Source organism: Mycobacterium sp. B14F4, assembly GCF_039871645.1.
In the GTDB taxonomy this organism is placed as follows: domain Bacteria; phylum Actinomycetota; class Actinomycetes; order Mycobacteriales; family Mycobacteriaceae; genus Mycobacterium.
In genome coordinates this window covers 54,214-107,757 of record NZ_JBDPMF010000003.1, presented here as the reverse complement: position 1 = coordinate 107,757, position 53,544 = coordinate 54,214, and the positions used below count along the sequence as shown (strand labels likewise).

Below are 53,544 nucleotides of genomic sequence, written 5' to 3'. Positions count from 1 at the left end.
GTAACCGCGTTGAGGTCTACGCCGTCGTCGAGGCGTTCCACGGCGGGTTGTCGGTCATCGGCCAGGTGCTTTCCGAGCACTCCGGCATGGGCCTTCACGACCTCACCAAGTACGCCTACGTGCGCTACGCCGAGGCCGCCGTCGAGCACCTGTTCGCCGTCGCCTCCGGACTCGACTCCGCGGTCATCGGCGAACAGCAGGTACTCGGCCAGGTGCGCCGGGCCTACTCGACCGCCGAGACCAACCACACCGTCGGCCGCACCCTGCACGAACTGTCGCAGCGGGCGCTGTCGGTGGGCAAGCGGGTGCACTCCGAGACCGGGATCGACGCCGCGGGCGCGTCGGTGGTGTCGGTGGCCCTCGGGATGGCCGAGACCAGGCTGGACTCGCTCACCGGACGCAGCGCGGTGGTGATCGGCGCGGGGTCGATGGGCTCGCTGGCCGCCAAACACCTCGCCCGCGCCGGAGTCGAGCGCATCCACGTCGTGAACCGAACGCAGCCGCGCGCCAAGCGGCTCGCGCACAACATCCGCGAGCTCGGCATCGAGTCCGACGCGTTCCCGTTCGACCACCTGCCGCCGCTGCTGACCGACGCCGACGTGGTCGTCTGCTGCACGGGTGCGGTGCGGCCGGTCGTCTCGCTGGCCGACGTGCACCGCGGGCTGGCCCATGGCATGGAGCCCAAGCAGCTGGTGTTCTGCGACCTCGGCATGCCCCGCGACGTCGACCCCGCCGTGGCGGGTCTGCCCGGTGTGCACGTCATCGACATGGACCGCATCCAGCGGGAGCCGTCGGCCCGCGCGGCCGCCTCGGACGCCGAAGCCGCGCGCGCGATCGTCGCCGCCGAGGTCGCCAATTACCTGGCCGGACAGCGGATGGCCGAGGTCACTCCGACCGTCACCGCTTTGCGGCAGCGCGCCGCCGACGTGGTCGAGGCCGAGCTTCTGCGGCTCGACAACCGGCTACCGGGCCTGGACGCCGCCCACCGTGACGAGGTCGCCAAGACCGTGCGCCGGGTGGTCGACAAGCTGCTGCACGCCCCGACCGTGCGGGTCAAACAACTGGCCAGCGCGCCCGGCGGGGACAGCTACGCCGAAGCGCTGCGCGAGCTGTTCGAACTCGACCAGCAGGCCGTCGATGCCGTTGCTGGACCCGAATTGCCGCTGTTCACAACCGATCTCGACAAAACCGAGTAGCGCTTGACTGTAATCCGGATAGGCACCCGGGGCAGCCTGTTGGCCACCACCCAGGCCGGTGTCATCAGAGATGCCCTCGCCGCCAACGGGCACCCCGCCGAGCTCGTCATCGTCTCCACCGAGGGCGACCGCTCCGACGCGCCGATCGCCGACATCGGCGTGGGTGTCTTCACCGCAGCGCTGCGGGAGGCGATCGACGACGGCCGCGTTGACATGGCCGTGCACTCCTACAAGGATTTGCCGACGGCCGCCGACCCGCGCTTCGCCATCGCCGCCATACCCCCGCGCGAAGACCCCCGGGACGCCCTGGTGGCCCGCGACGGCCTGGTGCTCGGGGAGTTGCCGGCAGGCTCGGTGATCGGCACGTCGAGCCCGCGACGGGCCGCGCAGCTTAGAGCACTGGGTCTCGGTTTGGAAATCCGCCCCCTACGAGGCAACCTTGATACCAGGTTGAACAGGGTAAGCAACGGTGATCTCGACGGCATCGTGGTCGCACGGGCGGGACTGGCCCGGATCGGGCGGCTGGCAGATGTCACCGAGACTCTCGAGCCGGTGCAGATGTTGCCAGCGCCGGCTCAAGGTGCGCTCGCGGTCGAGTGCCGCGCAGGCGACACCGGGCTCGCCGCGCTGCTGGCGGAGTTGGACGACGCCGACACGCGCGCCGCAGTCACCGCTGAGCGTGCCCTGCTCGCCCGACTGGAGGCGGGTTGCTCCGCACCGGTGGGTGCGATCGCCGAGGTGGTCGAGTCCATCGATGAGGACGGCAACGTCTTCGAAGAGGTGTCGCTGCGCGGCTGCGTGGCGACGCTGGACGGATCCGATGTGATCCGCGCGTCCGGAGTCGGGACTCCCGGCCGGGCCCGGGAGTTGGGGCTCTCGGTGGCCGAGGAGTTGTTCGACCTCGGGGCGCGCGAGCTCATGGCGGAACCCAACTGAGCTGTAGAGCGGAGTGACAGACATGACTGGGCAAGCAGGCGGGCGTGGGCGCAAGCCGAAGCCGGGCCGCATCACCTTCGTCGGCTCGGGTCCGGGGGACCCCGGCCTGCTGACGACACGGGCCCGCACCGTGCTCGCCAACGCCGCCCTGGTGTTCACCGACCCCGACGTGCCCGAGGCGGTGCTCAACCTGGTCGGCTGCGAACTGCCGCCGCCGTCCGGCCCCGAGCCGGCGGACGCGGCCACGCCGAACGATGGTGACGCGACCGAGAACCCGGCTCCCGCCATCCCGGGGGGACCCGACATCCGGTCCGCGGTCGGCGATCCCGCCGAGGTGGCCAAAACGCTGGCGACCGAGGCGCGCACCGGTGTGGACGTGGTCCGGCTGGTGGCCGGTGACCCGCTGTCGGTCGACGCGGTGATCACCGAGGTGACCGCGGTGGCGAAGACGCATCTGAATTTCGAACTCGTGCCGGGGCTGCCCGACACCACCGCGGTCCCGACGTACGCCGGCCTGCCGCTGGGTTCGGCGCACACCGTGGCCGACGTCCGCGACCCCCACGTGGACTGGGCCGCTTTGGCCGCTGCGCCCGGCCCGCTGATCCTGCACGCCACCGCCACGCATCTGCCCGAGGCGGCGCGCACGCTGATCGAGTACGGGCTCACCGACACCACGCCCGTCGTGGTGACCGCGAACGGCACGACGTGCCAACAGCGTTCGGTCGAGACGACGCTGGCCGGACTGCTCGACAAAGCCGTGCTGGACAAGCCGGCCGGTGCCGAACCGGCCAGTCCGTTGGCCGGTCCCCTGGTCGTGACGATCGGCAAGACCGTCGCCAACCGCGCCAAGCTGAACTGGTGGGAGAGCCGCGCCCTCTACGGCTGGACCGTGCTGGTGCCGCGCACCAAGGACCAGGCCGGCGAGATGAGCGAAAAGCTGGTGTCGCACGGCGCATCGCCGATCGAGGTGCCGACCATCGCCGTCGAGCCGCCGCGCAGCCCCGCGCAGATGGAACGCGCGGTCAAGGGTCTGGTGGACGGCCGCTTCCAGTGGGTGGTGTTCACCTCCACCAACGCGGTACGCGCGGTGTGGGAGAAGTTCAACGAGTTCGGTCTGGACGCGCGGGCCTTCTCCGGTGTGAAGATCGCGTGCGTGGGCCAGGCCACCGCCGACCGGGTGCGGGCGTTCGGGATCAACCCCGAACTGGTGCCCAGCGGTGAGCAGTCCTCGCTGGGCCTGCTTGATGAGTTCCCGCCCTACGACGACGTTTTCGACCCGGTGAACCGGGTGCTGCTGCCGCGCGCGGACATCGCGACCGAGACGCTGGCCGAGGGCCTGCGCGAGCGCGGTTGGGAGATCGAGGACGTCACGGCCTACCGAACGGTGCGCGCCGCGCCGCCGCCCGCGCGCACCCGCGAGATGATCAAGACCGGCGGCTTCGACGCGGTCTGCTTCACCTCGAGCTCGACGGTGCGCAACCTGGTCGGCATCGCGGGCAAGCCGCATGCGCGGACCATCGTCGCGTGCATCGGGCCGAAAACCGCGGAAACCGCAGCGGAATTCGGGCTGAGGGTGGACGTGCAGCCCGAGGTGGCCGCGGTGGGACCGCTGGTGGAGGCGCTCGCCGAGCACGCCGCCCGGCTGCGGGCCGAAGGCGCGCTGCCGCCGCCGCGCAAGAAGAGCCGCCGCCGCTAGGAAAAGGTGGCCCTGCTGTGTCCTTTCCAAGACACCGCCCACGCCGGCTGCGATCGACGCCGGCGATGCGCCGGCTCGTCGCGCAGACCTCTTTGGAGCCGCGGCATCTGGTGCTGCCGATGTTCGTCGCCGACGGTATCGACGAGCCGCGCGAGATCGCCTCGATGCCCGGCGTCGTGCAGCACACCCACGAATCGCTGCGCCGTGCCGCGGCCGACGCGGTCGCGGCCGGTGTCGGCGGGCTGATGCTGTTCGGCGTGCCGTGTGACGAGGACAAGGACGCCACCGGGTCGATCGGCGTGGCCGAGGACGGCGTGCTCAACGTCGCGCTGCGCAAGCTGGCGGCAGACCTCGGCGACGACACGGTGCTGATGGCCGATACCTGCCTCGACGAGTTCACCGACCACGGTCACTGCGGAATCGTTGACGGGTCGGGCCGGGTCGACAATGACCTGACCAACAAGCGCTACATCGAACTGGCTGTCGCACAGGCGGATTCGGGTGCACACGTGGTGAGCCCGAGCGGGATGATGGACGGTCAGGTCGCGGCGATCCGCGACGGCCTGGACGCCGCGGGTCACACCGACACGGTGATCCTGGCCTATGCGGCCAAGTTCGCGTCCGGCTTCTACGGCCCGTTCCGCGAGGCGGTGGCCTCCAGCCTGCGCGGCGATCGGCGTACCTATCAACAGGATCCGGGCAATGCGCGCGAGGCGGTGCACGAGGTCGAACTCGACATCGACGAGGGCGCCGACATCGTCATGGTCAAGCCCGCGATGGGCTACCTCGACATCGTGCGCGCCGCGGCCGACATCTCGCCCGTCCCGGTGGCGGCCTATCAGGTCTCCGGCGAGTACTCGATGATCAGCGCAGCGGCGGCCAACGGCTGGATCGACCTGCGCACCGTCGCACTGGAGACGCTGACCGGTATCCGGCGCGCCGGCGCCGACATCGTGCTGACGTACTGGGCGGCCGACGTCGCCGGCTGGCTGGCGTGACACCGGAACCGGAGCGGCCCGGCGCCCGGCCAGAGGACGTCGACACCGGGTTCTGGCTGTGGGTGGTGGCGCTGCCGCTGATGGTGACCGGGCACCTCGTCGATGTGGTGGTCACGCGCGAGCCCGGCCTGCCCGGTCCGCTGCTGGCGGCGTCGGTGGTGTTCGTCGTGGTGCTGGCCGCCGTCGTGGTGACCTTCGCGGTGCTGATGCGGCACGGCTACCGGTGGGCGCGGACGGTGTTGACCGGTGGCGGGCTGGCGTCGGTGGTGTACGTGGCGAGCAACCTGTTCAGCGTCGAGCGGCCGGCGGGTGCGGCAGTCATCTATGCGGTCACCGCGATCCTGGGTTCGGTGCTGATCGTCGGGGGCGCGTACCTGCTGCACCGCAAAGACGCTCACGCCTACTTCACGCGTTAGGCTGGCCCGACCATGACCGCCCCACCGCCGCGACCGCGTGTCGTCACCGCCGCGTTCTGGTGCTGGGTGGTCGCCGCGGTGATGGCGATGGTGGGTGGGTTGATCGCGGCCTCGGTGGACCTGCCGATGCCCTACCGCGCGACCGGCGTGTTGACGGTCCTCGCCGGTGGGGCGATGGCGTTCCTCGCCGGTCGGGTCCGCACCGGCGGTGACGCCCGGTTCCGCCGCGCCGCCGTCGCGCTGTCGCTGGCCATCGTGGTGTTCGTGGCGCTGGTGTCGGCGTCCGGGGTGGTGCACCTCGTCACGCTGCTGGCCGTCTTCCCGTTGCTCGCGGGCGCCGTCCTGATCACTCGGCCGGCCGCGGCCAAACAACAGGAGGCGCAGTGACCGACGACGCCGCTTCGCCGCCGGTGCTGTTCTACGAGCAGGGCGCGAGCTGGCTGTGGTTGGCCGCCGGCCCCGCGTCGGCGGTGGCCATGGCGTTGATCCAGGCGTCCGCGGGGTACGGGATCCAGTGGATGGTGCCGGGCATCTTCCTGGTCCTGGTGTCGGGCTTCATCGCCATCCAGGTCAAGGCGGCGCGGATCCACACCTCCGTCGAGTTGACGCCCGAATACCTGCGCCAGGGCACCGAGCGCATCCGCACCGACGACATCGTGCGCATCTACCCGGAGGCCACCGGCAAGGAGGAGCCGAAATGGCAGTCGGCCCGTGCACTCGGTGAACTCGTGGGTGTGCCGCGCGGCCGCACCGGCATCGGCCTGAAACTGATCAACGACCGTTCCGCGCAGGCCTGGGCGCGCAAGCACCACCAGTTGCGGGCGATGCTGACCCAACTCGTCGAGGAGCGCATCCCGCCGGAACAGGCCTCGTGAGTTCTCGCTCGTGGGCGGTGATCGAGGTGCTGGCCGCCGTCGCCGCCGCTGTCGGCTGTGTGCTGGCCTGGCTGGCGGCCAGCACGACGGTCCTGGTGCCACCTGCGCTGGACGGCGAACCGCCCACAACGTCGGTGCAGTACAGCGCGTCGCTGATCGGGTTGACGCTGTTGCTGGCCACGCTTGCCGGGGTGCTGGCGGTGCTCGGCGTCGCGCGGCTCCGCCGTCGCTGACTCCCTCCCCCGTGAGGCTGCTCACAACCGGTTGGTACAAAGTGCAAAATTTGTAACACTGTGTCGCATGACCGAGTTGGTGGAGAAAGCCGGGCACCTCGACGACGCGCGACCGCTGGGGCCGCAATCGCTGGTCTGGCGCTACTTCGGGGACAACCGCATGTACCTGATCGGGCCACGGCCCGCAGTGCTGCAGAACATGCTCGCCGAGCTCGGTCAGGGAGTGCTCGACCACTCGGTCTTCTTCGCCGACACCTCGGCACGCATCAAGCGCTCCCTGCCGCCGATCTTCAACACCGTCTACGGTCCCGACGACGAGAACGCCGGCACGCAGGTGCGCGACTTCCACACCGGCATAAAAGGCGAGATGCCTGACGGCAAGCGTTACCACGCGCTCGATCCGGACACCTACTTCTGGGCCCACGCCACCTTCGTCGAGCAGGTGCTGTACTTCGCCGACACCTTCGTCAAGCGGTTGAGCCGCCAGGAGAAGGAGCAGATCTACCTCGAATCGAAGACGTGGTACCGCCGCTACGGGGTGAGCGATCGCCCGATGCCGGCCACCTACGACGACTTCGAGCGCTACTGGGACCGGATGCTCGACGAGATCGTCGTCGACCACCCCACCGCCAGGTACGGCGTCGGCTACGTCACCAAGGGCTTCCCGTGCCCCAAGGGCGTGCCCGGATGGGCGTGGCGGCTGATCGCGCCCGTGTTCAACCCGCTGGCGGCGTTCCTGACCACCGGCGGGCTGCCCCCGCGCGCCCGTGACCTCCTCGGTCTGCCGTGGAGTGAGCGCCAGGAGCGGCGATATCAGCGGTTCGCGGCGTTCTGGCGGTCGCGGCCGGTGAACTGGATCTGGGACCAGCTGCCGATGCGGGTGCGCTACAACGGCTATGCGCAAGAGGGCTATGCCCGCGCCTGACACCGCCATGCAAGCGATCCTGGACGCTGCCGTCATCGAATTCGAGCGGCACGGCTTTCGCCGCGTGGCGCTCGACGACGTCGCGCGTCGTGCGGGGGTCAGCCGGACCACGATCTACCGGCGGTTCGCCAACCGCGACGAGTTGGTGGCGGCGGTGATCGAACGGGAGAACACCGCGTTGTTCGCCGACATCGCCGACGAGGTCAAACGCGCTGGGCCACAGTCGAACTACTACGTCGAGGCGTTCACGCTGTCGATCCTGAAGTTCCGCCGTCACCGCGTGCTGTACCGGATGATGTCCGACGAGCCGGCGCTGCTTCTCGAATTGGCCCGCCACCACTACGACGCGGCGATCGCCCGGATGGCCGAGGCGCTGCACGACATCTTCCCCGACGGCTTCGCCGAGCGGATCGGCGAGCAGGCGGTCACCGAACTCGCCGACACGATCCTTCGCTACGCGGCCATGGTGCTGCTGTTGCCGAGTACACAGCCCCTGGAGAGCGCCGACGACATCCGGGCGTTCGCGAGGATGCACTTCCTGCCCAGTCTGCCCGCGGCGTTGCGGGCGGTTCCCACTGGTTAGCCACGCTCTGTTTGACAAATCACACCCCTGGGCAGTTCTTATCCATGAGCACCGACGAGAACCAGGCCAGCGAGAACCAGGCCGACGAGAAGCTGACCGAAGAACAGCGCAAAGCCGAACCGGAAACCGACGAGCACCATCAGGTCACCAGCGAGCCGGAGACGCCAGAGCCGACCGAGAAGCCCGAGATCACCGACGAGCATCGGGAAAAGGCCAAAGAGATGCACAAGTCCTACGAGGAGGAGCGGCCGGCGATCAAGATGCCCGGCACCGGCGGCGCGGTGGCCGGGACGGCGGTCCACGACTGGATCGACGACGACGGCAACCCCAAGTTCAGCGATTCGAAGAGCGGCGAGTCGGGTGGGTCGAAGAGCGCCGAGTCGAGCGACGAGGCGAGCAACCCCGCGTAAAGTTCCGGCGTGACCTCACTGGAACAGATCGCGCCGGTATTCGTCGAGATGGCCCACTCCATCGTGTGGTCCTCGGTGGCCACCGTCGACGCCAACGGCCGTCCGCGCACCCGCATCCTGCACCCCATCTGGGAGTGGGACGGCACCGACCTGTTCGGCTGGATCGCCACGGTCCCCACGCCGCTGAAGAAGAGCCACCTGGCCGCCCACGCCGAGGTGTCGGTGAGCTACTGGACCACCACCCACGACACCTGCAGTGCCGAGTGCCTCGTCGAGTGGTACCTCGACGACGAGACACGAACGGCGGTGTGGGACAAGTTCGCCAACGCTCCGCAACCCGTGGGCTACGATCCGCGCATCATTCCGATGTGGAAGGACGGACCGACGTCCGATCAGTTCGCGGTATGGCGGCTGAGTCCCTACCGGATCCGGGTCATGCCCGGCACCGTGATGACGAAAGGCGAAGGGGCGCCCCTGACTTGGTCCAAGACATGACTTGTTCCGGGGTCGGCGACTGAGTGATGATCGATGCCATGACCACCACGGTCGACGTCCGGACGCTGCCGTTGGCGCCGAGGAACCCGCTGCCGGTCTGGCAGCTGGTCAAGTTGGTGCGCAGGCTCGACACCGGCCAGGAGGTGATCCGCGACGCCGGCGGGCCCATCACCCGCATCCAGTTCGGGCCGAAGAGGTTGATCCCGCCGCTGGTTGCGGTGATGTCGCCCAACGGCATGCGCGACGTGCTGGGCCGCTCCGATGCCTCCTCTGAGCGGTGCGTCTACCACGACGAAGTCCGCAACATGGCGGGCGACAGCCTGTTCGTACTGCCCAACGAACAGTGGCGGCCCCGCAAACGCGCCCTGCAACCGGTGTTCACCAAGTACAACGTCCGCAACTTCGGCGGGCACATGTCGCGCGCGGCGCAGGCCTTCGTCGATCGCTGGCCCGACGGCGGCGACGTCGACCTCGATATGGAATGCCGCCGGGTCGCGATGCAGTCACTGGGCCGGTCGGTCCTCGGCGTCGATCTCAACGAGCGCGCCGACACCATCGCCACATGCATGCACGTGGCGTCGTCCTACACCGCCGACCGCGCGCTGCGGCCGATGCGGGCGCCGCGATGGCTGCCGACTCCGGCGCGGCGCCGGGCGCGGGCCGCGGTCGCGGCGATGAAGAAGATCACCGACGAGATGGTGCGCGCCTGCCGCGACGACCCGGAGCGTGACGCACCGCTGGTGCAGGCGCTGATCGCGGCCACCGACCCCGAGACGGGGCTCCCGATCTCCGATGAGGACATCTCCAACGACCTGTTGATCTTCATGCTCGCCGGGCACGACACCACCGCGACCGCGCTCACCTACTCGCTGTGGGTGCTCGGACACCACCCGGACATCCAGACGCGTGTCGCGGCCGAGGCCGCCGCGATCGGTGACCGCGAGCTGACGCCCGACGACGTGCCGCAGCTCGGGTACACCGTGCAGGTGCTGCACGAGGCGCTGCGGCTGTGCCCACCGGCCGCCGGTGTCGCCCGGCTGGCCACCCGCGACATCGCGGTCGACGGCTACCGGATCGAGGCGGGCACCCTGGTGGCGGTGGGACTCTATGGGCTGCACCACGATCCGGCGTTGTGGCCCGACCCGATGAAGTTCGACCCCGACCGCTTCAGCCCGGCGAACGTCAAGAACCGCAACCGCTGGCAGTTCCTGCCGTTCCTCGGCGGCGGTCGGCCGTGTATCGGCGAGCACTTCGCGCGGCTGGAGACGACGCTGGCGCTGGCCACCATCATCAGGGCGATGGAAGTCCGCTCGGCCGACGAGACCTTCGAGTGCGACGTGCCGTTCACCACGGTAGCCAAGGGGCCGATCCGGGCCCGGCTTCGACCGCGATCGCGGGGCTGACCTCACGACCCTCGCAGAATGGAGATCAACTGGTCGCGGCTGTTGGCGCCGACGCGCTGGGACGCGCGGAACAGGTGTCCTTCGATGGAGCGGATGGACATGGTGAGCCGGTCGGCGATCTCCTTGTTCGAAAGTCCTTGGGCCGCAAGCGATATGATCTCGCGCTGACGGGCGGTGAAGGGTTGCGACGTCTCCGCGGCACGCAAGGCCGGCGTATTGGCGCCGTGGCACTCGGTCGCCAGGTTCTGCGCGGTGGCGGCAGCGTTCAAGGCCGCTCCACGCAGCCCCACTCTGCGGTAGGCGACGACCGCCTGGGCGGCGGCATCGGCGGCGGCGAGGCGGTCGCCGAAGGCCTCGTATCGGCGGGACGCGTCAAGTAGTGCATCGCCGTTCCCGGCGGCCAGTCCTGCGGCATGAGCTGCGGCGGCGGGTGGGCGGGGGCCCTGGACCCGGCCGGCCAACTCGTTCAGCCGTGCGGCGGTGGTGTGGTCACCGAACTGTGTCGCAGTCTGCAGGAGCATGACTTCCCAGGACGGTCGGCCGCGATCGGCTTCGTTGGCCGCCGCCTGGCGGGTGATCGAAATTGCCTGCGACACAGCACCTTCGGCGGCACACACCCACCCTTCTGTGATGGCCTTCTCCCCGTCCACCATGCAGGCGTCGGGGTCCTGGGCCCACCACTCGATGGCCTCGAACTCTCGGCGCGCCTCGGCCGCCCGTCCGGCCATGGCCGCCACGGCCGCCAGCCACGACCGCCCGAATGACTTCACCAGACGTCCGCTTTCGCTGATCGCCAGGTACGCGACGGCTTCCCGCAACGACTGCAGCGCATCGTCGAGCGCCCCGCGGCTCATCGCCGACATACCGACGAACAAGCTGTGCCAGGAGTCCTCGAAGGGGACGTCGACCGTGTCGCGCCGGACCCGGGCGATCACGGCGTCCTGAGGTCCCAGCGCACCTGCGAGCCGGTAGCCGTACGCGTGCAGGAACGCCAGCGGGAGCCGCAGGTGCGACGCCTCCGGGGAGCGATCGGCCACCGCATTGCCGCTGGCTACCGCGGGCTCGAGCTCGTCGATGCGCCCGAGGTCGCCGAGTCCGGCGACCCGTGCCCAGACCAGGAGGATGTTCGCGAGATCGTTCGCGGAGGCGCTGTCCCCCGCGCCGTCGGCCAATTCGACCGCGGCCGTGGAGTGCCCGCGCACCAACTGCATCAGCGCCCGGACGGCGGTGGCCATCGCACCGGTGGCCTCATCGTCCGCCGGCAGCAACTCGAGTTCGCGTTCGGCGCTGGCCGGGCGACCCAGTGCGACCGTGAAGTTCAGGGCGCGCAGCACCGCAATCTGCCCGCGCAGCGCTCCGGATGTCTGGCCGGCGAGCTCGGCCAACGCGGTTTCCGCCGCTGCGCCGCGCTCTTGCCAGGTGATCGTCATCGCGTGCACGATCTTCGCCGGCAGGCCGCCGCCGGCAACCACGGCGTGTTCGGCCAGGGTCTCCGCGAGCCTCAGATCCGAGAGCTGCATGGCCGCTGACGCGCCGGCGAGGAGCTGTTGCGGGTCGGGTGCCAGATCCGACTCGAAGCTCAGCACTGCGCGGTGCACCAGATCTCGCGGATCGGCGACATCTTTACGGGCCAGTTCGGTGGCGATGCGCCCGCGGAGCCGCCGCAGACGTAGCGAGCCGGTGCGGCGGATCTCACCGAGCATCGGGTGAGCGAGTCGCACGCTCGCGGGCTCCACGTGGAGATCGACGCTGATGAGATTCAGTGCTTCGGCCTCGGCCACCGCGTCGGCGCTGGTGACCGCCGTCAATACGTCGGTGTCCAATGGCTCGGCCACCACCAGGGCGTCGAGTACATCGCCGACCGCGCTGGGCATTCCGGCGATCCGCGCTCCGAGGAGGTCGGCCAGCGTGGAGGAGAGCTGAGGGTGGCCCTCCCAGAGCCAGATTCCCGAGCGCTGGGCCATCCGGCCTGCGTCGATTTCGTTGTCCAGCAGGTGACGCAGATACAGCGCATTGCCTTGGGTGTACTGCCACAGCCGCCGAGCACTGGCGGAGTCCACGGGGCCGTCGAGAACAAGTTCGACCAGGCCCGTGGTCTCGTCCAACGACAGGGGCTGCAGTTCGAGACGGTGCAGGTGGTGGTCCTTCCAGATCGCGGTGATCGCATCGGGGGGCGATTCGCCGGAGCGGATGGTCACGATGACGGTGGCCAGTCCGCGGGTGACGAGCTGGTGCACGGTGAACGCGGACAGGTCGTCGAGGAGGTGGGCGTCGTCGACACCGACGACGACGTCGCCGCGTCCGTCGCCGATCAGACCGTCGATGACCTCGCGGACCCGGCGCAGCGGGTCGGGGCCGAAGTCGCTGGCGATGTCGGCGAAGGCCGCCAGCGGGACGTCGCGGGCCGAGGCGGTACCGACGACCCAATGCCGGCGCGCTTGTCGCCCTCCGCATCCGGCGACGGCCTCACGCGCGACCCGGGTCTTTCCGACGCCGGCCGAGCCGGACAACACGATGCCGCGGGGGTGGCCGGCGCTGTCCCGGGCGGCCTCGGCGATCACCGCCAGCTCCTCGGCTCGCCCGACCAGAGGCCACTGGCGGATCACGGGCGAAGTCTATCGGGAAGCGGCTGCGGTCACGGCCAAAGGAGGCACCCGGTCAGGGCGGTTGCGCCTTGGCTGCGGCGGCCAGCTTGGCCTCGGCCACGCGCATGAATGTCGGCAGCGTCTCCGGCTCGATGCCGACCCGCTCGGCGATCACGTCATCGGCGATCCCCTCATCACGCAGGCGCAGGGCGGTCGCATACGGCAACGGCAACCGCTGCAGATACTCGGCCCGGTGCAGATTGGCGGCCATGGTCCAACGATGTTCGCCGCGTTCCCGACCGGCTGAGGTAATCCGCTACCCCAATCGGCGGCCCCATGGTGGCGTAGTGGAGCCTGACCTCAGCCGGCGCGTGCGTCTTCCGCACGTCACGCTCCTTGGAGTATGGAGATGAGCTGCTCGCGGCTGTTGGCCCCGACGCGCTGAGCTTCCACATCACCGACGGTCCGGACGACGGATCGGTGGTCGTCAATCCTGACGGCACCTTCACCGACACGCCCAGCGCCGAGCTTGCCGTCACCGGCGGCACCGATGAGTTCACCGTCACGGTGGTCGACGAGGGGCTGCACTTCCACGGACCGCTCGGCTTCCTCGCGCACCATTTCGGGCACAGCACGACGACCACGATCGCGCTCACCGTCGCCCCGGTCGACCACGTCGTCATCGACACCATCGACGTCGGCAACCAGCCGATCGATGTAGCGATCAGGCCCGGCGGCGGCACCGTCTACGTCGGCAACCAGTTGGACAACAGCTTGTCGGTGATCGACACCGCGACCAACACCGTCACCACGACCATCCCGGTCGGCACGTCCCCGAGCGGCATCGCGGTCACGCCCAACGGCGCCACCGTCTATGTCTCCAACATGGAGGACAGCACGGTGTCGGTGATCGACGCCGCCACCAACACGGTCGTCACCACCATCGGCGGGCTGTCCCGGCCACGCGGAATCGTCGTCAGCCCCGATGGCACGACGGCCTACGTGGCCAACAACCTGAACAGCACGGTGTCGGTGATCGACACCGCCACCAACACGGTCACGGCGACGATCCCCGTCGGCAACTTCCCCGACGGCGTGGCGATCAGCCCGGACGGCACCACGGTCTACGTCACCAATGACGACGCCCAGGGGCTGTGGGTGATCGACACCGCGACCGACACGGTCGTCGACACCATCGCCGTCGGCGACTTCCCGCTCGGCGTGGCTGTCAGCCCCGACGGCTCCACGGTGTACGTCGTCAACGGTTTCGCCGGCACCACCGTGCAGGTGGTCGACACCGCCACCAACACCGTCGTCGATACCATCACCGTCGGTGTCGGGCCGAACCAGGTGGCGGTGAGTCCGGACGGCGCCACCGTGTACGTCACCAACTTCTCCGACGACACGGTGTCGGTGATCGACGCCGCCACCAACACCGTGCTCACCACCGTTGCGGTCGGCGACCTTCCCCGGGGGGTGGCGTTCACCCCCGACGGCATGCTGGCCTATGTGGCCAACTTCGGTGACGACACCGTGTCGGTGATCCGGCTGTAGCCGTCGGGCTCAGCCGGCGCGCGTCAGCAGCACCGCCTGCTCGAACGGCAGGATGCCGAACAGCGGCCGCATCCACCCGGTCACGGCCGGTGCGGCCTGCGCCTTGGTCATCACGCGGGGATCGCGCACCTCGAAGGTCCTGCCGTAGCGCCTCATGCGGGCGTTGCCGGTGGCCGTCACGTTCTTGAGCCAGTCGCGGTCCGGGCCGTAGGTCAGCAAGATCGCCACCCCGTCGCGGGTGGGGAACACCGTCAGCGGTGTGCGGTACCGCTTGCCCGAGCGGCGGCCGACGTGTTCGAGGATGCCCATCGTCGGCGCCCACCCCGCCCACAGCCGCTGGATCGGGTTGGTGACGTGGCGGTTGAACCGCGCCAGCCATTGCGGCAGTTGCATGCCAACCATCAAACTCAGAAACCATGGCGTACCTCAAGCCCCCGTGGTTCACCGCCAGGATCTTCAACCCGTTCGCCATGGCGATCGGGATGGGCGAGACCCTCACCGTCACCCGGCGGCGCAGTAAGCGGCCCCAGCAGGTCCCGGTCATCCCGGTGGATGTGGCGGGCACCAGGTACGTGGTCTCCACCCGAGGTGAATCGGAATGGGTGCGCAACCTGCGGGCCGACCCCAACGCCAAGGTCGGCGACACGGCGTACGTCGCCCGCGAGATCCCCGAACGGGATCGCCAGGAGATCATCACCGCCTACCGGCAGAAGGCCGGCCGGACGGTCGAGGGCTACTTCCGCAAGCTGCCCCGCGAGGCCGATCACCCGGTGTTCGTGCTCACGCCGAAGGGGTAGCCGGTGCATTTCCGCGAATGGGGTAGTCGATTACGCCAACCACGCCGCGCACTCCTGCTTACCCTCGATGCATGGTTGATTCGAAAGCTGCAAAGCGGACCGTTCTGGCGGGCGCCCTGGTGGCGCTCAGCATGAGCCCGCTGGCGGTCGGAGTGGTCACCGTGCCCTCGGTCGTCGCCGGCGGACCGCCCGGTTATGTGGAACCTGTTCCGCCACCCCCACCGAACGCGGTTCCGGCGCCGCCGCCACCTGCGGCACCGGCGGCCCTTGCACCTGCGCCTCCGCGGTGCACCGGCACCGATCTGTTCACGGGCATCCCCATCCCCCTGGGCTGCGTGCAGTAGCTGCCTGACAGCCGGCATGGCCTGAGCCGGCGGCCGGACGCGTCCCACTACACCCTGTAGTTGACGCTTTCCGGCAGGCTGGGACACTGGTGGCCATGCGTGGTGACCACATCTCCACCGAGGTGTCGGCGCGGTTGTTCGCCGACGCAGCGGCCGTCATCCCCGGCGGGGTGAACTCGCCGGTGCGGGCGTTCGCCTCGGTCGGCGGCACCCCCCGCTTCATCACATCCGCCAACGGCTACTGGCTGACCGATGCCGACGGCAACCGCTACGTCGACCTGGTCTGCTCCTGGGGCCCGATGATCCTCGGTCATGCTCACCCCGACGTCGTCGCCGCGGTGCAGCGGGTGGTGGTCGACGGGCTGTCCTTCGGCGCGCCGACCCCCGCCGAGACCGAGCTGGCCGCCGAGATCGTCGGCCGAGTCGCTCCGGTCGAGCGGTTGCGCCTGGTCAACTCCGGCACCGAGGCCACCATGAGCGCGATCCGGCTGGCCCGCGGGTACACCGGCCGGGCCAAGATCGTGAAGTTCTCCGGGTGTTATCACGGCCACAGCGACGCGCTGCTGGCCGACGCGGGCTCCGGTGTCGCGACGCTGGGCCTGCCGTCGTCACCGGGGGTGACGGGTGCGGCCGCGGCCGACACCATCGTGCTGCCCTACAACGACGTCGCCGCGGTCGAGGAGATCTTCGCCCGGTTCGGCGACGAGATCGCCTGCGTGATCACCGAGGCCGCGGCCGGCAACATGGGCGCGGTCCCGCCGATGCCCGGCTTCAACGCCGCGCTGCGCCGCATCACCGCCGCCCACGGGGCGCTGCTCATCGTCGACGAGGTGATGACCGGATTCCGGGTCAGCCGGTCCGGCTGGTACGGCCTCGACCCCGTCGACGCCGACCTTTTCACCTTCGGCAAGGTGATGAGCGGCGGCCTGCCCGCCGCGGCGTTCGGCGGCCGCGCCGAGGTGATGGAGCGGCTGGCCCCGCTCGGCCCGGTGTATCAGGCCGGCACGCTGTCCGGGAACCCGGTCGCGATGGCGGCCGGGCTGGCGACGCTGCGCGCCGCTGACGACGCGGTGTACGCCGCGCTCGACGCCAACGCCGATCGGTTAGCCGTGCTGCTGGGTGGTGCGTTGACGGAAGCCGATGTCGCTCATCGAGTTTCGCGGGCCGGCAACATGCTCAGCGTGTTCTTCACCGACGGTGAGGTCACCGACTTCGCCTCCGCCCGGGCCTCCGAGACGTGGCGGTTCCCCGCGTTCTTCCACGCCCTGCTCGACGCGGGCATCTACCCGCCGCCCAGCGCCTTCGAGGCGTGGTTCGTCTCGTCGGTGCTCGACGACGAGGCCTTCGACCGGATCGCGGCCGCGCTGCCGGGTGCGGCACGCGCCGCCGCCGAGGCGGTGAGACCCGCATGAGCGAGAAGCCTCCCGAGGCCGAGAAGACGGTCGTGCACGTGATGCGCCACGGGGAAGTGCACAACCCGGAGAAGATCCTCTACGGTCGGCTGCCGGACTACCACCTTTCCGAGCGAGGCCGGGCGCAGGCCCAGGCCGTCGCCAACTGGCTGGCGTCGCGCGACGTCGTCTACGTGGTCGCGTCACCGCTGGAGCGGGCGCAGGAGACGGCGGCCCCGATCGCGGCCGCGCAGGGCCTGTCGGTCGACACCGACGACGAGCTCGTCGAATCGCTGAACATCTTCCAGGGACAACGGGTTTCACCGGGTGACGGCGCACTGCGCGACCCCCGCAACTGGTGGCATCTGCGTAACCCGCGTACGCCGTCGTGGGGCGAGCCGTACTCCGAGATCGCGGCGAGGATGACCGCTGCCCTGCACCGGGCGCGGGTGAAGGCGGCGGGGCACGAGGCGGTGTGCGTCAGCCACCAGCTGCCCGTCGAGACGCTGCGCCGGTCGATGACGGGCCGGCAGCTGCACCACTTCCCGACCCGGCGGCTGTGCAACCTCGCGTCGGTGACGTCCTTCTATTTCCACGACGACGAATGCGTCGGCTGGGGCTATGCGGAGCTGGCCGGGCTGTGAAGCGGTGGTTGGTACTGGCCTGCGCGGCGACTGTCGCGCTGGCTGGTTGCTCCACCGGCGATGACGCCGTCGCCCAGGGCGGCACGTTCGAGTTCGTCGCACCCGGCGGACAGACCGACATCTTCTACGACCCTCCGCAGAGCCGCGGCCGCCCCGGCCCGTTGAGCGGGCCCGACCTGATGGACCCGGCCAAGACCATCTCGCTCGACGACTTCGCCGGCAAGGTCGTGGTGATCAACGTGTGGGGACAGTGGTGCGGGCCGTGCCGCACCGAGATCACCCAGCTGCAGCAGGTGTACGACGCGACCAGGGCGCGGGGCGTGGCGTTCCTGGGCATCGATGTCCGCGACAACAACATGGACGCTCCGCGCGATTTCCTCATCGACCGCGGCATCACGTTCCCGTCGATCTACGACCCGCCGATGCGCACCATGATCGCGTTCGGCGGCCGGTACCCCGCCACCGTGATCCCGTCGACCGTCGTGCTCGATCGCGAGCACCGCGTCGCGGCGGTGTTCCTGCGTGAGCTGCTCGCCGAGGACCTGCAACCCGTCGTGGAACGCCTTGCGGCCGAATCGGAGCCGAAAGCATGAGCCTCGACCAGGTGGGGCAGTTGATGGCGAGCGGCCCGGTGGTGCTCGCCTTCCTGGTGAGCGCGCTCGCCGGGCTGGTCTCGTTCGCCTCGCCGTGTGTGGTGCCGCTGGTGCCGGGATACCTGTCCTATCTGGCGGCCGTCGTGGGTGTGACCGACGATGGCCGGGCCGATTCGGCGTCCGGCGGCACGGTCGCGGTGCACACCGCGCGGCTGCGGGTGGCCGGCGCCGCGGCGCTGTTCGTGGCCGGCTTCACCGTCGTGTTCGTGCTCGGCACGGTCGCGGTGCTGGGCATGACCACCTCGCTGATCGCCAATCAGCTTCTGCTGCAACGTATCGGCGGTGTGGTCACGATCGTGATGGGGCTGGTCTTCGTCGGCTTCATCCCGGTGCTGCAGCGCGAGGCCCGGTTCACGCCGCGGCGGATATCGACACTCGGCGGCGCACCGCTGCTGGGCGCGGTGTTCGCACTCGGCTGGACGCCGTGCCTCGGGCCGACGCTGACCGGGGTGATCGCGGTGGCCTCGGCCACCGACGGTTCGAACGTCGCCCGCGGCGTGGCGCTGGTCATCGCCTACTGCCTGGGCCTCGGAATCCCGTTCGTGCTGTTGGCCTTCGGGTCGGCCCGCGCCGTGCAGGGTCTGGCGTGGCTGCGTCGACACACCAGGGCCATCCAGATCTTCGGTGGCGTGCTGCTGCTCGTGGTGGGTGCGGCGTTGGTGACCGGCGTGTGGAACGACTTCGTGTCCTGGGTGCGCGACGCGTTCGTCAGGGACGTGACGCTGCCGCTATGACCCGGACGCTCGCGCTGATGCGCAACACCTGGCGCACCCTGACCTCGATGGGCACCGCGCTGGTGCTGCTGTTCCTGCTCGCGCTGGCCGCGATCCCCGGCGCGCTGTTGCCGCAGCGCAACCTCAACGAGGCCAAGGTGGCCGAGTACATCGCCCAGCACCCGACGATCGGGCCGTGGCTGGACCGTCTGCAGGCGTTCGACGTCTTCTCCAGCTTCTGGTTCACCGCGATCTACGTGCTGCTTTTCATCTCGCTCGTCGGATGCCTGACGCCGCGGATGGTCGAGCACGTCCGCAGCATGCGGGCGACCCCGGTGGCCGCACCCCGCAACCTGAGCCGGCTGCCCAAACACCACGCCGCCGAGGTGGCGGCCGATCCGGACGCGCTGGCCTCGACGGTGACCGAGCGACTGCGCGGCTGGCGCACCGTCACCCGGCGAAACGGCGGCGTCACCGGAGCCGCCCCGGCGGCGACATCGACGGCCGAGATCTCGGCGGAGAAGGGCTATCTGCGCGAGTTCGGCAACATCGTCTTCCACTTCTCGCTGCTCGGTCTGCTGGTGGCGGTGGCCGCAGGCAAGCTGTTCGGCTACGAGGGCAACGTGATCGTGGTCGCCGACGGCGGTCCGGGCTTCTGCTCGGCGTCGCCCGCCGCGTTCGACTCGTTTCGCGCGGGCAATACCGTCGACGGCACCTCCCTGCATCCGCTCTGCCTGCGCGTCAACGACTTCCAGGCCGACTACCTCGAGTCCGGGCAGGCCACCTCCTTCGCGGCCGACATCGACTACCAGGCCGGCGCGGACCTGGCGTCGGGCACCTGGCGGCCATACCGCCTCGAGGTCAACCATCCGCTGCGCGTCGGCGGTGATCGGGTGTACCTGCAGGGCCACGGGTACGCCCCGACGTTCACCGTCGTCTTCCCCGATGGGCAGACCCGCACCCAAACGATCCAGTGGCGGCCCGAGGACCAGATCACCTTCCTGTCCTCGGGGGTCATGCGGTTCGACCCGCCCGGCGGGACCTATCCGGACGCCGACGAGCGCCGCAAGAACCAGATCGCGATCCAGGGGCTGTTCGCACCGACGCAGTTCCTGCACGGCACGCTGCTGTCGTCGAGCTTCCCCGCGCTCAACGACCCGGCCGTGGCCGTCGACATCTACAAGGGCGACACCGGGCTGGACACCGGACGGCCGCAGTCCCTGTTCGACCTCGACCCGCGGTTGATCGAGCAGAACCGGCTGGCCAAGAAGGCCCGGGTCAACCTGCAGGCCGGTGAGTCGACGCGCCTCGACGACGGCACGGTCGTCCGGTTCGACGGCGCGGTGCCGTTCGTCAACGTGCAGGTGTCCCACGACCCCGCGCAGGTGTGGGTGCTGGTCTTCGCGTTGACGATGATGGCCGGCCTGTTGGTGTCGCTGGTGGTGCGGCGGCGGCGGATCTGGATTCGGATCACGCCCGCCGGTCCGGGTACCGTCGGCGTGGAACTGGGTGGGCTGGCCCGAACCGACAACTCGGGATGGGGCGAGGAGTTCGAGCGGTTGACGGCGCGGCTGTTCCCCGGGGCCGAAGCGGCGTCGCCACGAGAGAATTCGCCACGAGAGAAGGTGACATGACCAGCGAGCAGATAGACATCGGGCTGGCCCGGTACTCGGACTGGGCGTTCACGTCGTCGGTCCTGGTGCTCGTCGGTGCGCTGCTGCTGCTGGCCATCGAGCTCGCCTACAACCGCAGCCGCAAGGCCGAACGACGTGAGCTCGTCGGAGCCGCCGCGGCGGCGACATCGGGGCGGGTAGCGGCTGTCGGCGCCGACAGCGCGGCACCCGGACGCATCGCCGACGCCCCGAAGCGGTCGATCGACGAGCGGGTCGGCGGCGCCGGCCTCGCGCTGACCTACGTCGGCATCGGCCTGCTGCTGGCCTGCATCGTGCTGCGCGGCCTGGCGACCTCGCGGGTGCCGTGGGGCAACATGTACGAGTTCATCAACCTCACCAGCTTCTGCGGCCTGGTTGCCGCCGCGGTGGTGCTGCGGCGGCGGCAGTACCGGGCGCTGTGGGTCTTCGTGCTGGTGCCGGTGCTGATCCTGCTCACCGTGTCGGGCCGCTGGCTCTACACGAATGCCGCGCCAGTCATGCCTGCGCTGCAGTCCTACTGGCTGCCGATCCACGTGTCGGTGGTCAGCCTCGGCTCCGGGGTGTTCCTGGTCGCGGGTGTCGCCAGCATCCTGTTCCTGTTGAAGATGTCGCGGTTCGGTGACCCCCGGAACGGCACAGCCGAGGGCCCGCTGGTTCGGGTCGTGAGCCGACTGCCGGACCCGCAGACCCTGGACCGGATCGCGTACCGCACCACGATATTCGCGTTCCCCGTGTTCGGCTTCGGCGTCATCTTCGGCGCGATCTGGGCCGAAGAGGCCTGGGGCCGTTATTGGGGCTGGGACCCCAAGGAGACGGTGTCGTTCATCGCGTGGGTCATCTACGCCGCGTATCTGCACGCGCGCTCGACGGCCGGGTGGCGCGACAAGAAGGCCGCGTGGATCAACGTCGCGGGGTTCGTCGCGATGGTGTTCAACCTGTTCTTCATCAACCTCGTCACCGTCGGGTTGCACTCGTACGCAGGGGTCTGACACACACCGCCAGCCGATTCGCCACGGCTTTTCCTATTGGCCCGTTCGCTTCCTGCGCCGTCCGACGGCGGAACTGATTGCCGGGGTGATTACCGGACTGGGGATTGCTGGAAAATGGCGACTCCGGCGGAGGGGCGAATAACACTCGCCGAGCCGACACGTTACGGCTCGTGCGGCGGTCGCTTCGCTAAGATCGGGCGCGGAAGCCCAGCGACCCACGGGAGACCCTCAGCGTGTCCGAACAACCGGCGCCCCCCGCTCGGGATCGTCTCGTCGAAGCCACCGCCGCCGCCCCCTTGCTTCCTGAAAATGCTTATGCGCCAGGTGGATTCCGCGCGCAGAGCCGATTCAGCGATCCGGCCGTCGACCCGCCGCCGGAGTGGACCGCGCCCACGCCCCCCAATGGTCTGCCGCTGAAGCCGGCCCCGGCCCCGCCCGATAGCGGACCGACGGCGGCGCAGGAGGACCCGCCGCCGTTCCTGGACCTGTCGACGGTGGCGCTGCTGGGCCAGCGCAAGCGGGCCCCGTCGGAGGGCTGGCGCAAATGGCTGTACTTCGCGTCGTTCAAGCTGATCAACCTCGGCGAGGGACCAAGGGCGATCCGCCGCCAGACACTCGTCGCGCAGGTCCAGCGCCCGCTGCGGGGCTGCTACCGCATCGCGGTCCTGTCGCTCAAGGGTGGCGTCGGCAAGACGACGGTCACCGCGACGCTGGGTGCGACGCTGGCCTCGATCAGGGGTGACCGCGTCATCGCGGTCGACGCCAACCCCGACCGCGGCACGCTGAGCCAGAAGGTCCCGCTCGAGACCCCGGCCACGGTGCGCCACCTGCTGCGCGACGCCGAGGGGATCGAGGCCTACAGCGACGTCCGCGCCTATACCTCGCAGGGGCCGAGCCGACTAGAGGTGCTCGCCTCCGAGAGCGACCCCGCGGTATCGGAGGCGTTCAGTTCCGACGACTACACGCGCGCGCTCGAAGTGCTCGAGCGCTTCTACAGCCTGGTCCTCACCGACTGCGGCACCGGGTTGATGCATTCGGCGATGGCGGCGGTGCTGGCCAAGGCCGACGCGCTGATCGTGGTGAGCTCGGGCTCGGTCGACGGGGCGCGCAGTGCGTCGGCGACGCTGGACTGGCTCGACGCCCACGGTCACCAGGAGATGGTGCGCAACTCGATCGCCGTGATCAACGCGGTGCGACCGCGCTCCGGCAAGGTGGACATGAAGAAGGTCGTCGACCACTTCAATCGGCGTTGCCGCGCCGTCCTCGAGGTGCCGTTCGACCCGCACCTGGAGGAAGGCGCCGAGATCAGCCTCGACCGGCTCAGGCCGGACACCAGGGAAGCGCTGCTCGACCTCGCGGCGGTGGTCGCGGCGGGGTTCGGCGGCGCGCGTCGCTAGCGGGTCAGGACCGCGGGTTGTCCTCGCGGCCCAGCCGACGCAGGAAATCAGGATCGTCGTCCGGCCCGATCGTGCGGGTGCGCGGCCGGCTCGAGGACTCCCGCATCAGTCGCCAGCCCACATAGAACAGCGCGGCCAACACGAGAATCAGGAGCAGATACGCCACTACAGAAAAACCTCCTTGTCTCGAATATACGCGCCGTCGGTAGGCTCGGTCCGTGTCTGACGGTCGGCCCGGATCTCGCCTCGTCCTCGATGTGCTGGCCTACACGCTCGCGCGGCTGCTGCTGGTCGCGGTGCTCACCGCGGTGATCCTCGGGGTCGGCCACCTCATCGGGCTGCGGGAGTTCCCGGTCGTGGTGGCCCTGCTGTTCGCCATGGTGATCGCCCTGCCGTTGGGCATCTGGGTGTTCGCGCCGCTGCGCCGCCGCGCCACCGCCAGCATCGCGGTCTTCGACGAACGTCGGCGCAAGGACCGCGAGCAACTGCAGGCCAGGCTGCGCGGCGAAGACCCCACCTCGGAATGACGGCCGCCACCCGGGAGGCGTTCGGTGCCGGGTTCGTCGGCGCCGCCGGATTTCTGAACTCCCCGACGTACGGCCTGCCGCCCCAGTTCCTCGTCGAGGCGCTGCACGAGTGCATCGGCGCGTGGCAGGCCGGGACCATGGACGTGCCGTCCTTCGACCAGCATGTGGACGCCGCGCGCCGCGGTTATGCGGCGCTGGCCGGCGTGCCCGTCGAATCGGTCGCCATGGGCGCAACGGTGTCGGCCGTGCTGGGCCTGGTCGCCGCCGCCATCCCCGACGGCAGCCGGGTCGTCACGGTGCCCGGCGAGTTCACCAGCACGACGTTCCCGTTCGCCGCGCAGGCCGATCGCGGGGTGACCGTCACCGAGCTGCCCGCCCACCAGTTGGTGGCCGCCGCCGCCGACTTCGACGTCGTGACCGTCAGCCTCGTGCAGTCCGCCACCGGGGAGGTGCTCGACGTGGAGGCGCTGCGCCGCAGCGTCGCAGGCACCGACACCCTGACGGTCATCGACGCCACCCAGGCGCTCGGCTGGAAGGACGTCGACCTCGGCTGGGCCGACGTGACCGCGGCCGCCGTCTACAAGTGGCTGCTGGCGCCGCGCGGAGTCGCATGGGTTTCATTGAGCCACAGGGTGAGTCGGACGATGACCCCACACGCCGCGAACTGGTATGCCGGCGAGCAGCCGTGGCAGTCGATCTATGGACTGCCGCTGCGGCTCGCGCCGGATGCGCGCCGCTTCGATGTGTCGCCGACCTGGTTCAGCGCATTGGGCGCCGGGCTGACGTTGCCGTGGTTGGCGTCGCTGGACCGGGGAGCCGTCCAGCGGCACTCGGTCGGGCTGGCGAATCGGCTGCGGTCCGAACTGAACCTGCCGTCGGGGGATTCGGCGATCGTCTCGCTGCCGATCGACGGTGCGGCCGACAAGCTGGCGGCCGCGGGCATCCGCGCCTCGGTGCGCGCCGGTGCGGTGCGGGTGGGTTTCCATCTCTACAACATCGACGACGATCTGGACCGGTTGCTCGACGCATTGCGGTAGCGTGAACGAACGGGTCAGCGCCGCAGTGGCATTCGCCGAGATGTTGCTACTGGCGAGTTCGCGGCGGCACGTCCCGGTGATGCGGATTGCGAAGGCGCACGTCACCGGGTAAAAGTCGGGCATGACCTCTCCCAAGAACCTCTATGGACGGTGGATCGATGAGCTGTGGGCCGGGGCGCCCGTGGCGGCCGAGTTGGTGACCGACGACTTCGTCGGGCATTGGCCGGGGCGTGAGGTCCATGGTCCTGCGGGGTTGCAGGCGGTCGTCGGCGAAACGCACAAGATGCTGGCCGATCTGAAGTTCATCATCGAGGTCGAACCGTTCGTCGACGGAAACCTCCTCGCCGCCAGGTGGATCGGCACGGGCGCGACCAAGGACGGCCCGAGGCGGTTCACCGGCAACGACATTCTGCGCATCGCCGACGGGCGCTTCGCGGAGTACTGGACCGGCACCTCCACCGGCTGATCAGCCGGCGGCGTCCTGCATGATCTGCCGGAGCCGGTCGAGCGGGTCACCCGAACCGGGGTTCAACCGCAGCGCAGGGCGCTCCGATTCCGGCTCCGGCACCACCAGAGCGGGCGGGGGCGGCTGCGGTGGCGGCGCCGCCGACGGTGCGGCAGGCGGCGGAGCCGGGGGAGTGCCCAGGCCGGCGAGCTTCGCCGTCAGCCGGGCCGCCGCGTCGTTGCGGACGGCGCGCCGGTCGGGGTCGGGGTCCGCGTTGCCCGCGAAGCATCCCGACGGCGCGCCGGTGACGAGGTCCAGGGCGCGGAGGTACCGGTCGCGGGCGGTGTCGGGCCGGTTCTCCCACGCGTCGACATCGCCCCGCCGTTCGCGCACCAACTCCAGGTTGACCAGCACCGGACACGACCGCTCGGCGGGCGTGCGGGCCAGCGCTTCGGCGAACCGTGCGTCCGCGTCGTCGAGCCGGTCGTCGAGCACGGCCGACGTGCCCTGCGCGAACGGGGCTTTCGCGGGTTCGATGACATTGAGAATGCTCAGTACCGCGGCATCGCCGCGCAGGGCATCGGCATTCCGGTCCGCATAGTGGGAGCTGGCCGAATTACCGGCCACCACAACGGAGATCATCTTGACGGCGGCGATCACCACAATGAGAACCACCGGAGCCGAGACGAGCAGAAGCCGGCGCCGCAACCGCAACCGCGACGGGCCCGCGTACCGGATGCGCATCACACCCCCACATCCCGGCGGGCGCTGCGACTCGCGCGGAACTCGCGGAGCGTGAGGTAGATCTCGAACAGCAACAGCACGGCCGCCACCAACGTGAAGACCCAGTACAGATCGGTGCGGTCGGGCGCGTGCGCCGGGGCGACCGCTTCGCCGGAGGTGAAGCCGTCCTGATCGGGGAGCGCCTCGGTCACGGGACGTGCGCCGTCGCGCGAAACGTAGGGCACCCCAAGCTGTCCGGCGACCTGGCGCAGGCCGGCCTCATTGCGGGTTGCCCCGTAGCCAAGGACCGCGCCGCCGTCGACCGAACCGGGCACGGGATCGAATTCTCCCTGTGGAGCACTCGATCCGGGCGCCCCGGATCCGAGGTAGAACACCAGATTCGGGGCGCCGGGATGACGCTGGCCCGCCGCGATGAGTTGATAGCGCAGAATGTTCGCCGCCGCGGCGGCGTTGACTTCCCCGACGTCGGGAGAATACGGCTGCAGCTGCGCCGCAACGGGTTTCAAGCTCCAGGAATCCTCGGACAGTGGCCATTGCAGCGACGGCCGTGCCGCAAAGGTGATCAGCGCGAACCGGGCGTCGGCGTAGCGGTCGATCAGCGCGGTGAGGTCGTCGCGGATTCCGGCCAGCCGCGTCTGCCCGTCGCCGTAGTCGGCCTGGCCGGTGTCGGCGGAGCGGTCGACGACCAGGAACACATTGGCGCCCGCGTCGCCGGCCCGGGCCGCCGTGGTCTGCTCCTCGCCGGGTCCGATGGCCGGCCGGGCGGCGGCGATGAGCAACAGCACCACCGCCAGTGTCAGGCCCGACCACCGCCAGACCGTGGTCCACCGCTGAGAACGACTGGTCGCCAGTTGTCGCATCGTGATCAGCCTCAGCATGACCACGACGACGGCGACGACGATCAGGAGCACCGGCATGACAACAGGTGTGAACGTCATCGCCGCAACACCACCAGCGACAGGCACAGCAACACCGACACCACGACCGCGACGGTCAGCGGGATGGTGGGCGAGTCGCCCCGCCATCCGGTGACGGTGCTCGACTGATCCGCACCCGGCGGATGAGTGCGGATCTCGTCCAGATCGCCGATCAGGCCGGCGCTCAGCGGCGCGTACCGGCCGCCGGTCGCCTCGACGACCGGGCGCACGCTGCCGGGCGAGGAGGCCACGGCGTTGACCTGGATGCCGCTCCGTCGCGCCATCTCGGTCACCTGTTCGGTGCTGTACAGGGAGGGCCGCGTCTCCTTCGTGGCCCGCATGGAGCCGGGGCCGAGGTAGATCAGCGACCGGCGGCGGTCGTCGGGGCCATCGGAGGCCGGAAACCCCGTCATGCACAGCGCCAGGGTGTCGGCGACGCTGGGCGCGTAGTCGACGTAGGTCACCGGGGCGGCGAAGGACGCGATGGTGGCGCGCTTGGCGGCCGCCTGACCGGCCGACAGTTCCGCGTCGTCCGGTAGTGGCGCCAGCGCCGCCGCGTCGTTGAACTTCTCGACGGCGTACTGGTAGTCGCGCGTCAGCGGGACCACCCGACGGTTGGGTGAGGTCAGCCCGATGCGTTGAGTGCCGAACGATCGCGCCTGTTCGGCGAAGTAGGCCAGGAACTCTCCGGTGGCCGGATCGGTGACCGGTTGGCCGACACACAGCATGATGTCTTCGCCGATGTCGGTCGACTGAGACGACCACCACCATCCCGTCGGCCGGGCGCTGGCCAGCACGGCGGCCGAGAACAACACCGCGAGTAGCACGATCGTGACGACCGCCGAAACGGCCCGCATCCGCGCCACCCGGGCGTACTCGGGCAGGCTGGTCAACCGGGCGGTGTTGGCCAGCCGTCGCAGCCGGCGCTGCCGCTGGTCCACCGGCACCAGCACCGCCAACGCGACGGCTGCGGCCAGAGCGCCGAATCCGACGGCCGCAACGGGCCACCAGCTCAGGGCCACGAGCGGATCAGCTCCTCGGTCGCCTCACTGACGCTGTCGAGTCGCACTGAAGATGCGGAGTTGAACTGGGCGTCCTCGAGTGCCGACAACAGCGGGGCGGCCGGCGCCATGTCGCTGGTTCCGATGTCGTCGACGTGCATGTACTGCGCGCGCGTCCCCGTCGCCTGATACAGGAAGCTACGCAGGGTACGGCTCATGGCGGCGCCGGCCTGCGCCGCGGTGAGCTCGCCGCCACGGTGGCGCGTCGCGATGCCGCGGACGCTGTTTGCGAAGCGACGTCGCAACAGCGTGCGGTGCGCCGACCGGATGCCGGGCAGGCCCCGGAGCCGGTGCGCGGGCATCGTCCACACGAAAACCCCGACATACCAGGCGATCACGACGGTCAGCAGCAGCAAGCCGAGCCACAGCCACCACGCCGAGTAGGTCATGGGCCCGCTGACGAACCGCAACAGGTCATCCGGCACGGGCGAACACCTCCGTCAGTTCGACGAGGCGGGGCCGGATGTCCCTGCTGGCGCCGATCGTCGTGTGCGGAACGGCTCGCGCGGTCATGAACTCGCCGAGTCGGCGGGTGCGGGCCTGCTCGGCACGCCGGTAGGCGGCGACCACCCGCGGGCCCACGGTCGTGCCGCCCAGCACGAAACGTCCGCTGGACACGTCGAAACCGTGCCGGTCGTCGTCCGCGGCGCCCACCGCGGGCATGTCGGGCACCATCGCCCAGATCACGTCGTGCCTGGCGGCCAGCCGGCCGACCACGTCGTTGAGGCGCTCGGTCACCTCGGGCTCGTCGGACACCACGACGATGAGCATCGAGTGGCGGTAATGCGTTGCGACATACTCCAATTGACACACGACATCGCTGGGCGCACTGCCTGCCGTGGTGTGCCCGTAGTACCGGTGCAGCATGCTCTCGATGTGCGTCTCGCCGCGTCGCTGGCGGATGTTGACGCAGCCGCGGACGTCGCCGTAGACCATCCCGATCTGGTCGGAGCGCCCGAGCGTGATGAGCCCGAACGCGCCCATCACGTTGACCGCCACATCCCGTTTCAGCTCACCGCTGGGCGTCTGTGCGGTCATGGCGCGGCCCGCATCGGCGACCAGCAGCAGTTTGTGGTGCTTTTCGGACACGAAGCGCTTGATCAGCACATGCCCCGAGCGCGCCGTGGCCTTCCAGTCGATGTCGCGGACGTCGTCGCCCGGCACATACGGCCGCAGATCGTCGAATTCCAGGCTGCGCGTGTGCAACAACGCGTACCGCCCACCCTCGAGCATGCCGCGGGTGTCGGCCCCGAAGTGCGACTTGGCCTTGTCGAGATGCTTGCCCATCGCGGCCCTAGGGCACTCGAACCGCTTGCAGGACAGCGTCGATGATCACCTCGGGGGTGACTTTGGCGCTGGCCGCCTCGAAACCGAGGATGAGCCGGTGCCGCAGCACCCGGTGCGCGAGCCTGGCCACGTCGCCGGGGAGGACGTGGCCGCGACCGTCGAGCAGCGCCAGGGCGCGCGCGGCCGAGCAGAACGCGATGGTGGCGCGTGGGCTCGCACCGTACTCGATGAGCCGGGCGAGTTGCCGGGGCAGGTGCTGCTCCGGTTCGCGCGTCACGCTGACCAACTGGCTGGCGTAGTGCATCAGCGCACGATCCATGTGCACATGGCGCACGACGGCCTGAAGCCGTCGCACGTCCGCGAGATCGGCCACCGGCCGGCTGCGGTGGTTCCTGTCGTAGAGGCCGGCGTCGATGCGGGCCATCACCTCGACCTCCTGCTCGGCCGACGGGTAGTGCACGACGTCCTTGAGCAGGAACCGGTCGGTCTGCGCCTCCGACAGCGGATACGTGCCCTCCTGGTCGACGGGGTTCTGAGTCGCGATGACCAGGAACGGCTCCGGTATCGGGTACTCGGTGCCCGCGATGGTGGTCTGGCGTTCCTCCATCGCCTCGAGCATCGCGCTCTGGGTCTTGGCGCTGGAGCGGTTGATCTCGTCGAGCAGCACGATGTTGGTGTGCACGGGCCCGAGCTGGGTGACGAACGAGTTGGTCGCCGCCTCGTACACCTGCGTGCCGATGATGTCGCTGGGCAGCAGGTCCGGCGTGCACTGGATGCGGCGGAACCCGCCGTGGATCGACTCGGCGATGACGCGCGCGGCGGTGGTCTTGGCCAGTCCCGGCACGCTCTCGATGAGGATGTGGCCGCCGGCCAGCAGACCGATGAGCAGCGACTCGCGCAGGTTCTCCTGGCCGACCACCTTCGCGGCGAACGCCTCGGAGATCGCGCCGACGACACGCTGGGCCTCCGCGAGTTCGCGCTGGTCAAGTTGCGTGCGTGCTGCGGTCATTGATGCCTTTCGAGTCATGCCCCGACGTGGGTGCCGCGTCGGGATACCCGAGCCAGGCTATTCACACACCGTTCTGACCGCGAGGAACCGCTCGACGTACGGCGCGAAGCGGGCGTGCAGATCGCGTTCGTCGAGTCCGAACATCTGCGCCGACGTCGCCACCCGGCCCAACCGGCCGCGCTGATGTCCGGCGAGGTAGCTGGTCATGGCGGCACCGGCCTCGTCGGACAGGGTTTCGCCGGCGAGCTCGTAAACGGTTGCGGCGACGCCCATTTCGTCGGCCATGAAGTCGTCGAACCGTACATCGATGGAGCGTTCGACGGGGATGACGTCGCGGTCGCGGATCAGCGCGTTGAGCATCAGTTCGAGCCGGTCGATCCAGCACGCCGCAATCTGTTGGACCGGCACCGGCGAGCAGTGCATCCGCGCGGTGTAGGTCAGCATCGCGAGCATCGACAGCACCACCGGCACCGGGTCGCGGTGGGTGGCGATGACCACCACGTCGGGGAAGACCCTGTTCAGCACCGGCAACTGCTCCAGATGCTGCGGCGACTTGAGCAGCCAGCGCCTGCCGCCGCGCAGGAACTGCAGCGCCTTCAACTGGGTGGCCAGGTACTCGTAGTGCGGCGTCTGGTCGTGCGACAGGTAGTAGTCACGCCAGCGCGGCACGTGCGCCAGCGTTTCGAACAACATCGTCGAGAAGTCGTTGGCCAGCAGCTGAATCTCTTCGTGCACGTGGTCGGTCGTCATCTCGTGCATCAGCGGGAAGTGCGGCATCACCGCGTTCATGAACTCGACCGCGGCGTCCATCCGGACCCGGCGCGGATCCGGTTCGGCCCCGGCCTCCGACGGCAGCGGGAACGGTTCGTTGCTCTCCCAGTAGGGCATCGAGCGGAACGTCGGGCCGGCGGCGAGCAGGTTGTGCAGGTGGGTGGTGCCCGTGCGCGGCAGGCCGGCGATCACCACCGGCGGCGCCAACTCGATGTCGTGGATCTCGGGATGGCGGCGCAGTAGATCGGTGAGCAGCAGGCGGTTCTTCAGCAACTGCAACAGCTGGGCGTGGAAGTTGACGACGCCCGCGTCGTGCAATCCCCGAATCTCCTGCAGCGCAGCAAGATACACGTCGAGGCGCTCGCGGTAATCGTCGGGGCCGAAGTCGTCGAGCCCGGTCTCGGCGCTGGCTTTCGCGTGCAGCACGTCGGCGTCGAGCGGGCAGTCGGGCGCCATCGCGGCCATCATCTCGCGGATCGGCTCGATCTCGGCGGGGAAGCGTGGCTCTTCGAGGTCGTCGAGCGTGACGGGCGCGGGTGTGGTGTCGGTCACAGGCAGTTATGTTACTGTCAGTTTCGTAATGACGACGGAAATCGGCCGACCTCGTGACAAACGCATCGACAGCGCCGTGCTCAGCGCGACCGTCGAACTGCTCGGCGAGACCGGATACGCCGAGCTCACGGTCGACGCGATCGCCCGTCGCGCGGGAACCAGCAAGCCGGCGATCTACCGGCGCTGGCCCGGCAAGGCCCACGTCGTGCACGAGGCGGTGTTCCCGGTCGGGGCCGCCACCGAACTGCCCGACACCGGTTCGCTGCCCGGCGACGTCCGCGACATGGTGCGCCGCACCGCCGCGGTGCTGACCACTCCGGCCGCGCGGGCGGCGCTGCCCGGCCTGGTCGGCGAGATGGCCGCCGATCCCGCGCTGCACACCGCCTTGCTCGAGCGCTTCGCCGACGTGCTGTCGCGCGGGCTGACCGACCGTCTGGACGCCGCGGTGTCCCGCGGCGAGGTCCGGTCCGAGGTGGCGGCGGCCGACCTCGTCGAGGCCGTCGCGGGCATGACGTTCCTCGCGCTGATCACCCGCGGCGAGGGCCTCGACGACGCCTGGATCGACCGCACGGCCGAGTTCATCACGAGAGGAATACGCGCATGACCGAGCAAGATGTCGCCGCCGGGGCGGCTCCGGCCTACGAATCCACGAAAGCGTGGCACGAGCTGCTCGACACCCTGAGCGGTCTGGACCGCGTCTTCACCGAGGGTGATCGCGCCGTCTCCGACGACCGTCACATCGCCGACGGTTACCGCATGCTCGCGACGACGCTCGGCGTCGCGATGGACACCTACCTGTTCGCCGAGCCGAGCAGGCCGCAATGGGTCGAGCTGAACACCCCGTTCCGCCGCGATCGCCGCTGGGGCGGCGACAACACCGACGCCTACTACTTCATGTGTCCGGTCGACCCGAAACGCCGCTACCGGATCAGCGGCAACAAGGGCGACAGCGTCTACTTCTCGGTGACCGCGTACAACGAACCGTCTCCCGGCGCGTGGTCGGACCGGGTGGTCGCGCTCATCCGCGACGACCAGCTCCACAGTTCGGGTGCCCTGGACTCCGACGGCAACTTCTCCTTCGACTACGGGCCCACCGACGACGGCGTGGTGCTGGTGACGCGCGATTATCAGGCCGACCCGCTGACCGGCAGGCCGGTGTCCTGGCGGATCGAGGCGCTCGACGAGCCGGATCCCATCCGCCACGGTGACGCCGAGACCGCGGCCGCGCTGCGGGCGAGTGCGGCGTGGCTGCGCACGATGTTCGCGATCGTGCCGCTGGCCGTCGGCGTGCGTGTCGCGGACACGCATACGTTGGGCCACGAAATCTCGCAGGTGGCAAACCAATTCGCCGATCCGTACCAGGTTCCCGATGCGAACTTCGGCTGGTCGGCGCGCGACGCCTGCTACGCCTACGGCAGCTTCGTGCTCGACGACGACGAGGCGCTCGTCGTCACGCACCGGCCGCCGGCGTGCCGGTTCTGGAACCTGGTCATCTGGAATCAGTTCATGGCCGGCATCACCGACGCGCGTACGTCGGTCAACGGCTACAGCGCGGTGCCGAACTCCGACGGGTCGGTGACGGTGGTGATCTCGAGAGGTATTACCGCACACCCGAATTCGATCACCACGGTGGACTATCCGCGCGGCAACCTGGCGTTTCGCTGGTTCCTCGCCGATCAGGTCCCGGCCCGCCCGGACGTCCAGTTGATGAAGGCCGGCGACGCCCCGACGGCCCTCACTTAAGAGCGAATTGGGCGTGATTTCGTGCGCTCAGCGCACGTTTTCACGCCGAAATCGCAAGCGCGAGGGCGACGGCCACCGCCCACACCAGCATTGTCAGCCCGGTGTCGCGCAGCACCGGGATCAGGTCCCTGCCGCCGAGGCGCTTGCGCACCGGAGCGGCCGCCCGGACCGCGAGCGGCAGCGCGACCAGGCCGACCGCCGCCCACGGTGTCGCGAGCATCAGCACCAGCGTCAGCGCGGACGCCACCACCAGCAGCGCCTGGTACAGCAGCCGGGTGCGCGCATCGCCCAGGCGCACCGCAAGCGTGATCTTGCCCGACTCCTTGTCGGTCGGAATGTCGCGCAGGTTGTTGGCGACCAGCACCGCCGACGACATGGCGCCCAGCGCGACGGCGACCGCGGCGCCCACCCAGTCGATCCGCAACGCCTGGGTGTACTGCGTGCCGAGCACCGCGACGAGGCCGAAGAAGACGAACACCGCGACCTCGCCGAGGCCGAGATAGCCGTATGGCCTGGAGCCACCGGTGTACAGCCATGCGCCGGCGATACACACCGCGCCCACCGCGATCAGCCACGGCGCACTCACCCACGCGAGCGCCACCCCGGCCACCGCCGCGACGGCCAGGCTCACCACAGCGGCGGTCAGCACCGACCGCGGCGTCGCGATCTTCGACCCGACCAGCCGCAACGGCCCCGCCCGGACGTCGTCGGTGCCGCGGATGCCGTCGGAGTAGTCGTTGGCGTAGTTGACCCCGATGATCAGGGCGACGGCCACAACCAATGCCAGCAGCGCCTTCCACCAGGACGCGCCGTGCAGCCAGGCCGCGGCGCCCGTACCCGCGATCACCGGTGCGATCGCGTTGGGCAGGGTGCGGGGGCGGGCGCCCTCCACCCACTGCGCGAATGTGGCCACGAGCCAGTCTTGCACGCGCCCAACCGTGGCAGACTGAGCGCATGGACGACCGACTCAGCAAGACGGAGATCCGCAAGGACGCCGCCCAGGAGATCTTCGAGTCCGGCGTGTCGACGGTCGGGGAAGTCGCGTCGATCATCACCACCGCGGTCAAGGACGTCGCGAACGCCATCGGCGGGTTCGCCACCGACGCGTTCGAGATCCGCGACGGGGTTCGCCGCGCATCGCAACGACTCGACGACGGCGTCACAGACGCGTAAGCCGCGCACCCGTTTAGCCGCGCGCGCCCCTGGCTAGATGCAACGCGTGGCCATCCTGGAAACCTTGTCGACGGTGATCACCTCGTCGCTGTCGGCGGTCGCCGGCGGAATCGGCGGGCTTTTCGCCCTCGACGCGCCCGTGCGGCAGGCCGAGTTGGTGTTCGACGACGATGCGCGCCTCCCGGGCGGCACCGATCTCTTGCTCGCCGGCCGCCGCCTCCCCGCGGTGGTGCGCATCGCACCGCCGACCGAGGGCGAGGCGATCCGCACGGTCTGCGTGAAACTGCCCGACGTCTACGGGCCGGGCCGCGACCAGGACTTCCTGCTGGCGTCGTCGGCCGACGGGGTGCCGTTACACCACGCGACGCTGCCCGCCAAGCGCACCGACGAGCGGCTGTTCTCCTCGCTGTGGCTCTACCTCGCGGGCGTCTCACCGGTCCTGTTCGGCGTGCGCGCCACCGACTCCGGCTTCCGCTTCCTGATCAGCGGCGTGCTGGGCCGCTTCCACGCGGTCGGTGGCCTGGTCGTCGGCGACGCCGCGGACATCGCGTCCGGGGTGCGCTTCGACGCCCGCAACAGCGGTGGCGGCATTCGCCCGTTGCCTCCGGTGATGTTCTACCGGGGGTAGGGGACACAATAGAGACCATGCCCGCGCACGCGAGGAGCGGTTGATGCTCGGAGTCATCGGCGGTAGCGGTTTCTACTCGTTCTTCGGAGCCGATGCTCGCACCATCAACCTCGACACCCCCTACGGCGAACCGAGCGCACCCATCACCGTCGGTTCGGTCGGCGATCACGAGGTCGCCTTCCTGCCGCGGCACGGTGTCAACCACGAGTTCTCGCCGCACACCGTGCCGTACCGGGCCAACATGTGGGCACTGCGCGCGCTCGGGGTGCGACGCGTCTTCGGCCCGTGCGCGGTCGGCAGCCTCACCCCCGGCCTGGGGCCGGGGTCGATGGTGGTGCCCGATCAACTCGTCGACCGCACCTCCGGGCGCGCCGACACGTACTTCGACTCTTCGGGAATCCACGTCGCGTTCGCCGACCCGTACTGCCCGGCCCTGCGGGCGGCGGCGGCCGACCTGCCCGGCGTCGTCGACGGCGGGACCATGGTGGTGATCCAGGGCCCGCGGTTCTCCACCCGCGCCGAGAGTCGTTGGTTCGCGAATCAAGGCTTCACGCTGGTCAACATGACCGGCTACCCGGAGGCGGTGCTGGCCCGCGAGCTCGAGATGTGTTATGCCGCCATCGCTTTGGTGACCGATCTGGACGCCGGCATCGACAGCGGAACCGCCGTGCGGGCCGTCGATGTGTTCGCCGAGTTCGAGCGCAACCTGGTGCCGTTCAAGAAACTCGTGCACGAGGCCATCGAGAGTGTCGCCCAGGCCAACGATTGCACGCACTGCCCGCCGCACGACGGCGTCGAACTGCCCTTCGATCTGCCGTGAGAGTTCTGCTGACCGGCGCGGCGGGGTTCATCGGAGCCCGGGTCGGCGCCGCGCTGCGCGACGCCGGTCATGACGTGATCGCCGTCGACGCAATGCTTCCCGCCGCGCACGGCCCCGGTGCACAGGCGCCGCAGGAGTGCCGGGTGGTCGACATCCGCGACACGTCGGCGCTCGCGCCGCTGATGCGCGACGTCGACGTGGTGTGTCACCAGGCGGCGGTGGTGGGGGCGGGCGTCAACGCCGCCGACGCGCCGTCGTACGCCTCCCACAACGACTACGGCACCGCCGTCGTGCTGGCCGAGATGTTCTCCGCGGGCTGCCGGCGCCTGGTGCTGGCGTCCTCGATGGTGGTCTACGGCCAGGGCCGCTACGTGTGTCCGCAGCACGGCGCCGTCGACCCGCAACCGCGTACCCGCGCGGATCTCGACGCGGGCGTGTTCGAGCACCGCTGTCCGCACTGCGGGTCGCTGGTGGCCTGGCGACTGGTGTCGGAGGACGCGCCGCTTCGGCCCCGCAGCCTGTATGCGGCCAGCAAGACCGCCCAGGAGCATTACGCGCTGGCATGGGCGGACGCGACCGGCGGCGCCGTCACGGCGCTGCGCTACCACAACGTCTACGGTCCGTACATGCCCCGCGACACCCCGTACTCGGGGGTGGCGGCCATCTTCCGGTCGGAGCTCGAATCAGGCGACGTGCCAAGGGTTTTCGAGGACGGCGGGCAGATGCGCGACTTCGTCCACGTGGACGACGTCGCGGCGGCCAACGTGGCGGCGGTGGAGTCCGACCTCGATGGTTTCGACGCGTTCAACGTCTGCTCGGGACGGCCGATCTCGATCATGGAGGTGGCCACCGAGTTGTGCGAGACCCGCGGTGACGCGCCACCGGTCGTCACCGGCCAGTACCGCAGCGGCGACGTGCGCCACATCGTGGCCGATCCCGCTCGAGCCGCGCGAGTGCTCGGCTTCCGTGCGGCCGTCGATCCGCGCGACGGCCTGCGCGAGTTCGCGTTCGCACCGCTGCGGGCCTGATGCGCCGCACCGTCGCCGCGGTCGTTATCGTCACGCTCGTGGCTTCGGGTGTGGTGGCGGCGCTGTGGTCGCAGCAGCGGAGGTTGATCTACTTCCCGACTTCGGGTCCGCTGCCACCGGCGTCGGCGGTGTTGCCCAACGGTAGCGATGTGGCCATCCGCACCGACGACGGTATCGGCCTGAACGCCTGGTACTTCCCTGTCGACGGCGCCGGGCCGGCGGTGCTGGTGTGCCACGGCAACGGCGGCGACCGCTCGATGCGGGTGCCGCTCGCGGCGGCGCTGAACCGCCTGGGAATGTCGGTGCTGCTGTTGGATTACCGCGGTTTCGGCGGGAACCCGGGACGCCCGACGGAGGAGGGCCTGGCCGCGGATGCGCGAGCGGCGCAGGCATGGCTGGCCGCGCAGCCCGGCGTCGACCGGATGGTCTACTTCGGCGAGTCCCTCGGCGCGGCAGTGGTTCTCGAGCTCGCAACGGAGCGGGCGCCGCATGCGCTGGTGTTGCGTTCGCCGTTCACGTCGCTGCCCGACGTCGCCGCGGTGCACTACCCCTGGCTGCCGGTCCGCTGGCTGCTGATGGACCGGTACCCGTCGATCGAGCGCATCGGGTCGGTGACCGCTCCGGTTCTGGTCGTGGCGGGCGACCGCGACGACATCGTCCCCGAGCCGATGAGCAGGCGGCTGTTCGACGCCGCCAACGAGCCGAAGCGCTACGTCGTGGTGCCGGATGCCGGTCACAACGATCTCGACCTGCTCGCCGGGCCGCAGATGCTCGACGAGATCGGGAGGTTCCTGTCGGGGCGGTGAGGCCGGCGGTAATACTGGCCGGGTGAAGCCAGCAATTTGTCAGCGGTTCGGCATCGATTTCCCGTTGTTCGCGTTCAGCCACTGCCGCGACGTGGTCGCCGCGGTGACCAACGCCGGCGGCTTCGGAGTGCTCGGCGGGACGGCGTACACGCCGGAGCAGTTGGACCAGGAGCTGAGGTGGATCGACGACCACGTCGGCGGCAAGCCCTACGGCGTCGATTTGATCGTGCCGGCCAAGTACGAGGGCAAAGGCGAGAACATCACGTCGGCCGATCTGGCGGACCGGATCCCCGACGAGTACCGCGGCTTCGTCACCGAACTGCTGGCCTCGCACGGCATCGAACCGGAGACGTCGCCGCGGATGGGGGGCGCGGCGCTGTCGGGCAACACCGGCAAGGAGTTGATGGAGGTGGCGATGAGCCACCCGATCCGATTGATCGCCAACGCGCTCGGAGTGCCGCCGGATTACATGATCGAAGCGGGCAAGGAGCACGGCGTGCCGGTGGCGGCGTTGGTCGGCGCGAAGGAGCACGCCGTCAAGCAGGTGGCCGCAGGCGTCGACCTGATCGTCGCGCAGGGCACCGAGGCGGGTGGGCACTGCGGTGAGGTCACGACGCTGGTGCTGGTGCCCGAGGTCTTGGAGGCCCTTGCGGCCATCGGCAGTGCGGTGCCGGTGCTGGCCGCGGGCGGGATCGTCACGGGCAGGCAGATGGCGGCCGCCGTCGCGATGGGCGCCGACGGTGCGTGGACGGGATCGGTGTGGCTGACCACTGAGGAGGCCGAGACTGCGCCGCACACCAAGCAGAAGTTCCTGGCGGCCTCGTCGCGCGACACGGTGCGCTCGGCCGGCCGGACCGGAAAGCCTGCACGACAGCTGGTTTCGGACTGGACCCAGGCGTGGACGCCGTTCGAGGGCGGGCGCAAGCCGTTGCCGTTGCCGCTGCAGTCGATGCTGTGCGAGCCCGTCATCCGTCGCGTCGATGTGCTTGCCGCGCAAGGTCATGAAGGTGCGCAGGCGCTCGCGACGTACTTCGTCGGCCAGGGCGTCGGCCTGATGAACAAGGTCAAGCCGGCCCGCGAGGTGGTGCGCGAGTTCATCGAGGACTACGTCGCGGCCACCGAGCGACTGAGCAATTCACTGCCCGACTAACCTCCGCGAGCGCACGCCTGTTGCACCCGATCGCGAGAAGATCCGCGAACAAGCGTGCGCTCGGCGATGGTCGGAGGAGGATGTCTCTCATGCGTATGCGGCAGACAGCGGCCGGGATCGTCGCCTCTGTGGCGGTGCTCGCGCCGGTGGCGCCGGCCGCTGCCCAGCCGCTGAACCCGATCCCGGGCAGCGGCTTCTTCCTCGTCGGTCCCGACGTCGCGCCGGGCCTCTACCGCACCGACGGGACGGCGTCGAACTGGCAGATCTGGATCAACGATGTGCCGACCCAGGACTCGATGTGCCTGTGGTTCACCTACAGCACCCCCGATGCGAACAAGGACCACGTGGTCGCGACGAATATGTCCATCGGCCCGATGTACGCGACTCTCAACGAGACGGTGAAGGCCTTCGAGACGCGCAACTGCGAACCCTGGACCCGGGTCCCCTGAGTCCTCGCTAGTCGAAGGTGATCCGCACCGAGACGGGGTCGCTCTCCATCGCGCGCATCGTCAACGCCGTCGCCGACTGACCGAGCCTGCCTGCGCCCCCGAAGCTGCGGGCGCGGGCACGCACGTCGTCGTCGGGCTCGAAAGTCGCTGTGCCGGTCCGCCATTCGCCATCGATGCGGACGCGCACCTTCGGGTTGGCTGCGATGTTGTAGGCCCACCCGGCGCGCCGGCCGTGCTGGGAGATCACCCACACTCCCGCGTCGTCGGCCCGGCCGGCCAGCGGAACGCGGCGCGGCTCGCCGGACTTGCGGCCGACGGTCTCCAGTTCGACCACGAGAGATGAGCGCACGCCGATTCGGTCCAGCACAGCGACCACGGGGTTCATCACCACGCGGCCCAGTTGCCGCTCCATCTTGAACTTGCGCCGCGCCTTCTCGGCACTTCTCGTTCCCATCACAACCTCCTTCTCGGCTAACGGGCAACAGTAGTTGAGTGATCACTCAAAAACAATGGGCCGCGTAAACACCGTCGCCAGCCAGCGCAAACGTGGGAGGCTTCGGCCATGGGGGGCACGCCAGAGACGCGGTACGCCGTCGCCGATGACCTTCATATCGCGTATCAGGTCGTCGGCGGTGATGGACCCGATGTGCTCTTGGTCCTCAGCCCGAACCTTCCCATCGACTTGCTGTGGGACGACCCTACGGTGGCGGAACATCTCGGCCGGCTGGCATCGTTCAGCCGGCTGATCATGACCGACCTGCTGGGCGTCGGCAGTTCCGACGCGGCGCCCCCGGGCAATCCCTCGATGCAAGTCTGGACCGATTGCCTGCTGGCGGTGCTCGATGCGGCGGGCAGCGAGCGGGCAGCCGTCTTCGGGATGACCGAGTCGGCTCTCGCCGTCATGATGCTCGCCGCCAGCCAGCCGGCACGAGTTCGGTCACTCGTGCTGGCGAGTTCCTACGCCTATTTCCTGCGCGCGCCCGACCAGCCCTTCGGGTTCCCAGAGCGAGACCTGGAGAGGTACGTCGAGGCCTTCGGGCGCAATGTCGGGACCGGAGCGACCGTCGACATACTCGCTCCGAGTTGGGCGAACAACGCCGCGAAGGTGCGGTGGTGGGCCCGCTGCGAACGGTTGGCGCTGGGCCCCGGTGGGTTCAAGCGCGCATTCCACTTGTTCGCGCACACCGACGTCCGTCCGCTGCTGTCGACCATCCAGGCGCCGACGCTGGTGCTCAGCCGACGGGGCGATCGCCATGTCCGGTGCGGCCATGCTCGCTACCTCGCGGACCGGATACCCGACGCCCGACTCGCCGAGTTCGACGGCGACGACAGTCTGTGGTTCGCCGGCGATGCCGACAGTGTGCTGGACGAGGTCGAGACCTTCCTCACCGGCACGCGGGGCGCGCGGCCGTCCAACCGGGTCCTGGCAACCGTTCTGTTCACCGATATCGTCGACTCCACCGCTCGCGCAACGTCTCTGGGCGACGACGCGTGGAGCCGGGTGCTGGCCGCCCATGACCGCCTGGTCGAGCGGCACGTGGCCGGCTGGCGAGGTGAGCTGGTCAAGTTCACCGGTGACGGCGTCCTGGCCACCTTCGACGGCCCGGCCCGCGCGATCGAATGTGCGCGCGCCGTCAGCGAGGCGGTTCGAGACATCGGCGTGTCGATCCGGGCCGGTCTGCATACCGGTGAGATCGAGAAGGCCGACGACGACGTGCACGGCATCGCCGTCCACGTCGCGGCACGCATCTTGTCGCTGGCTCGAGCGGGAGAAGTGTTGGTGTCCAGCGTGATTCCACCGTTGGTGCTCGGTTCGGGTCTGCCGTTCGCCGATCGCGGAGAACACGATCTCAAAGGCTTGCCGGGGCCATGGCGCGTCTATGCCGTGGACTCGGCGACCGATCGGCGAGTGTAACGCCATGGCGTGATTCGGCCGAAAAAGGCGCCGTAACGTTACATTCGGCGCGCAGCCGTCAGCCCTCGGCGGCCAGCGGCAACCGCACCTCGAAACGCGCGCCGGTGCCCAGGTTGCGGGCCGTCAGCGTGCCGCGATGGGCCTGCACCAGGCCCGCGGCGATCGCCAGGCCCAGCCCCGATCCGCTGGGCAGAGACGAGTCCGCCCGTGGCACCCGGTCATTCGAGCCCCGGTAGGCGACGTCGAACACCCGCGGCAGGTCCGCCTCGTCGATCCCGACGCCGGTGTCGTCGACCCGCGCCCACGCCCCGTTCTCGTCGGCGCCCAGCGCCAGCGACACCCGACCGCCCTCCGGTGTGTGCGCGATCGCATTGGCCACCAGGTTCGACAGCACCCGCACCAGCGCACGGTCACTGCCAAGCACCCGCACCGGCGTCTCGGGCAGTTCGGCCTTCAACTGCACACCCGCGCGCTCTGCGGCGATCCGGTGTGCGGTCAGCACATCGTCGACGACCTCGTCGAGCGCCACCTTGTCGAACACCGGCTGTATCGCGCCGGCGTTGATCTTCGACATCTCGAAGAGGTCGTCGACCATCTCGGACAGCCGGATGGACTCCTGCTCGATGGTCTTGGCGTGCACGCCCACCTCGGCGTCGGGCACCACGCCGTCGGCGATCGCTTCGGAGAGCGCTCGGATGCCCGCCAGCGGGGTGCGCAGGTCGTGGCTGACGAACGCGACCAGCCTGCGGCGCGACTGCTCGGCCGCCCGCTCGGATTCGCGGATCTCCTGCTCCCACACCGTGCGTCGGGCCTGGTAGCGGGCCAGCATCACCGCCGCCGGAATGGTCACCACCGACACGATCACCAGCACGACCGCCGTCTGCTCGAACGTCTCGGTGATCATGAACCCGCTGGCACCGAGCACCCCGGTGAACGTCGCCAACACCGGAATCAGCACCAGCGCCACCATGCTCACGGCCAGCGACCACGAGCGCGCCAACCGGACGACGAGCGCTCCGGCCAGCACGACGGGTACCGAACACGCCAGGGCGAGCCCGGCGATCTCCCAGAGGTGGGTCGGCACCTACGCCCTCTGGTCCTCGCGCACGCGCTCCTCGCCGCTCCACAGGTAGCCGCGACCCCACACCGTCTGCACGCGGTGATGCTCGCCGAGCTTCGACCGCAACCGCTTGACGTGCACCGTCACGGTCGACAGATCACCGAAGTCCCAGTGCCACACCTGCTTCAGCAGCTCCTCGCGGGTGAACACGGTGTCGGCGTGCGTGAGGAAGAACAACAGCAGGTCGAACTCGCGGTTGGTCAACGACACCGGCGCACCGTTGATCGTCACCGTCCGCGACGCGGTCGCCACCGTCAGATCGCCGACGGTGATGTCGATCGGCAGCCGGCCCGTCGGCGCGGGCGCCCGCCGCAACACCGAGCGCACCCGCAACGCGAGCTCGCGCGGGCTGAACGGTTTGGTCAGATAGTCGTCGGCGCCGGCCTCGAGCCCCGCGATCCGGTCGTCCTCCTCGCCGAGCGCGGTCAACAGGATGACCGGCACGGTGTAGTCGCCGCGCTGGCGCAGGCTGCGGCACAGCGTCAACCCGTCCGGGCCCGGCATCATCACGTCGAGCACCGCGACGTCGATGCGCTGCGATCCGAGCAGCCGCAACGCCTCGGTTCCGTCGTGGGCGATGGCGACCTCGAGACCGTCGCGCTCCAGGTAGCGGCGAACGACGTCACGGACGACCATGTCGTCGTCGGCGATCAGCACCCGGGTCACACGCCCGAGAGTAGTCCGGCGCAGCCACTACCTGCGCCGATGTCACGGATTCGTCACCAAACGACTGATTGGGGGTTGACCGGTGTGGCTAGCCTCGGGGTCATGCCCGACTGTCCGGTCACGGTGGTGCTGCCCTGTCTCAACGAGGCGGAATCGCTGCCCGGAGTCCTCGCAGCACTGCCCGCCGGGTACCGGCCGCTCGTCGTCGACAACAACAGCACCGATGAAACGGCGCAGGTCGCACGGCACCTTGGGGCCGATGTGGTCACCGAGAAACGTCCCGGCTACGGCGCCGCGGTGCACGCCGGCGTGGTCGCGGCGACGACGCCGATCGTGGCGGTGATCGACGCCGACGGGTCGCTGGACCCCGGTGAGCTGCCCGCGCTGGTCGACGAGTTGCACCGCGGCGCCGACATGGCGATCGGGCGCCGGCGCGCCGTCGAGGGCCTCAAGTGGCCGTGGCACGCCCGGCTGGGCACCGCGGCGGTGTGCTGGCGGCTGCGCAGTCGGCATGGGCTGCCGGTGCACGACATCGCCCCCATGCGGGTCGCGCGCCGCGACGCGCTGATCGGTCTCGGTGTCGAGGACCGCCGATCGGGGTATCCGCTTGAACTGCTGGTCCGGGCGGCTGCGGCGGGCTGGCACGTGGTGGAGCGCGACGTCGACTACGGCCCGCGAACGGGCGGGAAATCGAAGGTGAGCGGGTCGCTTCGCGGCAGTGTCGTGGCGGCCATGGACTTCTGGCGGGTGATCTCGTGACAGTGCTCCCCGTGACCGCGTTGGTGGTCGCCAAGGCCCCGGTGCCGGGTCTGGCCAAGACCAGGCTTGCCGCGTCGATCGGCGAGGACGCCGCCGCGGGCATCGCCGCGGCCGCGCTGCTCGACACCCTCGACGCGGTGGCCGCCACGCCCGCGCAGGAAAGGGTCGTGGCGTTGACCGGCGAGCTGAGCGACGCGGCGTGCGGTGCCGAGATCCGCAGCCGCCTGGCCGATTTCACCGTCGTGAAGCAACGCGGCGCCGATTTCGCCGAGCGGTTGGCCAACGCACACGCCGACGCATCGAGCGGTCGTCCGGTGCTGCAGATCGGCATGGACACCCCGCAGGTGACGTCCGACATGCTGGCCGAGTGTGCGCGGTCGCTGCTGGGCACCGACGCTGTCCTGGGCATCGCCGACGACGGCGGGTGGTGGGTCCTCGGGGTGAGGAAACCGGCGATGGCCGACTGCCTGCGCACCGTGCCGATGTCGCGGCCGGACACCGGCGTGCTGACGTTCGCCGCGCTGTCGGCGACGGGCATCGCGGTGAGCCTGGTCGCCGAGCTCGCGGACTTCGACACCATCGACGACATCGAGGCGGTGCGTCGAATGTGCTCCGCGGACAGCCGATTCGCCCGTGCGACAAGGGCGGTGGGCGTCTGATGCTGGGCAATCTCTACGATCGCGCGCTCGACGGTGAGCGCTGTTGGGTCCGGCACGACGACGGCGAGGTGCGTCACCTTCCGGTGCGCCGGTGGCTCGGCGGTCGGCACGCCGATGGTCGCTTCGATCACGCCGTCGTGGATCTGTGTGAGGGTCCCACCATCGACCTCGGCTGCGGCCCGGGCCGGTTGGTGACCGAGCTGGTCCGGCGCGGCATCCCCGCCCTCGGGGTCGACCAGTCGGCCACCGCGGTCGGACTGGCGCGCCGTAGCGGTGCGCCGGTGTTGCGGCGGGACGTGTTCGGGCCCTTGCCCGGCGCGGGGCGCTGGCAGACCGTGCTGCTGGCCGACGGCAACATCGGCCTCGGTGGCGACCCGCACCGGATGCTGCGGCGCGCGGCGGAACTGCTGCGGCACGGCGGCCGCTGCATCGCCGAGTTCGAGGCGATCACCCGGGGCGTGCGCGCCGGGTGGGTGCGGCTGGAGTCGTCGCGCACGGTCGGCCCGTGGTTTCAGTGGGCTTCGGTCGGTATCGACTGCGCGGCCGAGATCGCCGAGGAGGCCGGCCTGGTGCTGACGCGGATCCACCCGATCGGCAGCCGCGTCGTCGCGTGCTTGACGGCCTAACGCATCGCCGATCGCACGGCGTAGACGACGGCGCTGGCACCGAACATGGCGGCGGTCAGCAGCAGCCAGCGCCCGAGGAACGGTTCCTGGGTCTGGCCCGTCGCCGCGAACACCGTCGGCGCACCCTGCTCGATGATGCCGGGCAGGAAAACCAGCAGCGTCAGCCCGGAGGCCAGGGTGGGTACCCGGACGTAGTTCACCACGGCCACCCGTGTGCGGAATCTCCTGCTGGCGAGCAGGATTCGATCCGCCAGCGCGTAGAGCGGGAACAGCACCAGGTCGTGGGCGATGATCGCGACCGCGAACCACACCAGGATCGACTGCCACCACGTGCGCTGGTTCCACAGCGCGGCCGGTGTGGCGGTGGCCAGCACATAGCCGAACAACGCGAAGCCGGCGACGAGGGTGAGCAGGTGCAGCGGATGCGATCCGTACGCCGCGCGGAACCGGGCCACTGCGGAGCGCATGTCAGGTGCTCCGGAAGTCGATGGAGCCGACCCATTTGGTGTTGTGCACCCCGGGCAGCGCCGGGACGATGATGCGCGCCGGGAATCCGTGGTCCGGTGACAGGTCGGCGTCGTTGACCCGCAACGCCAGCAGCGAATCCGGGTGCAGCACCTGGTTGCCCTGCAGGGTCGCGCGGTTGAACGCCCCGCGCCGCTCGACCGACCGGACGAACGCCGACGCCGGCGCCGTGACGCCGGCCAACGCGGCGAGCTCGCCCAGCCGCACACCGGTCCACGTCTCGGTCGTCGACCAGCCCTCCACGCACGCGATCGGCAGCCGCGCGGTGTGCTGCGGCATCGCGGCCAGCGCCGCGCGGTCGAGCACGACGGGTTTCGGCCCGCCGGTCAGGGTGAGCCGCCACGCTTCACCGGTCAGGTCGGGGGTGATCCTGGCAGCGGCCGCGGTCCGGTTCACCTGGAAGTCGTTGGGACCGTCGCCGCGGGTCTGCCCGCGCGGCAGCAGCAGTGCGGTGTGTCGCGACCACCCGCCGATGGTCTGGCCGGCCGTGAGCACGGCCATCAACAGCGCCCCGCCACCGACGAGGGCCAGCGCGCCGCGGCGGCTGAGCGTTGCGGGACCGGGCTCGGCGGCGGCCAGGCCGTCGGGCTCATACGGGTCGGCGACGGTGTCCTCGCGACCGGTGCGCAGCACCTCGCGCATCGACCGGGACCTCAGGCCCGCCCGCATCCGCGGGATCTTGAGCGCGATGTGCATCCCGAATCCCGCGATGAACACCCACGCGCCGAAGTAGTGGGCGGTGTAGAAGCTGAAACCGAAGATGTAGTCGTACTGGATGTTCAGCACGCCGGTGGCGATCTCGAACAGGATCCCGCCGACCAGCAACAACAATGAAAGCCGTTCGGCCAGTTGGGCGATCGACCGGGACGGCGGCCAGGCGAACAACCGGGGGATCACCGACCACAGCTTGGCGAGCACGACCGGGATCAGCACCAGGCCCAGGACCACGTGCAGGCCCTGGTTGAGCCGGTACAACCAGGACGGATCGGTCGGCCAGTCGAAGGTCGGCAGTTTGAGCCAGCCGACGTCGGCGGGGATCGCCTGGCCGAACTGCGGCCCGTAGGCGATGTAGGACAGCAGTCCGGTGACGATGACGACCGGCAGCGTGACCAGCAGCACCGCGCCGAGCATCGAGGTCAACCACAGGCCACGCAGCGGACTACGCCAGCGGATCAGCCGCGGCGCGGTCGGCTTCTCGCCGTCGCCCATGCCTCCAGCGTCCCGCTCCATCACCCTGGGTGTGCGCCCGACCCGCCTCCGTTACCAATTCGTCAGAATGAAGTGATTGATCAGCAGGGCGCCGACCACGTTGAGCGCCAGCCACCAGCGTTGCGAGCGCGGTGGCAGCAGCGCCCCGGCGGCGGTCAGCCAGATCATGAACGGCAGCCAGATGCGTTCGGTCTCGGCCTTGCTCAGCATCGACAGGTCGGCGAGCAGGATCGCGAGCAGGGCGCCGATCACGATCATGCGCAGTCCGGGACGGCTGCGGATCGCCGCGACGTCGAACACCCGGCCGATCCCGGCGACACTGCCGAGACCGATCGCGCACACCGTCGACGCCAGGTTCGCCCACGCCCAGTACTGGAACGGCCGGTCGTTCGCGATGCCCTGCCAATAGCGTTCCTGGACAAGGGTGTAGCCGTCGAACCACCAGAACCCGGCGGCCAGGAAAACCAACACGACGGCCACCGCGGCGACGATCGCCGGGGCCGCGGTGCGCAGCGCAGCGCGCCAGTCCGGCGCGCACATCAGCACCGCGACGGCGGGCAGCGCCATCAACCCGAGGCCGTAGTTGAGAAAGATCCCCCAGCCCAGCAGCAGGCCGGCGCCCGCCGCGGTCACCACCGGCCGGCGGACCCGCCCGCTCACCGCGAGTGCCAGCAGGGCGATGCCCCACGCCGCGACACCGGCGAAGTAGCCGTCGGCCGACACCGCGATCCAGATCGCCGTCGGCGCCACCGCGACGAACGGTGCGGCCATCCGCGCGGTTGGTTCGTCGGCCAGCGCCCGCACCGCCACCACGATCGCCGCCGCCGCGCTGGAGCCGACGAGCAGGCACAACAGGCCGGCCCACGCCCCGCCTCCGAGCCCGATGCGGTCCAGCCACACGAACGTCAGGAGCGCACCGGGCGGATGACCCGACACGTGGGTGATCCACGAATCCGGCTGATAGTCAACGATTCTGTCGGAGAACGTGCGCAAAGCCTCGGGAATGTCGGTGACGGTCGGCACCTGGCGCAGGTACTCGTGGCGGGTGGTGAGCCTGCCCGCGAAGCCGCGTTGCCAGCCGTCGACCATCGCCAACGAGAACGCCCACGCACACGCGGTGGCCCACGTCACCCACGGCAGCACGCGCCACGGCAACCGCAGCGCGACCGACTGCCCGAACAGCACCGCCGCCGCGCCGATGACGAGCGCCGGTCCCGTGCCCCAGCCGACGTGCGCATCCCACCACCCGAAGAGCGGCGCGGTGTCGGCGAACGCGCGCAAGCGCTGCGGTGTGGCGTTGATCAGCGGTGTGACGACGCCCAGGTGCAGGTGCGGTACGACGAACGCCGCGACGACCAACAGCACGCCGACGGCTACGGCTATGGCCTCCCGGCGACCCACTCGCATGCCCGCGAGCCTACTTAATTGGCGCGAGCGTGCCTGTCTGCACGCGACGCGCCGCGCAATTACGGCACTCCGCGCACGCTCACCGCGAACGAGCGTGCGTCAGTACAGGATCGAGCGCATGTTGGCCTCGCTGTAGTACGCGTCGAGCTCGGCGAGGCTGACGTCGGTTCTCGTCAGCGACTTTGCGATCTGCGAAACACTCGGCAGCGCAGTGGGATTCCAGGTCTCCGGCTTCCACGCATCCGACCGCAGGAACGCCTTGGCGCAGTGGAAGAACACCTCCTCGACGGCGACTTCCAGCGCGAGGATGGGACGCTTACCGTTCACGGTCATCGCGTCGAAGTAGTCGGCGTCGGACAGTACCCGTGCGTGACCGTTGATCCGCAGCGTGTCGCCGCGTCCGGGGATCAGCGACAGCGCGCCGACGTACGGGTTCTGCAGGACGTTGAGGTAGCCGTCGACGCGCTTGTTGCCCGGCCGCTCCGGAATGGCGATCGTGGTGTCGTCGATGACGTGGACGAACCCGGGCGGGTCGCCCTTGGGGGAGACGTCGATGCGGCCCCGTGCGTCGGCGGTCGCCACGAACACCAGCGGCGACGCGGCCAGCCAGTCTCGATGCAACGGCGACAGCCGGTCCTTCACCTTGTTGGCGACGTACTCGTTGGGTGTGCCGACGAGCGCGCGCAGTTCATCTGCGGTGCTGACTTCGTGACGCATGGTTACATCATGGCGGCCGCAGTCGGAGGTGGATTAACCGCCCGCGCCTCCGGGTAGCCGTCGGTGCGGAGGTGAGTGCAATGGCACACCATGTCGAAGTCGACGCTGCGCTGTGGGACGAGTTCCACCGCGTGGTGAACATGACCTCGCGCGAGCTGTTGGATTGGCTGCGCACGCGGTCCGCGCACGAGGACAGCGAGGAGATGCCCGACCAGTCCGGCACGCAGACGGGCCGGGCGGTGCTGGACATCCTGCAGAAGCGGCGTGTCGACCTGACCGACCAAGACGAGCGGGTGATGCGCAAGGTCGTCGACCGCATCCACGCCGAACGTCGTGACGACCTCGAGCCCACTGCGGGCCAGGAGAATTGGCGTCATCGCTTGATGACGATCGGTCACGACCCGCTGAAGCCGCCGCGCTAGGGACTATCCGCCGAACCGGTTGGCGAGCGCCCGACGGTCCACCTTGCCGATACCCCGCCGCGGCAGGTCCTCGACGACGTGCACCTCCCGGGGCGCGGCCGTGACGTCCAGCGTCGCCGAGACGTGTGCGCGGATCTCCGCCAGGCTCGGTGCGCCGAAATTCGGTGACAGCACCACGGCCGCGACGACGCGCTGGCCAAGCCGGTCGTCGGCCACCCCGAACACCGCGCACTCCGCGACGGCCGGATGCGTGGCCAACGCCGCTTCCACCACCGCGGGCATGATTGTCAGACCGCCCGTGCTGATCGCATCGTCCACCCGGCCCAGTACCGTCAGCAGTCCCGAATCATCAACGACGCCAACATCGTCGGTGCGAAACCAGCCCGGCTCGGCGAACGGATCCGGAGAGACCGGATTTCGGTAGCCCTTCGCCAGCGTCCGCCCGCCCAACACGATTCGGCCATCGTCGATGCGCACCCGCACCCCGTCGAGTGGCCCACCGTCGTACACGCACCCTCCGGCCGTCTCGCTCATCCCATAGGTGCGCACCACCGGAACCCCTGCTGCAGAGGCCGTCTCGGCAAGCCCCGCCGGCATCGGCCCACCGCCGATCAGCACCGCATCCAGCTTCGCCAGGGCCCTCGTCGCCGCAACGTCCCGCAGCGCCTTCGCCAGTTGCGCCGCCACCAGCGAGGCGTAACGCCGCCCGGACTCCGATGACGCGACCGCGGAGACCAGTTGGCCCGCATCGAAGTTCGGCGGGATCACCACCGGCGTCGTTCCCGCGACGACACTGCGCACCAGGACCTGGAGACCCGCCACGTGCGACGCCGACAGGGCGAGCAGCCACTGGCCGGGCCCACCCAGTCGGTCGTGCGTCGCCTCGGCGCTGGCGCGCAGCGCCGACGCGGTCAGCATCGCGCCCTTGGGTGTGCCGGTGGTACCCGACGTCGACACCACCACCGCGACGTCGTCGTCGATCTCCTCCTCCGCGCGCAAAGCCGCAGTCAGAAAGGAAGATTCCCGCGAGTCCCCAGCGGGAACCGGAAGCACACTCGCGCGCCCGGCCAACGCGTCCTCCACCACGGGTAGCACGGTCAGCACCGCAGGCCCGGCCGGAACCGCGACCGGTCGCAGGACGGCTATGGGCCCTCCTCGCCGTCACGCGGATCGTCGAGCGGCCACCCCTTGGCGGCCAGTCGCTCGCGCACCCTTTCGATGTCCTCCGGGCCCGGCAGCGCATCGGTGATCTGGGTGATCAGCACGCCGATGTCGGCTTCGTCGAAGTCACCGCGGTCACGCAGTTCCACCGCGACCGTCCTGACCTCGTCGTCGGTCAGGCGCCGTTTGAGCAGGGCGAACAGCGGCACCCGGTCCGGACCCGGCACCCCGTCCGGATAGCCGGCGGTGATCCACTCGACGATCTTGGCCAGGAACTTCGTCACTGCGCCCTCCCGCGTGTCGTCTCGGGTCTGAGTGCCCCGGATGGATGATGCTAATGCGCATCCGAATGCGGCCGTTTTCGACACCGCCGGCGAACCTCATGGCGCCGTCGGTTGCACTGCCGATGAATACCTCGCACGGCTCGGTAAAGTGCCTGCTCGACACGCGTAATCAAAGTGGTCGAACGTTAGGCGGGAGCGCGGTTCGGGACGCAGAATGAGCCCGTGAGCGCAGAGCTGATCATCCTGGTGTTGTTGATCGCCACGGCACTGGCCTTCGACTTCACCAACGGGTTCCACGACACCGGTAACGCGATGGCCACGTCGATCGCCACCGGCGCGCTGAAGCCCAAGACGGCCGTGCTCCTGGCCGGTGTCCTCAACCTCGTCGGCGCCTTCTTGTCCGTCGAGGTCGCCGTCACCGTGACCACCTCGGTGCTGAACGTGCAGAACGGCAAGTCCGGCGCGCTGCTTCCGTCGATCGACGCGTCGACGGGCCTGACGATCATCTTCGCCGGGCTCATCGGCGGCATCCTGTGGAACCTGTTGACGTGGCTGTTCGGCATCCCGTCCAGCTCGTCGCACGCGCTGTTCGGCGGCCTGATCGGCGCCGGGCTGGCCGCGCTCGGCACCGCGGGGGTGAACTGGTCGGGCATCTCCCAGAAGGTGCTGATCCCGGCCGTCGCCGCGCCCGTGATCGCCTGCCTGGTCGCCGGCTGCGGCACCTGGCTGGTCTACCGCATCACCCGCAACGTGCTCGCGAGCCGGCGCCGCGAGGGCTTCCGCTGGGGCCAGATCGCGACCGCGTCGCTGGTTGCGCTGTCCCACGGCACCAATGACGCGCAGAAGACGATGGGCGTCATCGCGCTCGCCCTGATCACCACCGGCCACCTCGGCGGCGACGTCAAGGAGCAGGGCCTCCCGTTCTGGATCATCTTCAGCTGCGCGGTCGCCATCGGCCTGGGCACATACCTCGGCGGCTGGCGGGTGATCCGCACCCTGGGCAAGGGGCTCGTCGAGATCGACTCACCGCAGGGCTTCGCAGCCGAAGCGTCCTCGGCCGCAATCATTTTGAGCTCCAGCGCCGCGGGCATGGCGCTGTCGACCACCCACGTGGCCACCGGGTCGATCCTCGGCAGCGGCGTCGGTAAGCCGGGCGCCGAGGTGCGCTGGGCGGTCGCGGGCCGGATGGCGGTGGCCTGGCTGATCACCCTGCCCGCCGCCGGACTGGTTGGCGCGCTGGCGTTTTGGCTGTCGGACGCGGTCAAGTCGCTCACCGGGTCCACCCTCGCCGGCGACGGCCTGATCTTCCTCGCCCTGGTAGGTCTGTCCTTCTGGATGTGGTGGCGTGCCGAGCAGCAGAAGGTCGACCACAGCAACGTCAACGCCGATTGGGACGAGTCCACCAACTCCGTCGTACCCGTCGAGGTGCGCGAGGCCGTCAGGGAATCCAAGCCGACGGTGACCGTCTGAGCGCACACCGAAGGAATCGCAGATGACCTATCTCGAAAGCGTTCTCAAGGTTCTCGTCGTGGGCCTGGTGCTCGGGGCGGGGCTGCCAGCGGTGTTCGCCGGCGGCCTGGTGGCCTTCTCGAACGGAGCGGGCGGCAGGCACTCCGACGGCACCACGGCGGCGCCCAACCCGGCGCTGAAAGTCCTCGGCGTCGCGTTGCTCGTGCTCGTCGGCTGGGTGATCATCACCACCGTCCTGTGGATCACCCGGGCCACGATCATCCATCACACCGGTATCGACCTGTTCCCCTTCATGCCCAGGAAATGAGCTGACACACACCATGACCGAGAACCACAGCGTGTTGGACAGTGTGCTGTCATGGCTGCACCGCGGCTACCCGGAAGGTGTGCCGCCGAAGGACTACTTCGCGCTGCCGGCGCTGCTGAAGCGGACCCTCACCGAGGAGGAGGTCGTCAAGGCGGCGAAGGCCGTATTGCAGGGCACCCCTTCCGACACCGTCACCGAGGCGGAGATCCGCGCCGCCGTCCATCAGGTGAACACGCAGGAGCCCAATCCCGAGGAGATCCATCAGGTCGCGTCGCGACTGGCATCGGTCGGCTGGCCGCTGGCGGCGCCGGCCCGCTGAGCCCCTACCGCCGGGTGTCGCGGCGCAGCGGGTGATCGTCGGGCACCTGCACGAAGATCAGCACGACGCCGTCGGGGTCGACGACGTGCATCTCGTGCAGACCCCACGGTTCCTGGCGAGCCTCCCTGGCGATCGGCACCCCACGCCCGACGAGTTCCTTCTCGGTGGCGTACACGTCGCGAACCTGCAGCCACATCGTGCCGCCGGCGTGGGGGCCGCCGTGGCTGGCCAGCTCGATCAGCGACTGCCCGGCGTAGAAGACGGTGCCCGCGCCGTAGTCGCGCGCGATCGCCAGGCCCAGCTCGTCGCGATAGAACCGCAGCGAACGCTGGTAGTCCGCCGGCCGGACGAGCATCCGGCTGGCCAGAATCTCCATGACGTCGTGTCTATCACGCCCGTCAGCCGATGCGGCGGCCGACACGGCGCCAATACGGCTCGCGCAGTTCGCGCTTGAGCAGCTTACCGCTCGGGTTCCGCGGCAGGGTGTCGGCGAACGCCACGGACTTCGGGAGCTTGTACCCCCCGAGGCGCCCGCGCGCATACGCGATCAGGGCGGCCTCGCTGGGGGAGGCACCCGCAGCGGGGACGACGATCGCCTTCACCGCCTCACCCCATGTTGCGTCGGGGACACCGATCACGGCGACGTCGGCCACCGCGGGGTGGGTCATCAGGACGTTCTCGATCTCGATCGGATACACGTTCTCGCCACCGGAGACGATCATGTCCTTGACCCGGTCGTGCAGGAACAGGTGACCCGCACCGTCGAGGTAGCCGGCGTCGCCCGTCCTGAGCCAGCCATCGGCGGTCACGGCCGCGGCCGTCGCCGCGGGATCGTTCCAGTAGCCGCGCATGTTCTGCCGTGATCGGGTCCACACCTCACCGACCCCGCCCACGGGCACGTCGCGGCCGGCGGGGACGGATGGGTCGACGATGCGCACCTCAACCC

General features: G+C 69.7%; 66 protein-coding genes (2 of these 66 cut by a window edge). 43 read left to right on the top strand and 23 right to left on the bottom strand.

All coding sequences use genetic code 11. From position 1 onward, the window contains the following. From ABGB19_RS10305 to ABGB19_RS10245, 13 genes are all read left to right on the top strand, one after another. A protein-coding gene (locus ABGB19_RS10305) for a glutamyl-tRNA reductase (RefSeq protein ID WP_347685807.1) crosses the window boundary here: on the top strand, positions 1–1,196 show its 3' portion. It extends 148 nt beyond the left edge of the window; only the last 1,196 of its 1,344 coding nucleotides appear in the window; its start codon lies off the left edge, out of view; it ends in the stop codon at positions 1,194–1,196. A gap of 3 nt (positions 1,197–1,199) precedes the next feature. After that, entirely contained in the window at positions 1,200–2,132 is a 933-nt protein-coding gene (gene hemC / locus ABGB19_RS10300; RefSeq protein WP_347685806.1) for a hydroxymethylbilane synthase, read from the top strand. Positions 2,133–2,154: 22 nt separating this feature from the next. After that, positions 2,155–3,828 (top strand): bifunctional uroporphyrinogen-III C-methyltransferase/uroporphyrinogen-III synthase, encoded by a 1,674-nt coding sequence (locus tag ABGB19_RS10295; RefSeq protein ID WP_347685804.1) that lies wholly within the window; start codon positions 2,155–2,157, stop codon positions 3,826–3,828. A 65-nt stretch (positions 3,829–3,893) separates the two neighbouring features. Next, positions 3,894–4,826 (top strand): porphobilinogen synthase, encoded by a 933-nt coding sequence (gene hemB / locus ABGB19_RS10290; RefSeq protein ID WP_347686223.1) that lies wholly within the window; start codon positions 3,894–3,896, stop codon positions 4,824–4,826. Further along, the gene (locus tag ABGB19_RS10285) at positions 4,823–5,242 is read left to right on the top strand and encodes a hypothetical protein (protein WP_347685803.1); all 420 of its coding nucleotides are present in this window, start codon (positions 4,823–4,825) and stop codon (positions 5,240–5,242) included. The genes hemB and ABGB19_RS10285 overlap by 4 nt, the downstream gene beginning before the upstream one ends. Before the next feature lie 12 nt (positions 5,243–5,254). Further along, positions 5,255–5,629 carry a hypothetical protein gene (locus ABGB19_RS10280; RefSeq protein WP_347685802.1) on the top strand — a complete coding sequence of 125 codons (375 nt, stop codon included), beginning with the start codon at positions 5,255–5,257 and terminating at the stop codon, positions 5,627–5,629. Further along, positions 5,626–6,117 (top strand): DUF3093 domain-containing protein, encoded by a 492-nt coding sequence (locus tag ABGB19_RS10275; protein ID WP_347685801.1) that lies wholly within the window; start codon positions 5,626–5,628, stop codon positions 6,115–6,117. The genes ABGB19_RS10280 and ABGB19_RS10275 overlap by 4 nt, the downstream gene beginning before the upstream one ends. Then, the gene (locus ABGB19_RS10270) at positions 6,114–6,350 is read left to right on the top strand and encodes a hypothetical protein (RefSeq protein WP_347685800.1); all 237 of its coding nucleotides are present in this window, start codon (positions 6,114–6,116) and stop codon (positions 6,348–6,350) included. Before ABGB19_RS10275 ends, ABGB19_RS10270 begins: the two co-directional genes overlap by 4 nt. Positions 6,351–6,417: 67 nt before the next feature. Beyond that, on the top strand, positions 6,418–7,275 hold the full coding sequence (locus ABGB19_RS10265; RefSeq protein ID WP_347685798.1) for an oxygenase MpaB family protein: 858 nt from the start codon (positions 6,418–6,420) through the stop codon (positions 7,273–7,275). Further along, on the top strand, positions 7,262–7,858 hold the full coding sequence (locus ABGB19_RS10260) for a helix-turn-helix domain-containing protein (protein WP_347685797.1): 597 nt from the start codon (positions 7,262–7,264) through the stop codon (positions 7,856–7,858). The genes ABGB19_RS10265 and ABGB19_RS10260 overlap by 14 nt, the downstream gene beginning before the upstream one ends. A gap of 44 nt (positions 7,859–7,902) precedes the next feature. Further along, positions 7,903–8,268, top strand: coding sequence for a hypothetical protein (locus ABGB19_RS10255; RefSeq protein ID WP_347685796.1), 366 nt, complete (start codon positions 7,903–7,905; stop codon positions 8,266–8,268). Positions 8,269–8,277: 9 nt separating this feature from the next. Continuing rightward, positions 8,278–8,763, top strand: a complete 486-nt coding sequence (locus tag ABGB19_RS10250; protein ID WP_347685795.1) for a pyridoxamine 5'-phosphate oxidase family protein — start codon at positions 8,278–8,280, stop codon at positions 8,761–8,763. A gap of 38 nt (positions 8,764–8,801) precedes the next feature. Further along, positions 8,802–10,166 (top strand): cytochrome P450, encoded by a 1,365-nt coding sequence (locus tag ABGB19_RS10245; RefSeq protein ID WP_347685794.1) that lies wholly within the window; start codon positions 8,802–8,804, stop codon positions 10,164–10,166. Positions 10,167–10,168: 2 nt separating this feature from the next. Here ABGB19_RS10245 and ABGB19_RS10240 read toward each other — a convergent pair whose 3' ends face one another. Together ABGB19_RS10240 and ABGB19_RS10235 are read right to left on the bottom strand one after the other, a co-directional pair. Further along, positions 10,169–12,772, bottom strand: coding sequence for a LuxR C-terminal-related transcriptional regulator (locus tag ABGB19_RS10240; RefSeq protein ID WP_347685793.1), 2,604 nt, complete (start codon positions 12,770–12,772; stop codon positions 10,169–10,171). Between the two features lie 52 nt (positions 12,773–12,824). After that, the gene (locus tag ABGB19_RS10235; RefSeq protein ID WP_347685792.1) at positions 12,825–13,022 is read right to left on the bottom strand and encodes a hypothetical protein; all 198 of its coding nucleotides are present in this window, start codon (positions 13,020–13,022) and stop codon (positions 12,825–12,827) included. A gap of 125 nt (positions 13,023–13,147) precedes the next feature. On the opposite strand from ABGB19_RS10235, the gene ABGB19_RS10230 reads away from it, so the two are divergent. Next, the gene (locus tag ABGB19_RS10230; RefSeq protein WP_347685791.1) at positions 13,148–14,305 is read left to right on the top strand and encodes a beta-propeller fold lactonase family protein; all 1,158 of its coding nucleotides are present in this window, start codon (positions 13,148–13,150) and stop codon (positions 14,303–14,305) included. Positions 14,306–14,314: 9 nt separating this feature from the next. Here ABGB19_RS10230 and ABGB19_RS10225 read toward each other — a convergent pair whose 3' ends face one another. Continuing rightward, positions 14,315–14,698 (bottom strand): nitroreductase family deazaflavin-dependent oxidoreductase, encoded by a 384-nt coding sequence (locus ABGB19_RS10225; protein WP_347685790.1) that lies wholly within the window; start codon positions 14,696–14,698, stop codon positions 14,315–14,317. A gap of 23 nt (positions 14,699–14,721) precedes the next feature. On the opposite strand from ABGB19_RS10225, the gene ABGB19_RS10220 reads away from it, so the two are divergent. The 9 genes from ABGB19_RS10220 (at position 14,722) to ABGB19_RS10180 (ending at position 22,885) form a co-directional block, all read left to right on the top strand. Continuing rightward, on the top strand, positions 14,722–15,102 hold the full coding sequence (locus ABGB19_RS10220; RefSeq protein ID WP_347685789.1) for a nitroreductase/quinone reductase family protein: 381 nt from the start codon (positions 14,722–14,724) through the stop codon (positions 15,100–15,102). Positions 15,103–15,173: 71 nt separating this feature from the next. After that, on the top strand, positions 15,174–15,446 hold the full coding sequence (locus ABGB19_RS10215; RefSeq protein WP_347685788.1) for a hypothetical protein: 273 nt from the start codon (positions 15,174–15,176) through the stop codon (positions 15,444–15,446). Positions 15,447–15,541: 95 nt separating this feature from the next. After that, entirely contained in the window at positions 15,542–16,858 is a 1,317-nt protein-coding gene (hemL, locus tag ABGB19_RS10210) for a glutamate-1-semialdehyde 2,1-aminomutase (RefSeq protein WP_347685787.1), read from the top strand. Beyond that, on the top strand, positions 16,855–17,481 hold the full coding sequence (locus tag ABGB19_RS10205) for a histidine phosphatase family protein (RefSeq protein WP_347685786.1): 627 nt from the start codon (positions 16,855–16,857) through the stop codon (positions 17,479–17,481). Before hemL ends, ABGB19_RS10205 begins: the two co-directional genes overlap by 4 nt. After that, positions 17,442–18,074: a TlpA disulfide reductase family protein gene (locus ABGB19_RS10200; RefSeq protein ID WP_347685785.1), complete on the top strand. Its 633-nt coding sequence runs from the start codon at positions 17,442–17,444 to the stop codon at positions 18,072–18,074. Before ABGB19_RS10205 ends, ABGB19_RS10200 begins: the two co-directional genes overlap by 40 nt. After that, a complete protein-coding gene (locus ABGB19_RS10195) occupies positions 18,071–18,868 on the top strand; it encodes a cytochrome c biogenesis CcdA family protein (protein WP_347685783.1) in 798 nt (265 codons plus the stop codon). Before ABGB19_RS10200 ends, ABGB19_RS10195 begins: the two co-directional genes overlap by 4 nt. Before the next feature lie 17 nt (positions 18,869–18,885). Next, positions 18,886–20,481 (top strand): cytochrome c biogenesis protein ResB, encoded by a 1,596-nt coding sequence (locus tag ABGB19_RS10190; RefSeq protein ID WP_347686222.1) that lies wholly within the window; start codon positions 18,886–18,888, stop codon positions 20,479–20,481. Further along, the gene (gene ccsB / locus ABGB19_RS10185; RefSeq protein WP_347685782.1) at positions 20,478–21,488 is read left to right on the top strand and encodes a c-type cytochrome biogenesis protein CcsB; all 1,011 of its coding nucleotides are present in this window, start codon (positions 20,478–20,480) and stop codon (positions 21,486–21,488) included. The genes ABGB19_RS10190 and ccsB overlap by 4 nt, the downstream gene beginning before the upstream one ends. A 296-nt stretch (positions 21,489–21,784) precedes the next feature. Further along, a complete protein-coding gene (locus tag ABGB19_RS10180; protein WP_347686221.1) occupies positions 21,785–22,885 on the top strand; it encodes a MinD/ParA family protein in 1,101 nt (366 codons plus the stop codon). A gap of 4 nt (positions 22,886–22,889) precedes the next feature. On the opposite strand, the gene ABGB19_RS10175 is transcribed toward ABGB19_RS10180, so the two are convergent. Then, a complete protein-coding gene (locus ABGB19_RS10175; RefSeq protein WP_347685781.1) occupies positions 22,890–23,051 on the bottom strand; it encodes a hypothetical protein in 162 nt (53 codons plus the stop codon). A 52-nt stretch (positions 23,052–23,103) separates the two neighbouring features. On the opposite strand from ABGB19_RS10175, the gene ABGB19_RS10170 reads away from it, so the two are divergent. From ABGB19_RS10170 to ABGB19_RS10160, 3 genes are all read left to right on the top strand, one after another. Then, entirely contained in the window at positions 23,104–23,412 is a 309-nt protein-coding gene (locus tag ABGB19_RS10170) for a DUF4229 domain-containing protein (RefSeq protein WP_347685780.1), read from the top strand. Further along, entirely contained in the window at positions 23,409–24,449 is a 1,041-nt protein-coding gene (locus ABGB19_RS10165) for an aminotransferase class V-fold PLP-dependent enzyme (protein ID WP_347685779.1), read from the top strand. The genes ABGB19_RS10170 and ABGB19_RS10165 overlap by 4 nt, the downstream gene beginning before the upstream one ends. Positions 24,450–24,570: 121 nt before the next feature. Further along, entirely contained in the window at positions 24,571–24,915 is a 345-nt protein-coding gene (locus ABGB19_RS10160; RefSeq protein WP_347685778.1) for a nuclear transport factor 2 family protein, read from the top strand. Here the strand turns inward: ABGB19_RS10160 and ABGB19_RS10155 are convergent, their stop codons facing one another. From ABGB19_RS10155 to ABGB19_RS10125, 7 genes are read right to left on the bottom strand one after another with little or no spacing between them, the layout of a single operon-like run. After that, positions 24,916–25,638, bottom strand: coding sequence for a hypothetical protein (locus ABGB19_RS10155; protein ID WP_347685777.1), 723 nt, complete (start codon positions 25,636–25,638; stop codon positions 24,916–24,918). After that, entirely contained in the window at positions 25,638–26,576 is a 939-nt protein-coding gene (locus ABGB19_RS10150; RefSeq protein ID WP_347685776.1) for a VWA domain-containing protein, read from the bottom strand. Before ABGB19_RS10150 ends, ABGB19_RS10155 begins: the two co-directional genes overlap by 1 nt. After that, positions 26,573–27,577 carry a hypothetical protein gene (locus ABGB19_RS10145; RefSeq protein ID WP_347685775.1) on the bottom strand — a complete coding sequence of 335 codons (1,005 nt, stop codon included), beginning with the start codon at positions 27,575–27,577 and terminating at the stop codon, positions 26,573–26,575. The genes ABGB19_RS10150 and ABGB19_RS10145 overlap by 4 nt, the downstream gene beginning before the upstream one ends. Next, entirely contained in the window at positions 27,568–28,041 is a 474-nt protein-coding gene (locus ABGB19_RS10140) for a hypothetical protein (RefSeq protein WP_347685774.1), read from the bottom strand. Before ABGB19_RS10140 ends, ABGB19_RS10145 begins: the two co-directional genes overlap by 10 nt. After that, entirely contained in the window at positions 28,031–28,903 is an 873-nt protein-coding gene (locus ABGB19_RS10135) for a DUF58 domain-containing protein (RefSeq protein WP_347685773.1), read from the bottom strand. The genes ABGB19_RS10140 and ABGB19_RS10135 overlap by 11 nt, the downstream gene beginning before the upstream one ends. A gap of 7 nt (positions 28,904–28,910) precedes the next feature. Then, positions 28,911–29,912: a MoxR family ATPase gene (locus ABGB19_RS10130; protein ID WP_347685772.1), complete on the bottom strand. Its 1,002-nt coding sequence runs from the start codon at positions 29,910–29,912 to the stop codon at positions 28,911–28,913. Positions 29,913–29,969: 57 nt separating this feature from the next. Further along, positions 29,970–31,235, bottom strand: a complete 1,266-nt coding sequence (locus ABGB19_RS10125) for a sulfotransferase (protein ID WP_347685771.1) — start codon at positions 31,233–31,235, stop codon at positions 29,970–29,972. A gap of 28 nt (positions 31,236–31,263) precedes the next feature. On the opposite strand from ABGB19_RS10125, the gene ABGB19_RS10120 reads away from it, so the two are divergent. After that, positions 31,264–31,839: a TetR/AcrR family transcriptional regulator gene (locus tag ABGB19_RS10120; protein ID WP_347685770.1), complete on the top strand. Its 576-nt coding sequence runs from the start codon at positions 31,264–31,266 to the stop codon at positions 31,837–31,839. Then, entirely contained in the window at positions 31,836–32,978 is a 1,143-nt protein-coding gene (locus tag ABGB19_RS10115; protein ID WP_347685769.1) for a DUF1214 domain-containing protein, read from the top strand. Before ABGB19_RS10120 ends, ABGB19_RS10115 begins: the two co-directional genes overlap by 4 nt. Positions 32,979–33,018: 40 nt before the next feature. Here ABGB19_RS10115 and ABGB19_RS10110 read toward each other — a convergent pair whose 3' ends face one another. Further along, positions 33,019–33,891, bottom strand: a complete 873-nt coding sequence (locus tag ABGB19_RS10110) for a 1,4-dihydroxy-2-naphthoate polyprenyltransferase (RefSeq protein ID WP_347686220.1) — start codon at positions 33,889–33,891, stop codon at positions 33,019–33,021. Positions 33,892–33,932: 41 nt separating this feature from the next. Here ABGB19_RS10110 and ABGB19_RS10105 point away from each other — a divergent pair, with 41 nt between their 5' ends. From ABGB19_RS10105 to ABGB19_RS10075, 7 genes are all read left to right on the top strand, one after another. Continuing rightward, the gene (locus ABGB19_RS10105; RefSeq protein ID WP_347685768.1) at positions 33,933–34,151 is read left to right on the top strand and encodes a hypothetical protein; all 219 of its coding nucleotides are present in this window, start codon (positions 33,933–33,935) and stop codon (positions 34,149–34,151) included. Positions 34,152–34,197: 46 nt separating this feature from the next. After that, positions 34,198–34,779 (top strand): hypothetical protein, encoded by a 582-nt coding sequence (locus ABGB19_RS10100; protein WP_347685767.1) that lies wholly within the window; start codon positions 34,198–34,200, stop codon positions 34,777–34,779. Positions 34,780–34,819: 40 nt separating this feature from the next. Continuing rightward, complete coding sequence (locus ABGB19_RS10095; RefSeq protein ID WP_347685766.1) at positions 34,820–35,599, top strand: S-methyl-5'-thioadenosine phosphorylase; 780 nt, start codon at positions 34,820–34,822, stop codon at positions 35,597–35,599. Continuing rightward, on the top strand, positions 35,596–36,627 hold the full coding sequence (locus tag ABGB19_RS10090) for an NAD-dependent epimerase/dehydratase family protein (RefSeq protein WP_347685765.1): 1,032 nt from the start codon (positions 35,596–35,598) through the stop codon (positions 36,625–36,627). Before ABGB19_RS10095 ends, ABGB19_RS10090 begins: the two co-directional genes overlap by 4 nt. Beyond that, positions 36,627–37,433: an alpha/beta hydrolase gene (locus ABGB19_RS10085; RefSeq protein WP_347685764.1), complete on the top strand. Its 807-nt coding sequence runs from the start codon at positions 36,627–36,629 to the stop codon at positions 37,431–37,433. Before ABGB19_RS10090 ends, ABGB19_RS10085 begins: the two co-directional genes overlap by 1 nt. A gap of 22 nt (positions 37,434–37,455) precedes the next feature. Beyond that, complete coding sequence (locus ABGB19_RS10080; protein WP_347685763.1) at positions 37,456–38,583, top strand: nitronate monooxygenase family protein; 1,128 nt, start codon at positions 37,456–37,458, stop codon at positions 38,581–38,583. 80 nt (positions 38,584–38,663) lie between these two features. Continuing rightward, on the top strand, positions 38,664–39,032 hold the full coding sequence (locus ABGB19_RS10075) for a hypothetical protein (protein ID WP_347685762.1): 369 nt from the start codon (positions 38,664–38,666) through the stop codon (positions 39,030–39,032). Between the two features lie 7 nt (positions 39,033–39,039). On the opposite strand, the gene ABGB19_RS10070 is transcribed toward ABGB19_RS10075, so the two are convergent. After that, positions 39,040–39,486 carry a nitroreductase family deazaflavin-dependent oxidoreductase gene (locus ABGB19_RS10070; protein WP_347685761.1) on the bottom strand — a complete coding sequence of 149 codons (447 nt, stop codon included), beginning with the start codon at positions 39,484–39,486 and terminating at the stop codon, positions 39,040–39,042. Positions 39,487–39,594: 108 nt separating this feature from the next. Between ABGB19_RS10070 and ABGB19_RS10065 the strand changes: the two genes are divergently transcribed. Then, the gene (locus ABGB19_RS10065; protein ID WP_347685760.1) at positions 39,595–40,947 is read left to right on the top strand and encodes an adenylate/guanylate cyclase domain-containing protein; all 1,353 of its coding nucleotides are present in this window, start codon (positions 39,595–39,597) and stop codon (positions 40,945–40,947) included. Positions 40,948–41,005: 58 nt separating this feature from the next. Here ABGB19_RS10065 and ABGB19_RS10060 read toward each other — a convergent pair whose 3' ends face one another. Together ABGB19_RS10060 and ABGB19_RS10055 are read right to left on the bottom strand one after the other, a co-directional pair. Then, the gene (locus tag ABGB19_RS10060; RefSeq protein WP_347685759.1) at positions 41,006–42,031 is read right to left on the bottom strand and encodes a HAMP domain-containing sensor histidine kinase; all 1,026 of its coding nucleotides are present in this window, start codon (positions 42,029–42,031) and stop codon (positions 41,006–41,008) included. Then, a complete protein-coding gene (locus ABGB19_RS10055; RefSeq protein WP_347685758.1) occupies positions 42,032–42,733 on the bottom strand; it encodes a response regulator transcription factor in 702 nt (233 codons plus the stop codon). It abuts the gene before it with no gap. Between the two features lie 102 nt (positions 42,734–42,835). Here ABGB19_RS10055 and ABGB19_RS10050 point away from each other — a divergent pair, with 102 nt between their 5' ends. The 3 genes from ABGB19_RS10050 to ABGB19_RS10040 are packed head-to-tail and all read left to right on the top strand — an operon-like array spanning position 42,836 to position 44,777. Beyond that, complete coding sequence (locus ABGB19_RS10050) at positions 42,836–43,492, top strand: glycosyltransferase family 2 protein (protein WP_347685757.1); 657 nt, start codon at positions 42,836–42,838, stop codon at positions 43,490–43,492. Beyond that, positions 43,489–44,151 (top strand): DUF2064 domain-containing protein, encoded by a 663-nt coding sequence (locus tag ABGB19_RS10045; RefSeq protein WP_347685756.1) that lies wholly within the window; start codon positions 43,489–43,491, stop codon positions 44,149–44,151. Before ABGB19_RS10050 ends, ABGB19_RS10045 begins: the two co-directional genes overlap by 4 nt. Beyond that, positions 44,151–44,777, top strand: a complete 627-nt coding sequence (locus tag ABGB19_RS10040) for a class I SAM-dependent methyltransferase (protein WP_347685755.1) — start codon at positions 44,151–44,153, stop codon at positions 44,775–44,777. The genes ABGB19_RS10045 and ABGB19_RS10040 overlap by 1 nt, the downstream gene beginning before the upstream one ends. Here the strand turns inward: ABGB19_RS10040 and ABGB19_RS10035 are convergent. From ABGB19_RS10035 to ABGB19_RS10020, 4 genes are all read right to left on the bottom strand, one after another. Beyond that, on the bottom strand, positions 44,774–45,244 hold the full coding sequence (locus ABGB19_RS10035) for a hypothetical protein (protein WP_347685754.1): 471 nt from the start codon (positions 45,242–45,244) through the stop codon (positions 44,774–44,776). The two genes, ABGB19_RS10040 and ABGB19_RS10035, sit on opposite strands and share 4 nt — an antisense overlap. Position 45,245: 1 nt before the next feature. Beyond that, positions 45,246–46,511 (bottom strand): molybdopterin-dependent oxidoreductase, encoded by a 1,266-nt coding sequence (locus ABGB19_RS10030; RefSeq protein ID WP_347685753.1) that lies wholly within the window; start codon positions 46,509–46,511, stop codon positions 45,246–45,248. A 51-nt stretch (positions 46,512–46,562) separates the two neighbouring features. Then, complete coding sequence (locus ABGB19_RS10025) at positions 46,563–47,918, bottom strand: hypothetical protein (protein ID WP_347685752.1); 1,356 nt, start codon at positions 47,916–47,918, stop codon at positions 46,563–46,565. A gap of 99 nt (positions 47,919–48,017) precedes the next feature. Continuing rightward, positions 48,018–48,635 carry a pyridoxamine 5'-phosphate oxidase family protein gene (locus ABGB19_RS10020; protein WP_347685751.1) on the bottom strand — a complete coding sequence of 206 codons (618 nt, stop codon included), beginning with the start codon at positions 48,633–48,635 and terminating at the stop codon, positions 48,018–48,020. A gap of 80 nt (positions 48,636–48,715) precedes the next feature. On the opposite strand from ABGB19_RS10020, the gene ABGB19_RS10015 reads away from it, so the two are divergent. Beyond that, the gene (locus ABGB19_RS10015; protein WP_347685750.1) at positions 48,716–49,057 is read left to right on the top strand and encodes a DUF3140 domain-containing protein; all 342 of its coding nucleotides are present in this window, start codon (positions 48,716–48,718) and stop codon (positions 49,055–49,057) included. A 3-nt stretch (positions 49,058–49,060) separates the two neighbouring features. Here ABGB19_RS10015 and menE read toward each other — a convergent pair whose 3' ends face one another. Then, positions 49,061–50,203: an o-succinylbenzoate--CoA ligase gene (menE, locus tag ABGB19_RS10010; RefSeq protein WP_347686219.1), complete on the bottom strand. Its 1,143-nt coding sequence runs from the start codon at positions 50,201–50,203 to the stop codon at positions 49,061–49,063. Then, positions 50,200–50,502, bottom strand: coding sequence for a DUF3349 domain-containing protein (locus ABGB19_RS10005; RefSeq protein WP_347685749.1), 303 nt, complete (start codon positions 50,500–50,502; stop codon positions 50,200–50,202). The genes menE and ABGB19_RS10005 overlap by 4 nt, the downstream gene beginning before the upstream one ends. A gap of 222 nt (positions 50,503–50,724) precedes the next feature. On the opposite strand from ABGB19_RS10005, the gene ABGB19_RS10000 reads away from it, so the two are divergent. From ABGB19_RS10000 to ABGB19_RS09990, 3 genes are read left to right on the top strand one after another with little or no spacing between them, the layout of a single operon-like run. Then, entirely contained in the window at positions 50,725–51,972 is a 1,248-nt protein-coding gene (locus ABGB19_RS10000; RefSeq protein WP_347685748.1) for an inorganic phosphate transporter, read from the top strand. A gap of 22 nt (positions 51,973–51,994) precedes the next feature. After that, positions 51,995–52,279 (top strand): hypothetical protein, encoded by a 285-nt coding sequence (locus ABGB19_RS09995; RefSeq protein ID WP_347685747.1) that lies wholly within the window; start codon positions 51,995–51,997, stop codon positions 52,277–52,279. 13 nt (positions 52,280–52,292) lie between these two features. Continuing rightward, positions 52,293–52,598 carry a DUF3349 domain-containing protein gene (locus ABGB19_RS09990; protein ID WP_347685746.1) on the top strand — a complete coding sequence of 102 codons (306 nt, stop codon included), beginning with the start codon at positions 52,293–52,295 and terminating at the stop codon, positions 52,596–52,598. Positions 52,599–52,602: 4 nt separating this feature from the next. Here the strand turns inward: ABGB19_RS09990 and ABGB19_RS09985 are convergent, their stop codons facing one another. Both ABGB19_RS09985 and ABGB19_RS09980 read right to left on the bottom strand, forming a co-directional pair. Then, positions 52,603–52,974, bottom strand: a complete 372-nt coding sequence (locus ABGB19_RS09985; protein ID WP_347685745.1) for a VOC family protein — start codon at positions 52,972–52,974, stop codon at positions 52,603–52,605. A 22-nt stretch (positions 52,975–52,996) separates the two neighbouring features. Next, on the bottom strand, positions 52,997–53,544 hold the final stretch of the coding sequence (locus tag ABGB19_RS09980; RefSeq protein WP_347685744.1) for a long-chain-fatty-acid--CoA ligase. The gene runs 976 nt beyond the window's last position; only the last 548 of its 1,524 coding nucleotides appear in the window; its start codon lies beyond the right edge, outside the window — the gene reads right to left on this strand; its stop codon occupies positions 52,997–52,999.

What these genes read in the sequence shown, in the direction of transcription:
- ABGB19_RS10295 (WP_347685804.1), top strand. Translation starts at nt 2,155, where the DNA reads ATGACTGGGCAAGCAGGCGGGCGTGGGCGCAAGCCGAAGCCGGGCCGC.
- hemB (WP_347686223.1), top strand. Translation starts at nt 3,894, where the DNA reads ATGCGCCGGCTCGTCGCGCAGACCTCTTTGGAGCCGCGGCATCTGGTG.
- ABGB19_RS10280 (WP_347685802.1), top strand. Translation starts at nt 5,255, where the DNA reads ATGACCGCCCCACCGCCGCGACCGCGTGTCGTCACCGCCGCGTTCTGG.
- ABGB19_RS10265 (WP_347685798.1), top strand. Translation starts at nt 6,418, where the DNA reads ATGACCGAGTTGGTGGAGAAAGCCGGGCACCTCGACGACGCGCGACCG.
- ABGB19_RS10260 (WP_347685797.1), top strand. Translation starts at nt 7,262, where the DNA reads ATGCCCGCGCCTGACACCGCCATGCAAGCGATCCTGGACGCTGCCGTC.
- ABGB19_RS10255 (WP_347685796.1), top strand. Translation starts at nt 7,903, where the DNA reads ATGAGCACCGACGAGAACCAGGCCAGCGAGAACCAGGCCGACGAGAAG.
- ABGB19_RS10245 (WP_347685794.1), top strand. Translation starts at nt 8,802, where the DNA reads ATGACCACCACGGTCGACGTCCGGACGCTGCCGTTGGCGCCGAGGAAC.
- ABGB19_RS10235 (WP_347685792.1), bottom strand. Translation starts at nt 13,022, where the DNA reads ATGGCCGCCAATCTGCACCGGGCCGAGTATCTGCAGCGGTTGCCGTTG.
- ABGB19_RS10225 (WP_347685790.1), bottom strand. Translation starts at nt 14,698, where the DNA reads ATGCAACTGCCGCAATGGCTGGCGCGGTTCAACCGCCACGTCACCAAC.
- ABGB19_RS10220 (WP_347685789.1), top strand. Translation starts at nt 14,722, where the DNA reads ATGGCGTACCTCAAGCCCCCGTGGTTCACCGCCAGGATCTTCAACCCG.
- ABGB19_RS10215 (WP_347685788.1), top strand. Translation starts at nt 15,174, where the DNA reads ATGGTTGATTCGAAAGCTGCAAAGCGGACCGTTCTGGCGGGCGCCCTG.
- hemL (WP_347685787.1), top strand. Translation starts at nt 15,542, where the DNA reads ATGCGTGGTGACCACATCTCCACCGAGGTGTCGGCGCGGTTGTTCGCC.
- ABGB19_RS10205 (WP_347685786.1), top strand. Translation starts at nt 16,855, where the DNA reads ATGAGCGAGAAGCCTCCCGAGGCCGAGAAGACGGTCGTGCACGTGATG.
- ABGB19_RS10200 (WP_347685785.1), top strand. Translation starts at nt 17,442, where the DNA reads ATGCGTCGGCTGGGGCTATGCGGAGCTGGCCGGGCTGTGAAGCGGTGG.
- ABGB19_RS10195 (WP_347685783.1), top strand. Translation starts at nt 18,071, where the DNA reads ATGAGCCTCGACCAGGTGGGGCAGTTGATGGCGAGCGGCCCGGTGGTG.
- ABGB19_RS10190 (WP_347686222.1), top strand. Translation starts at nt 18,886, where the DNA reads ATGCGCAACACCTGGCGCACCCTGACCTCGATGGGCACCGCGCTGGTG.
- ccsB (WP_347685782.1), top strand. Translation starts at nt 20,478, where the DNA reads ATGACCAGCGAGCAGATAGACATCGGGCTGGCCCGGTACTCGGACTGG.
- ABGB19_RS10165 (WP_347685779.1), top strand. Translation starts at nt 23,409, where the DNA reads ATGACGGCCGCCACCCGGGAGGCGTTCGGTGCCGGGTTCGTCGGCGCC.
- ABGB19_RS10160 (WP_347685778.1), top strand. Translation starts at nt 24,571, where the DNA reads ATGACCTCTCCCAAGAACCTCTATGGACGGTGGATCGATGAGCTGTGG.
- ABGB19_RS10155 (WP_347685777.1), bottom strand. Translation starts at nt 25,638, where the DNA reads ATGCGCATCCGGTACGCGGGCCCGTCGCGGTTGCGGTTGCGGCGCCGG.
- ABGB19_RS10150 (WP_347685776.1), bottom strand. Translation starts at nt 26,576, where the DNA reads ATGACGTTCACACCTGTTGTCATGCCGGTGCTCCTGATCGTCGTCGCC.
- ABGB19_RS10135 (WP_347685773.1), bottom strand. Translation starts at nt 28,903, where the DNA reads ATGGGCAAGCATCTCGACAAGGCCAAGTCGCACTTCGGGGCCGACACC.
- ABGB19_RS10130 (WP_347685772.1), bottom strand. Translation starts at nt 29,912, where the DNA reads ATGACCGCAGCACGCACGCAACTTGACCAGCGCGAACTCGCGGAGGCC.
- ABGB19_RS10120 (WP_347685770.1), top strand. Translation starts at nt 31,264, where the DNA reads ATGACGACGGAAATCGGCCGACCTCGTGACAAACGCATCGACAGCGCC.
- ABGB19_RS10115 (WP_347685769.1), top strand. Translation starts at nt 31,836, where the DNA reads ATGACCGAGCAAGATGTCGCCGCCGGGGCGGCTCCGGCCTACGAATCC.
- ABGB19_RS10105 (WP_347685768.1), top strand. Translation starts at nt 33,933, where the DNA reads ATGGACGACCGACTCAGCAAGACGGAGATCCGCAAGGACGCCGCCCAG.
- ABGB19_RS10085 (WP_347685764.1), top strand. Translation starts at nt 36,627, where the DNA reads ATGCGCCGCACCGTCGCCGCGGTCGTTATCGTCACGCTCGTGGCTTCG.
- ABGB19_RS10075 (WP_347685762.1), top strand. Translation starts at nt 38,664, where the DNA reads ATGTCTCTCATGCGTATGCGGCAGACAGCGGCCGGGATCGTCGCCTCT.
- ABGB19_RS10070 (WP_347685761.1), bottom strand. Translation starts at nt 39,486, where the DNA reads ATGGGAACGAGAAGTGCCGAGAAGGCGCGGCGCAAGTTCAAGATGGAG.
- ABGB19_RS10065 (WP_347685760.1), top strand. Translation starts at nt 39,595, where the DNA reads ATGGGGGGCACGCCAGAGACGCGGTACGCCGTCGCCGATGACCTTCAT.
- ABGB19_RS10050 (WP_347685757.1), top strand. Translation starts at nt 42,836, where the DNA reads ATGCCCGACTGTCCGGTCACGGTGGTGCTGCCCTGTCTCAACGAGGCG.
- ABGB19_RS10040 (WP_347685755.1), top strand. Translation starts at nt 44,151, where the DNA reads ATGCTGGGCAATCTCTACGATCGCGCGCTCGACGGTGAGCGCTGTTGG.
- ABGB19_RS10035 (WP_347685754.1), bottom strand. Translation starts at nt 45,244, where the DNA reads ATGCGCTCCGCAGTGGCCCGGTTCCGCGCGGCGTACGGATCGCATCCG.
- ABGB19_RS10030 (WP_347685753.1), bottom strand. Translation starts at nt 46,511, where the DNA reads ATGGGCGACGGCGAGAAGCCGACCGCGCCGCGGCTGATCCGCTGGCGT.
- ABGB19_RS10025 (WP_347685752.1), bottom strand. Translation starts at nt 47,918, where the DNA reads ATGCGAGTGGGTCGCCGGGAGGCCATAGCCGTAGCCGTCGGCGTGCTG.
- ABGB19_RS10020 (WP_347685751.1), bottom strand. Translation starts at nt 48,635, where the DNA reads ATGCGTCACGAAGTCAGCACCGCAGATGAACTGCGCGCGCTCGTCGGC.
- ABGB19_RS10015 (WP_347685750.1), top strand. Translation starts at nt 48,716, where the DNA reads ATGGCACACCATGTCGAAGTCGACGCTGCGCTGTGGGACGAGTTCCAC.
- ABGB19_RS09995 (WP_347685747.1), top strand. Translation starts at nt 51,995, where the DNA reads ATGACCTATCTCGAAAGCGTTCTCAAGGTTCTCGTCGTGGGCCTGGTG.
- ABGB19_RS09990 (WP_347685746.1), top strand. Translation starts at nt 52,293, where the DNA reads ATGACCGAGAACCACAGCGTGTTGGACAGTGTGCTGTCATGGCTGCAC.
- ABGB19_RS09985 (WP_347685745.1), bottom strand. Translation starts at nt 52,974, where the DNA reads ATGGAGATTCTGGCCAGCCGGATGCTCGTCCGGCCGGCGGACTACCAG.